At 74.4% G+C, this 51289-nt stretch carries 32 protein-coding genes (1 of these 32 running past the window's edge); 12 read left to right on the plus strand and 20 right to left on the minus strand.

What is annotated here, in order from left to right; genetic code table 11:
- Window positions 1-356 carry the 3' end of an AMP-binding protein gene (locus tag HS99_RS19010; RefSeq protein WP_030283584.1) on the plus strand. It extends 1183 nt beyond the left edge of the window, so only the last 356 of its 1539 coding nucleotides appear in the window; the start codon falls outside the window, past its left edge; the stop codon is at window positions 354-356.
- A 72-nt stretch (window positions 357-428) separates the two neighbouring features.
- Here the strand turns inward: HS99_RS19010 and HS99_RS19015 are convergent, their stop codons facing one another.
- Complete coding sequence (locus HS99_RS19015; RefSeq protein WP_050366947.1) at window positions 429-2822, minus strand: non-ribosomal peptide synthetase; 2394 nt, start codon at window positions 2820-2822, stop codon at window positions 429-431.
- Complete coding sequence (locus HS99_RS19020; RefSeq protein ID WP_030550863.1) at window positions 2819-4198, minus strand: condensation domain-containing protein; 1380 nt, start codon at window positions 4196-4198, stop codon at window positions 2819-2821. Before HS99_RS19020 ends, HS99_RS19015 begins: the two co-directional genes overlap by 4 nt.
- A gap of 272 nt (window positions 4199-4470) precedes the next feature.
- Between HS99_RS19020 and HS99_RS19025 the strand changes: the two genes are divergently transcribed.
- From HS99_RS19025 to HS99_RS19035, 3 genes are read left to right on the plus strand one after another with little or no spacing between them, the layout of a single operon-like run.
- Window positions 4471-6885, plus strand: a complete 2415-nt coding sequence (locus HS99_RS19025) for a non-ribosomal peptide synthetase (RefSeq protein WP_050366948.1) — start codon at window positions 4471-4473, stop codon at window positions 6883-6885.
- 16 nt (window positions 6886-6901) lie between these two features.
- Complete coding sequence (gene glyA, locus HS99_RS19030) at window positions 6902-8290, plus strand: serine hydroxymethyltransferase (protein WP_078938854.1); 1389 nt, start codon at window positions 6902-6904, stop codon at window positions 8288-8290.
- A gap of 52 nt (window positions 8291-8342) precedes the next feature.
- Window positions 8343-8555, plus strand: a complete 213-nt coding sequence (locus HS99_RS19035) for an MbtH family protein (protein WP_030283593.1) — start codon at window positions 8343-8345, stop codon at window positions 8553-8555.
- Between the two features lie 92 nt (window positions 8556-8647).
- Here the strand turns inward: HS99_RS19035 and HS99_RS19040 are convergent, their stop codons facing one another.
- Both HS99_RS19040 and HS99_RS19045 read right to left on the minus strand, forming a co-directional pair.
- On the minus strand, window positions 8648-9301 hold the full coding sequence (locus HS99_RS19040; protein WP_046386483.1) for an FMN-binding negative transcriptional regulator: 654 nt from the start codon (window positions 9299-9301) through the stop codon (window positions 8648-8650).
- Between the two features lie 66 nt (window positions 9302-9367).
- Entirely contained in the window at window positions 9368-10669 is a 1302-nt protein-coding gene (locus HS99_RS19045; RefSeq protein WP_157846515.1) for a lysine N(6)-hydroxylase/L-ornithine N(5)-oxygenase family protein, read from the minus strand.
- A gap of 390 nt (window positions 10670-11059) precedes the next feature.
- Between HS99_RS19045 and HS99_RS19050 the strand changes: the two genes are divergently transcribed.
- The 3 genes from HS99_RS19050 to HS99_RS19060 all read left to right on the plus strand — a co-directional run bounded on the left by HS99_RS19050 (window position 11060) and on the right by HS99_RS19060 (window position 15295).
- Window positions 11060-12949 carry a non-ribosomal peptide synthetase gene (locus HS99_RS19050; RefSeq protein WP_063737892.1) on the plus strand — a complete coding sequence of 630 codons (1890 nt, stop codon included), beginning with the start codon at window positions 11060-11062 and terminating at the stop codon, window positions 12947-12949.
- Window positions 12946-14175: a cytochrome P450 gene (locus tag HS99_RS19055; protein ID WP_030283598.1), complete on the plus strand. Its 1230-nt coding sequence runs from the start codon at window positions 12946-12948 to the stop codon at window positions 14173-14175. The genes HS99_RS19050 and HS99_RS19055 overlap by 4 nt, the downstream gene beginning before the upstream one ends.
- 79 nt (window positions 14176-14254) lie before the next feature.
- Window positions 14255-15295, plus strand: coding sequence for a GntG family PLP-dependent aldolase (locus HS99_RS19060; protein WP_232543026.1), 1041 nt, complete (start codon window positions 14255-14257; stop codon window positions 15293-15295).
- 30 nt (window positions 15296-15325) lie between these two features.
- Here HS99_RS19060 and HS99_RS19065 read toward each other — a convergent pair whose 3' ends face one another.
- Window positions 15326-15826: an FBP domain-containing protein gene (locus tag HS99_RS19065; protein WP_030283600.1), complete on the minus strand. Its 501-nt coding sequence runs from the start codon at window positions 15824-15826 to the stop codon at window positions 15326-15328.
- Between the two features lie 258 nt (window positions 15827-16084).
- Between HS99_RS19065 and HS99_RS19070 the strand changes: the two genes are divergently transcribed.
- The 3 genes from HS99_RS19070 (at window position 16085) to HS99_RS45070 (ending at window position 18454) form a co-directional block, all read left to right on the plus strand.
- The gene (locus HS99_RS19070) at window positions 16085-17635 is read left to right on the plus strand and encodes a threonine/serine exporter family protein (RefSeq protein ID WP_050366949.1); all 1551 of its coding nucleotides are present in this window, start codon (window positions 16085-16087) and stop codon (window positions 17633-17635) included.
- A 181-nt stretch (window positions 17636-17816) separates the two neighbouring features.
- Entirely contained in the window at window positions 17817-18122 is a 306-nt protein-coding gene (locus tag HS99_RS19075) for a WhiB family transcriptional regulator (RefSeq protein WP_030283604.1), read from the plus strand.
- Window positions 18123-18298: 176 nt separating this feature from the next.
- Complete coding sequence (locus tag HS99_RS45070; protein WP_094742860.1) at window positions 18299-18454, plus strand: DUF6131 family protein; 156 nt, start codon at window positions 18299-18301, stop codon at window positions 18452-18454.
- Between the two features lie 78 nt (window positions 18455-18532).
- On the opposite strand, the gene HS99_RS19080 is transcribed toward HS99_RS45070, so the two are convergent.
- A complete protein-coding gene (locus tag HS99_RS19080) occupies window positions 18533-18787 on the minus strand; it encodes a hypothetical protein (protein WP_030283606.1) in 255 nt (84 codons plus the stop codon).
- Between the two features lie 145 nt (window positions 18788-18932).
- The gene (locus tag HS99_RS19085) at window positions 18933-19484 is read right to left on the minus strand and encodes a hypothetical protein (RefSeq protein ID WP_063737893.1); all 552 of its coding nucleotides are present in this window, start codon (window positions 19482-19484) and stop codon (window positions 18933-18935) included.
- A 217-nt stretch (window positions 19485-19701) separates the two neighbouring features.
- On the opposite strand from HS99_RS19085, the gene HS99_RS19090 reads away from it, so the two are divergent.
- Window positions 19702-20673 (plus strand): helix-turn-helix transcriptional regulator, encoded by a 972-nt coding sequence (locus HS99_RS19090; protein WP_223886139.1) that lies wholly within the window; start codon window positions 19702-19704, stop codon window positions 20671-20673.
- An 89-nt stretch (window positions 20674-20762) separates the two neighbouring features.
- Here the strand turns inward: HS99_RS19090 and HS99_RS19095 are convergent, their stop codons facing one another.
- The 5 genes from HS99_RS19095 to HS99_RS19115 are packed head-to-tail and all read right to left on the minus strand — an operon-like array spanning window position 20763 to window position 32420.
- Window positions 20763-21458, minus strand: coding sequence for a formyltransferase family protein (locus tag HS99_RS19095; RefSeq protein ID WP_030550852.1), 696 nt, complete (start codon window positions 21456-21458; stop codon window positions 20763-20765).
- 2 nt (window positions 21459-21460) lie between these two features.
- A complete protein-coding gene (locus tag HS99_RS19100; protein WP_030550851.1) occupies window positions 21461-22711 on the minus strand; it encodes a cytochrome P450 in 1251 nt (416 codons plus the stop codon).
- 2 nt (window positions 22712-22713) lie between these two features.
- Window positions 22714-24495 (minus strand): beta-ketoacyl synthase N-terminal-like domain-containing protein, encoded by a 1782-nt coding sequence (locus HS99_RS19105; protein WP_030550846.1) that lies wholly within the window; start codon window positions 24493-24495, stop codon window positions 22714-22716.
- A 54-nt stretch (window positions 24496-24549) separates the two neighbouring features.
- Window positions 24550-26367: a non-ribosomal peptide synthetase gene (locus HS99_RS19110; protein ID WP_030550844.1), complete on the minus strand. Its 1818-nt coding sequence runs from the start codon at window positions 26365-26367 to the stop codon at window positions 24550-24552.
- Window positions 26364-32420 carry a type I polyketide synthase gene (locus HS99_RS19115; RefSeq protein WP_232790669.1) on the minus strand — a complete coding sequence of 2019 codons (6057 nt, stop codon included), beginning with the start codon at window positions 32418-32420 and terminating at the stop codon, window positions 26364-26366. Before HS99_RS19115 ends, HS99_RS19110 begins: the two co-directional genes overlap by 4 nt.
- A 746-nt stretch (window positions 32421-33166) precedes the next feature.
- On the opposite strand from HS99_RS19115, the gene HS99_RS19120 reads away from it, so the two are divergent.
- Window positions 33167-34531 (plus strand): MFS transporter, encoded by a 1365-nt coding sequence (locus HS99_RS19120; protein ID WP_030283619.1) that lies wholly within the window; start codon window positions 33167-33169, stop codon window positions 34529-34531.
- A gap of 118 nt (window positions 34532-34649) precedes the next feature.
- On the opposite strand, the gene HS99_RS19125 is transcribed toward HS99_RS19120, so the two are convergent.
- The 8 genes from HS99_RS19125 to HS99_RS19160 form a co-directional block, all read right to left on the minus strand.
- Complete coding sequence (locus HS99_RS19125; protein ID WP_141763763.1) at window positions 34650-35105, minus strand: hypothetical protein; 456 nt, start codon at window positions 35103-35105, stop codon at window positions 34650-34652.
- 5 nt (window positions 35106-35110) lie between these two features.
- Window positions 35111-37648 (minus strand): penicillin acylase family protein, encoded by a 2538-nt coding sequence (locus HS99_RS19130; RefSeq protein WP_050366950.1) that lies wholly within the window; start codon window positions 37646-37648, stop codon window positions 35111-35113.
- Between the two features lie 88 nt (window positions 37649-37736).
- Window positions 37737-39029, minus strand: coding sequence for an ATP-grasp domain-containing protein (locus tag HS99_RS19135; RefSeq protein WP_046386025.1), 1293 nt, complete (start codon window positions 39027-39029; stop codon window positions 37737-37739).
- Between the two features lie 2 nt (window positions 39030-39031).
- Window positions 39032-40234, minus strand: coding sequence for an argininosuccinate synthase-related protein (locus HS99_RS19140; protein WP_043387561.1), 1203 nt, complete (start codon window positions 40232-40234; stop codon window positions 39032-39034).
- Complete coding sequence (locus HS99_RS19145; protein ID WP_046386023.1) at window positions 40231-42060, minus strand: non-ribosomal peptide synthetase; 1830 nt, start codon at window positions 42058-42060, stop codon at window positions 40231-40233. The genes HS99_RS19140 and HS99_RS19145 overlap by 4 nt, the downstream gene beginning before the upstream one ends.
- A 71-nt stretch (window positions 42061-42131) precedes the next feature.
- Window positions 42132-45254 carry a non-ribosomal peptide synthetase gene (locus HS99_RS19150; protein WP_050366952.1) on the minus strand — a complete coding sequence of 1041 codons (3123 nt, stop codon included), beginning with the start codon at window positions 45252-45254 and terminating at the stop codon, window positions 42132-42134.
- Window positions 45251-50767: a type I polyketide synthase gene (locus HS99_RS19155; protein WP_051835469.1), complete on the minus strand. Its 5517-nt coding sequence runs from the start codon at window positions 50765-50767 to the stop codon at window positions 45251-45253. The genes HS99_RS19150 and HS99_RS19155 overlap by 4 nt, the downstream gene beginning before the upstream one ends.
- A 93-nt stretch (window positions 50768-50860) precedes the next feature.
- Window positions 50861-51289: acyl carrier protein (locus HS99_RS19160; RefSeq protein ID WP_141763764.1), on the minus strand; the 429-nt coding region annotated here is incomplete at its 5' end.

Here is a 51289-nt window from a genome sequence, read left to right on the forward strand (position 1 = left end):
TCCGGCTGGAGGACGGTGTGGTGACCTTCCTGGCCCGCCGGGACAAGGACGTGAAGATCCGCGGCTACCGGGTCAACCTGCTGGAGATCGAGGTGCGGCTGCTGGAGCTGCCGACCGTCTCCGCCGCGGTCTGCGTGGCCCTGGACGACGGGCAGGGCTCGCGCTCGCTGCACTGCGCGGTGACGGTCGACTCCGGAGCCGAGCCGCTGGACGGCGCCCGGGCGGCGGCCGAGCTGCGCCGCAACCTGCCGGACCCGTACATCCCGCGCTCCTTCACCACGGTGGCCGCGCTGCCGCGCACCCACAGCGGCAAGGTGGACCGGGACGCGGTGGCCCGTACGCTCGCCGGGCGCTGACCCTCCCCGCACACCGAAAGGGCCGACCGCTGGAAACCGCCCCGCGGAGGTCGGCCCTTTCGGTGGGAGCGGTCAGAGCAGCGACGGCCGGGTGCTGGTGCCGCGCCGCTCGGTGACGATGGCGGCGACCTTGGCGACGGTGTCGGCGGCGATCAGGTCGGCCACCTTCAGCGCGGTGCCGAAGCGCCGGTTCAGCCGGCCGACGACCTGGATCGCGGCCAGCGAGTTGCCGCCGAGGTCGATGAAGGAGGCCGCGGCGCCCGGGACCTCGGCCAGGCCCAGCACCTCGTGCCAGGTCTCACCCACGGCGGTGCGGACGGCCGGGTCGGAGCCGTCCTCCGTCGTGGCGCCACTGCTGGCGGTGGCGCCGGCGGTGGCAGTGGCCTCGGCGGCGAGCCGTTCGAGTTCCGGCCGGGCGATCTTGCCGTTCTGGTTGACCGGCAGCTCGGCGAGCACGGAGACCCGGGCCGGGACCATGCTCTCCGGAAGCCGCTCGCGCAGGTGGGCCCGGAGGCCGTCGACCGAGGCCTCGGCCGGCCCGGCCACCGAGACGTAGGCGGCCAGCGACTGGGCGATGCCCGCCGGGTCGCGCACCGGCACCACGACGGCATCCGCCACCGCCGGGTGCTCGCGCAGGCAGGACTGGATCTCGCCGAGCTCGATCCGCACGCCGCCGATCTTCACCTGGTGGTCGACCCGGCCGATCAGCTCCAGCTCGCCGTCCGCCCGCAGCCGGGCCAGGTCGCCGGTGCGGTACAGCCGGGCGCCGGGGACGGCGGAGAAAGGGTCGGGCAGGAAGCGCTCGGCGGTGAAGGACGGGCGGTCCTGGTAGCCCCAGCCGACGCCAAGCCCGCCGAGGAACAGCTCGCCGAGCTGGTCCACCCCGGCGGGCGTGCCGAAGGAGTCCAGCACGTAGGCGCTCTGGTTGGTCATCGGCCGCCCGTACGGGATCGAGCGCCAGCGCGGGTCGACGTCGGCCACGTCGTAGTAGGTGCTGTCCACCGAGACCTCGGTGGCGCCGCCGAGGCTGATGAAGCGGGCCTGCGGGAACGCCGCGCGGGTCGCCTCCGGCTGGGCCACCGGGATCCAGTCCCCGCCCAGCAGGAAGGCCCGCAGCGCGCCGGTGCGGCCGGTGCCCCAGGTGCGCAGGAACTGGGCCAGCGAGGACGGGACGGAGTGCCAGACGGTGATCCCGGCGTGCTCGACCAGCTCGGCCCAGTGCTCGACGTCGTTCTCCCGTCCGCGCTCCGGCAGGACGAGGGTGGCGCCGGTCATCAGGGCGGCGAACACGTCGTAGACCGTCATGTCGAAGCTCGGCGAGGAGACGCCGAGGATCCGGTCGCCGGGGCCGAGGCCGTAGCGGGAGCTCAGGTCGAGGATCATGCTGGTCCGGCCGACGTGGTCGAGCAGCGCGCCCTTCGGCTCGCCCGACGAGCCCGAGGTGAAGATCACGTACGCGAGGTCCCGGCCGGTCACCTCGACCTCGGGCAGCGCCTCCCGGCCGGCGGTCGGCAGCTCCTCGACCGGGCCGAGCGGGATCACCGGTGCACCGGTCGTCGGGTCCCCGCTGTTGGCGGCGCCCGCGGCGTCGGCGACCACCACGTCCACCCGGCCCAGCCGGTGCAGCACCTCGCGGCGGTGGGCGGGCAGCATCGGGTCGAGCGGGACGAAGGCCGCACCGGTCTTCAGCGCCGCGTACGCCGCCACCACCAGCTCGGCGCTGCGGGTCGCCGCCACGCCGACCCGCCCGCCGGGCCCCACGCCGTGCCCGGCGATCCGGACGGCCAGGGCGTTGGCCCGGGCGTCGAGTTCGCCGTAGGTGAGGCTCAGCGAGCCCTGGACCACGGCGATCCGCTCCGGGCCTGCGGCCACCTGCCGTTCCACCCGGTGGTGCAGGCAGACCGGCTCGGTGAGCGGCGGCTGCGGGCGGTTCACCTCCGCGACCAGCTCGCGTTCGGCGGCGGTGAGGTGCTCGACCTGGTCGATCCGCAGCTCGTCGGGGGCGGCGAGGTAGGCCGCGAGGTGTGCGGCGATCCGGTCGGGCGCCTGCTCGTCGTCGGGGCGGGCGGCGGCCCGCAGGCGCAGCGTCCAGGTGCCGTCCTCGGCGGGGGAGAGGGCGAACACCGCCGGGGAGGACTGCGGGTCCACCGACAGCTCCAGCCCGGCCCCGAACGCCGCCCCGCGCCGGGAGAAGGCGGCCCGGCAGGACAGCAGGGTGGGTGTGGAGGATCCGGTTCCGGCCAGTTCGGCGGGCTCGACCCGCCACGCCGTCCAGGCTTCCGCGTCGTCGGCGCGGCCCCACACGGTGACCGGCCGCACGCCGCCGTAGCGCAGCAGCAGCGCGCACAGCCCGGCGGCGAGGTCCGAGGGCGCTCCGGCCCGCAGCCCGCTCAGCGGAGCGGACTCGACGGCCCCGGTGCGGTCGCTCCACAGCACCGGGAGGACGGGATCGGCGTGCTCGGTCATCGGGAAACTCCCTGGTCGGGTGCGTGAGGGGTGGCGGCGACGGCGGCCGGCAGCCGGGAGACGCGGGCGCCGGGGCGGTCCACGGCCGCCCGGAGCAGCGCCCGCAGCTGGTCGGCCAGGCCGGCCGCCCACGGCGCGTCGAACACCTCGGTCGAGTACTCGATGCTGAGCAGGAAGTCCGGGCCGTCCTCGATGAAGGTCACCGTGGCGTCGAAGGCGTGCTGCCCGGGGTACAGGTCGACGTCCTCGCAGTCCACACCCGGCAGCTCCGGGCGGCCCGGGGCGCTGCCGCCGGTGCGCAGCTGGAGGGTGACCTGGGCCAGCGGGTTGCGCCCGGGCCGGCGGGCGGGGGCGAGGTGGCGCACCACGCTGCCGAACGGCACTTCGTGGTCGATGGCCCGCAGGTTGGCGGCGTTCAGCCGGGCGGCCACCTCGCAGAAGGCCGGGTCGTCGGCGAGGTCGGCGCGCAGCACCACCATGTTGACGAAGTAGCCGATCAGCGGTTCGAGTTCCGGTTCGCCGCGGCCGGCGAACAGGGTGGCGAAGGCGGTGTCCGGGCGCCCGGTGCGCTCGGTCAGGGCGAGCGAGAAGGCCGCGCCGAGCCAGGAGAACAGTGACACCCGGGCCGCCCGGGCGAGGTCGGTGAGCGCACGGTGCAGCTCCGGGTCGAGCCGTACGACGAGGCGGTCGGCGGCGAAGGACGGCCGCCGGGGGCGCTCCCGCCCGGCGGCCAGGTCGACGGCCGGGATGCCGCGCAGCTCCTTCTCCCAGTGGCCGAGCAGCTGCTCCAGCTCCGGTCCCTGGAAGCACTCGCGCTGCCACTGGGCGTATCGTCGGTACGGCACCGGCAGTTCGGGCAGCGCCGCCTCCGGGTCCTCTCCGGCCAGCAGAGCGGCGTAGCCGGCGGACAGTTCGTCGGTGAGCAGGCGCAACGACCATCCGTCGGTCGCGATGTGATGCATCACCAGACTGAGCACGTGCTCCTCGGGGCCGAGCCGGAACAGCCGCAGCCGGAACGGCCGACCTCCGGCCAGGTCGAAGGGCTCGCGCGCCTCCCGGCGCAGCGCCTCGGCGAGCTCGGCCCCGTCGGCGACCTCGCACAGCGGCACCTCGGCCCCCGCGGGCGGGAGCACCAGCTGGTACGGCTCGCCGTCGTCCTCGCGGAAGGCGGTGCGCAGCACCTCCTGGCGGCGCACGACGAGGGTCAGCGCGGCGTCCAGCAGGTCCGTCCGCAGCGGGCCACGCAGCCGGAAGGCGAGCGGGACGTGGTAGGCGGCCGTGCCGGGCACCAGCTGCTCGAACATCCACAACGCCTCCTGACCGGAGGACAGTTCGTACCGCTCGGCCGGGTCGGTCGCGCCGACGGAACCGGGCATCGTGCTCCCATCGGTGAAGAGTGCCGGGACATCTGTCGGATACCGGGAGGACGTCGCTCCCCGAAAGTCCAGGGTCGGGCCGCGCCGGGACCGAGTGCGCCGGCGGACGATCACCGCCCAGTCTGTCAGCCGTACGCACTCTGCGGAAGATCCTTCCCGCGGGTGGGCCGGAAAGCTCCACGGGAAAAGGTAGTTGGTTGTCATACCTCGGCGTCTGCGGTATCCCTTGATCCCGAACCTGTCCGGTGCATGCTCACTTTCGGGAGTCGCGAATGACCGGCACACACATCGCCGGCGGCCTCTTCACGACGGCGGCCGTGGGCATGGTGCGGTTGCCGTGCGATCGGTGGCTCGCCAATCGGCCGGTCCACCGGAGCAGTTCGCGTACGCATCCGGTCCCGGCACCGGTCCTGGCGCGATTCCTGAGCCTCGCCGAGGAGTCGACCGGCAGCCCGGAGGCCGGTCTCGCGGCCGTGCTCGCGGTGCTGCTGCACCATTACGCGGGCCAGCAGGACGTCCGGCTGGACTTCGACCGGGCGCGGGTGCGGATCGGCCTCACGGAGGACGCCGGGCTGCGCCGGATCTGGCAGGAGGTGGACGGTCAACTGGCCGGTCGGCGTACCGAGGTCGCCGAAACCGAAGTGGCCGAATCCGAGGCCCCGCTCACGGTCCGGCTACGCCCCGACGGCACCGGCCCGGACGCCGTCCTGGAAGCCGCGTACGACCCGGCACTGCTGGACGGGCCGACCGTCGCCCGCGTCCTGGAGCACGCCGCCCGGCTGCTGGAAGCGCTGGTCACCGACCCCGACGGGCCGGCCCGTCGCGCCCGGTTCGGTTCGGCGCAGGAGCGCGCGCGGATCCTCTCCGACTGGAACGGGACGCGCACGCCCTTCCCGGACTCGACCGTGGTGGCCGCCTTCGAGGAGCAGGTGCGGGCGACCCCGTCCGCGCCCGCCGTCGAGTTCGAGGGCGCGGTGCTCGGCTACGCCGAACTCGACCGGCGGGCGGGCCTGGTGAGCCGTCGGCTGCGGTCCGCCCAGGACTCCGGCTTCGTCGGCATCCACCTGGAGCGCTCGCTCGACCTGGTGGTGGCGATCCTCGGGGTGCTCAAGGCCGGGCTGGCCTACGTCCCGCTCGACCCCGAACTGCCCGCCGACCGGGTGCGCTACCTGGTCGAGGACTCCGGCGCCCGCACGGTGCTGTGCCGCCCCGAGGACATCGAGGTGCTCTCCGGCCACGGAGCCGACGCGTTGACCGTGCAACAGGCCGTCGAGGAACCGGGGGAGGAGACCGGAGGCCGCCCGGAGATCACCGGCGACACCCCGATCTACCTGATCTACACCTCCGGCTCCACCGGCCGCCCCAAGGGCGTGCTGAACCGCCACGCCGGGGTGTTCAACACCGTCCACTGGCGCCGGCAACGCTTCGAACTGGGCCCGGACGACCGGGTCCTGCAGAAGACCCCGTTCGGATTCGACGTCTCGGCCTGGGAGTTCCTCTGGCCACTGGTCTCCGGCGCCTGCCTGGTGGTCGCCCGTCCGGGCGGCCACCGGGACACCCGCTACCTCAAGCGGACCATCCGCGAACGCCGGATCACCGTGGTCCACTTCGTGCCGTCCATGCTCGACGCCTTCCTGGAGGAGGACGAACTGGCCGCGCACTGCGGGAGCCTGCGCCTGGTCTTCGCCAGCGGCGAGGCGCTCGCCCCGCCGACGATCCGGGCCTTCTTCGAGCAGCTGGACTGCGAGCTCCACAACCTGTACGGCCCCACCGAGGCCTCCATCGAGGTCTCGCACTGGCAGGCCGGGCCCGGGTTCGCAGGGCGCGACGTACCGATCGGCCGTCCGATCGCCAACACCGCTCTGTACGTCGTCGACGAGCGGCTCGAACCGGTGCCGATCGGCGTGGCGGGCGAGCTGTGCATCGGCGGCGTCCAGGTCGCGCTGGGCTACCACCGGCAGCCGGAGCTGACCCGCGAACGGTTCGTCGCCGATCCCTTCACCGCCGGGGCCCGGCTGTACCGCACCGGCGACCTCGCCCGGTACCGCACCGACGGGCAGATCGAGTACCTCGGGCGGCTGGACGACCAGGTCAAGATCAGCGGCTACCGGATCGAACCGGGCGAGATCGAGACCGTGCTGCGCGGGTTGCCGGGCGTCGGGCAGGCCGCGGTACTCCCGGTGGGGGAGGAGGGCGCCCGGCGGCTGGCGGCCTTCGTGGTGCCCGCGGACCCGGCGGCCTTCGACCCCGAACCCCTGCGGGCCGCGCTGGCCGAGGCACTGCCCGCCTACATGGTGCCGAAGCAGTTGACGGCCCTCGCGGCACTGCCCACCTCGACGAACGGCAAGCTCGACCGCCGTGCCCTGGCCGAACTCGCCCGGCCGACCGATCCGGCCCGGGCCCCCGCCGACGACGCCGGGGACTCCCATGACGTGAAGAACGCCGAGGACTCCGAGGACGCCGGGTCCGAGCTGGAGACGACCCTGCGCGCGCTGTTCGCCCGGTCGCTGGGCGTCGCCGAGGTCGGCCTCCATGACGACTACTTCGAACTGGGCGGCCACTCGCTGGCCGCCGTGAAGCTGGCGACCCGGATCCGGGCCGCGCTCGGCGTGGACCTCGACGTCTGGACCCTGTTCGACTTTCCCACTGTGGCCGAGCTGGCGCGCGAACTCGCCCGGCCGCTCTGACGAAGGACGGTCCCCCATGACAGCCCTACCCGCCTCCGGCCCCGCCGCGGAGGACTCCGACGACGCCGAGGACCCGGTGCGCGACCTGCTGGTCGCGGGCGCCGAGCGGCTCGCCGTCGACGACCCGGTGCTCCACCGGGTGCTGGCCCGCGAGCAGGCCCGGCAGAACGCCACCCTGTCGCTGGTGGCCTCCTCCAGCGTGGTCGACCCCTCGGTGCTGGCCGCCCAGGCCTCCACCGCGGTGAACGTGACCGCGGAGGGCTACCCCGGCCGCCGCTACCACGCCGGCTGCGGTGTCATCGACGACATCGAGAGCCTGGCGATCGAGCGCGCCATGAGCGTCTTCGGCGCCCGCTACGCCAACGTCCAGGCGCACTCGGCGACCACCGCCAACTACGCCGTGCTCTCCGCCCTGCTCGACCCGGGGGACACCCTGCTCGGGATGAACCTGGCCGAGGGCGGCCACCTGACCCACGGCAGCCCCGCCGCGTACGCGGGGCAGTACTTCGACGCCGTCGGCTACGGGCTGGACGCCAACGGGCTGATCGACTACGTCCAGGTGGCCGAGCTGGCCCGGGAGCACCGCCCCAAGGTGATCATCTGCGGGGCGACGGCCTACAGCCGGATCGTCGACTTCGCCCGCTTCCGGGCCGTCGCCGACGAGGTCGGCGCCTATCTGATGGCCGACATCTCGCACGTCGCCGGGCTGGTCGCGACCGGCCTGCACCCGAGCCCGGTCGACCACGCCCACATCACCACCGCCTGCACCCACAAGCAGCTGTTCGGCCCGCGCGGCGGGCTGATCCTGGTCGGCCGGGACCACGACGCCCCGGCGCCCAAGGGCAACGGCGACCTCACCGCCTTCCTCCAGCGCGCGATCTTCCCGTACTACCAGGGCGCCCCCGCGCTCAACAGCATCGCGGCGAAGGCCCGGGCCCTGGCGATCGTGGCCACCCCGGCCTTCGCGGCCACCACGGAGCGGATCGTCGCCTTCTCCCGCGGCATGGCGGCCGAACTCGTCGAGCGGGGCTACCCGATCGTCTCCGGCGGGACGGACAACCACACCGTCCTGGTGGACCTGCGCGCCCGCGGCCTCAGCGGCCTGGTGGCCGAGGAGGCGCTGGAGGAGTGCGGGATCGTGGTCAACAAGAACCGGGTGCCCGGTGACACCACTCCGCCGCTGGTCGGCGGCGGCGTCCGGCTCGGCTCCAACAGCGCCGCGCACCGCGGGATGTCCGGGGCCGAGGCGGCGCGCTGCGCCGAGCTGATCGACACCGTGCTGTCCGCCGTCACCCCGCTCGGCCCGCGCGCCTACCGACTGCCCGACGACGTCCGCTACTCGGTCTCCTCCCAGGTCGCCGAACTGGCGGCCAAGTTCCCCCTGCCCGGCTACGCCACCGTCTAGACACTCCCCAGGTTCCCCCCGAAGGCACCTGAATCCCTGGAAGGGCATGCACATGAGCGAGCTCGACGACGACCGCCGGTACCTGGTGGTCCTCAACGACGAGGAGCAGTACTCCGTCTGGCCGACCGAGCGGGACGTCCCGGCCGGCTGGCGGGCGGAGGGCTTCGAGGGCACCCGCCAGGAGTGCCTGGACCACGTGTCCCTGGTGTGGACCGACATGCGTCCGCTCAGCCTGCGGCGGGCCATGGAGACCGCCCGGGACTGACCGGCCCCGGGCCGTGGAGCCCCGCGCGGACGCCGAAGGACCCGGGGCGGTGCCCACCGCCCCGGGCCCTTCGCACCGCCCTGCTGCCCAGCTCACCCGGCGCTGCCGCCCAGCCGCAGGGCGCGCATGGTGTCGGCCACCTCGCGGTGCAGCCCCGAGCCGCTGGCGGCGAAGCGGTCCAGGACCCGCTGCTGGACCTCGGGGTCCTTCTCCTGGCTCAGCTTGAACATCACGTCGACCTTGGTCACCGTGAAGAAGAGGCCGCCGACCGCGCCGACGATCTGCCGGTGGTACTCCAGCGAGGGCGCGAGCGCCATCCCGTCCCCGAACCGGTCCTCCAGCGTCTGGGCGGTGGTGTGGACGATCGCCAGGGTCTCGTCGTCCCCGGCCAGTTCGACCGTGCCCTCCAGATGGACCGCCACGTAGTTCCAGGTCGGCGCGACCATGTCGGCCGAGTACAGGCTCGGGGTGACGTAGCCGTTCGGGCCGTGGAAGACGAGCTTCGCCGGGCCGCCGCCGGCGGCGGCCAGCTGCTGCCAGTGCGGGTTCGCCCGGGTCAGGTGCGCCCACAGCCGCATGCCCGACAGGGCGTCCTCGGGCGCGGCGTCGGGCGGTGCGATCACCGGGACGTGGGTGGCGTTCGGCACCGGGTCCCCGTTGCTGACCAGCACCGCGAGCGGGTGCCGCTCGATGATCCGCAGCGGCCAGTCGTCGCCGTCCACCTGGTAGAGCTTCGGCGTGAACACTCGTCCTCCTCAATGTCAGCGGGGTCGGCGGGAGCAGTGGGATCGGCGGGTGAGCGGCGCCGCGGGTCAGCCGGACAACGCCTTGACGAGCATGTCGCCGATCTCGCCGGCCCGGACCGCGGACAGGGAGAGCAGGGTCTCGGAGAGCCCGTGGCTGTGCTCGCCGAAGCCCTGGACGTAGATCCCGCACCGCACGCTCTCGTCGGTGACCACCCGGTGCTCCCGGTCGAGCCGCAGCCGGCCCTGGTCGTCCAGCGGGCAGTGCGGCAGCAGACCGTCCAGGAAGACGGCCGGATCGGTGCGGGTGTATCCGGTCGCGCACACCAGCGCCTGCGCCTCGATGACGGTGCTGGTGCCCGAGGACAGCGATTCGACGTCGATCCGCAGGCCGTCCGGAGTTTCCGTCACTTCGCTCACGCGGGAGACGTTGTGGAAATTCAGCCGGGGATTTCCGGCCACCTTTTCCAGATAGGCCTGCTGGAACAGCGAGTGCAGAAGATCGGCGTCCACCACCGAGTAGTTGGTGGAAGCGTGATAATCGATGAGGCGCTGCCGGACGTCGTCGGGCGCGGTGTGGAAACGGTCCACCGCCTCGGGGTTGAACACCTGGTTCGCGAACGGGCTGTCGTCGGCGACACTGAAGCCGTACCGGGCGTGCACCGAGTGGACCTGCGCCCGCGGGAAACGCGCGTGCAGGTGCTCGATCGCCTCCGCGGCGCTCTGGCCCGAGCCCAGCACGACGAAGGAGCGCGGGTCCTGCCGGGCGATCCGGTCCACCTCAGGAAGGAACTTGGCGGTGTGCCAGATCCGGGGCGAGGCCGGCAGGCCGGCGGGCAGCCGCGGCTCGATCCCGGCGGCTATCACCAGGTTGCGGGCGCGCTGGACCTGCCGGGTGCCGTCGGGGGCGACGAAGTGCACGTCGAGGAACTCGACCCCCTGCTCGGCGCTGACCGGCTCGACCGACACCACCCGCGCCCCGTACGAGACGAGGTCCGCGAAGCTCTCCGCGACCCACTCCAGGTAGTCGTGGAACTCCACCCGCAGCGGGTAGGGGGACTTGGTGTTGATGAAGTCCGCCAGTCGGCCCCTGGCCTGCAGATAGCACAGGAACGAGTACGGACTGGTCGGATTCCGCATGGTCACTAGGTCCTTGAGGTACGAGACCTGCATGGTCGCGCCCTCGATCAGCATGCCCCGGTGCCAGCCGAAGCGCGGTTGGGCCTCGAAGAAGCGCGCGCTCACCGGTGCCTCGCCGGCGATCTCCGCGATGGCGGCCGCGAGGGCCAGGTTCGAGGGGCCGAAGCCGATTCCGGCCACGTCGACGATGCCGGTCCCGGCGACCACGCCGGAACGTTGCCGCTCACCCACGGACTTCCCTGCTCTCTCCCTTTTGGGGATGGCCTGTCGGGGTCGACGATCAGTCCGGTCGACCGATGGCGGTGGTCAGGGCAGCACGTTGCCGCGGCTCCTGATCACTCCATGACAGTAGGAGCTGCCCCACCGGCTGTGCAAGCAAATGGGGGAAATCCCGATCCCGGGTGGGGCGTTGACCTTCTGACGGGGATGTGGATCGGGTTCACCCTTGACGGCGCATCGTCACGCTGAATAGCATCCGAAGCGTTCGAGGTGGCATAGCCGCATCCCAAGTCGACGACTCGGCAAAAGAGTTCGTTTCCGGCAATCCGAACTCCATTCACTGACTTATCGTCAAGAACTGACAAGGGCAAGGTTTCGCGCGAAGGGATCCGCGACCGCACCATGTTGGAATCACCGAGCACGACCGAGTCGGATCCCCGGCAGGGGTGGACCCTCGCGAGCCGCTTCTCCGCCGTCGCGGCGGCCTCCCCGGAGGCGACCGCCGTCCGCAGCGAGGCCGGAGACCTCCGCTACGCCGAACTGGACGCGGCCGCCGACGCCCTCGCCGCCCGGCTGCACGGGCGCGGCGTGCGCCGCGGCGACCGGGTCGGCGTCCTGCTGGAGCGATCGCCCCGGCTGATCGTCGCCCTGCTCGGCATCCTCAAGGCGGGTGCCGCGTACGTCGCCGTCGACCCGGGCGACCCGGTGGCCCGGCTGCGCACCGTCCTGGGCGACGCCGAGGTCGCGCTGGTGGTCACCGACGATCCCCAACGGGCCGGGGTGGGCGGGGAGTTCCCGTCCCTGGACATCCAGGACGCCCGGGGCGCCGGAGCCTGCGCGCCCACGGTCGAGCAGACCCCCGAGGACCTCGCCTACGTCGCCTACACCTCGGGCTCCACCGGCCGCCCCAAGGGCGTCTGCGTGCCGCACCGGGCCGTACTGCGCCTGGTGCTGGACGCCGCCTTCCTGGGCGCCCGGACCGACGACGTCTTCCTCCAGCTCGCCCCGGTCGCCTTCGACGCCTCCACCCTGGAGATCTGGGGCGCCCTGCTGAACGGCGGCTGCCTGGCCCTCGCCCCGGCCGGCCGGCTCGGACCGGCGGAGATCGTCAAGACCGTCCGCGACACCGGCACCACCGTGCTGTTCCTCACCACGGCCCTGTTCCACCAGGCGGTGGAGGCCGGACTGAGCGACCTGCCCGCCCTGCGGGCGCTGTACACCGGCGGCGAGGTTCTCTCCGCCGAACTCGTCGACCGCGCCGCCGCCGCCCTCCCCGGCACCCTGCTGTCGGCGGCCTACGGCCCCACCGAGAACACCACCTTCACCAGCACCCACCCCGTCCGCGAACCGCTCGGCGCGCGCGGCGTCCCGATCGGCGGACCGATCGACGGCACCGGCATGGTCGTCCTCGACGAGCGGCTGGACCCGGTGCCCGACGGCACCGTGGGCCGGCTCTTCGTCAACGGCGCCGGCCTCGCCCACGGCTACCTCGGACTGCCCGGCCTGACCGCCGACCGCTTCCTCCCCGACCCGTACGCGAGCACCCCCGGCGCCAGGATGTACGACACCGGCGACCTCGCCCTGCGCGCCCCGGACGGCGCCTTCGAATTCGCCGGGCGCGCCGACGGGCAGCTCAAGGTCAACGGCGTCCGGATCGAGTCCGACGACATCGAGGCCCGGCTTCGCCGCCACCCGGACGTCCAGGACGCCGCCGTCGTCCTCCAGGACCACGGCCCCGGCGACCGCCGGCTGGTCGCCTTCTACAGCGGCCCGTACGCCGTCTCCTCGGTCGAACTGCGCCGGGGCCTCGCCGAGGACCTCCCGGCCACGATGATCCCCTCCGCCCTGGTCTGGGTCGACCGGCTGCCGCTCAAGGCCAACGGCAAGGTCGACCGGGCCGCCCTCGCCGCCCGGCGCGGCCGGACCCGCCCGGACGGCGAGGTGCCCTACCGCGCGCCCGGCGACCGGATCGAGCGCCGGCTCACCGTGCTCTGGCAGGAGATCCTCGACGTCGAACCGGTCGGTGTCGACGACGACTTCTTCGACCTCGGCGGGCACTCGCTGACCGCCAGCCGGATCACCCGGGAGATCACCGCCGAGTTCGGGGCGGTGATCCGGGCCCGGGCCTTCTACCTCAACCCCACCGTGGCCGGGCTGGCGGAACACATCAGGACCCAGCGGTCGGAACCGGCCACCGATGCCCGGTCGGTTCCGGCCGCTGCACAGCCACCGGCCGTCGCACCGGCATCGAGCGCCGCGCAGGCACCGGCCGCCCCCGGGGCCGCGCAGTGAGGATCACCGTCCCCGGCGGCGCGCCGGAGCACGACCCCGAACGCACGGACCTCAGCGACCCCCACTTCTACGCCACCGGCGACCCGCACGCCGTCTGGCGGCACTACCGGCACAAGGCCCCGGTGACCAGGCTCGCCGTGCCCGGCGGCCGCACCTACGTCTCCGTCACCACGCACGCCGAGACCAGCACCGTCCTGCGCGACCACGCGCGGTACACCTCGCGGCGCGGCAACATGCTGTCCGTCCTCGGCGAGCAGGACCCGGCGGCCGACCGGATGATGGTCGCCAGCGACCCGCCGGTCCACGGCTACCTGCGCCGCCCCGTCGCCCAGGCGCTCTCCGCGCGCGAACTCGCCGCCCGCCGCCCGGCCGTCCGCCGGATGGCCCGGCTGCTGCTGGAGCCGCTGACGGGCGGCGAACCCTGGGACCTGGCGGCCGCGATGACGGCCTTCCCGATGATGTTCACCGGCGCACTGATGGGCCTGCCCGAGGCCGACTGGCCCGAACTGACCAGGCTCACCACGATCGCGATCGCCCCCGCCGACCCGTCCTCCCGGGACGACTCCGGCGGCCACCAGCTGGTCTCCGCCCACCACGAACTCTTCGACTACTTCGCCGAGGTGGCGGCCGCGCGCACTCCGCGCCAGGACCTGATCGGCCTGCTCCAGCAGCTCACCGTCGCGGACCGGACGATCCGGCTCGACGAGGTGATCTACAACTGCTACAACGTGCTGCTCGGCGCCAACGTCACCGCCCCGCACGTCATCGCGACCACGGTGAGCGCCTTCCTGGAGCACCCGGAGCAGTACCGGCGGCTGCTCGACGGCGACGCCACCGTCGCCTCCGCCGTCGAGGAGGGCCTGCGCTGGGCCTCCCCGGCCACCCACGCGATGCGCTACGCCACCGAGGACACCCGCCTCGGCGGCGAACCCGTACGGGCCGGTGAGGCGGTGGTCGCCTGGCTGGGATCGGCGAACCGGGACGAGTCCGTCTTCGACGAGCCGTACCGCTTCGACGTCGCCCGCACCCCCAACCGGCACCTCGCCTTCGGGTTCGGGCCGCACTACTGCGTCGGCGCGCCGCTCGCCCGGATCGCCCTGGCCGAGTTCTTCACCGAGGTCACCGAGCTGGTGGAGCGGTTCGAACCGGCCGGCCCGGTCGAGCACCTGGCCTCCAACTTCATCGCCGGGATCAAGCACCTGCCGGTGACCGCCCGGCTGCGCTGACCGCTCGCCCCCGCCCGGAACCCGGGCACGTGAGAACGAACGCACCATGCAACGAGAGGACCCTCCTGCCGTGATCGAGATGCGCAGTGACACCTTCACACTGCCGACGCCCGAGATGCTCACCGCAATGACCGAGGCGGAGCTCGGCGACGACGTCTACGGCGAGGACCCGACGGTCAACGAGCTCGAACGCCGCTCCGCCGAACTGACCGGCAAGGAGGCGGCCTGCTTCTTCCCCAGCGGCACCATGGCCAACCTGGCCTCGGTCATGGCCCACGCGCCGCGCGGAACCAAGGCCGTGGTCGGCACCGAGAGCGACATCTGGCTGTACGAGGCCGGCGGCGCCTCGGTCTGCGGCGGGGTCGTCTACGAGCCGGTGCCGAACCGGCCGGACGGCACGATCGCGCTGGCCGACCTCGCCGCCTCCTTCCCCGCCGACCCGGACGACCCGCAGTTCGCGCTGCCCTCGCTGATCTGCCTGGAGAACACCCACAACCGGTGCGGCGGCGCGGTGCTGCCGCTCGACTACCTCGCCGAGGTGCGCCGCTTCGCGGACGAACGCGGCGTCGCGGTGCACCTGGACGGCGCCCGGGTGGTCAACGCGGCGATCGCCGCCGGGGTCGAGGTCGCGGAGATCACCGCGCACGTCGACTCGGTGCAGTTCTGCCTCTCCAAGGGGCTCGGCGCGCCGGTCGGCTCGATGGTGGCCGGCAGCGCGGAGTTCGTCGGGAAGGTGCGCCGGCTGCGCAAGATGCTCGGCGGCGGGATGCGCCAGGTCGGACTGCTGGCGGCCGCCGCCCTGGTCGCCCTGGACACCCGGGAGCGGCTCGCCGAGGACCACGCCAACGCCCGGCGACTGGCCGAGGGGCTGGCGCTGATCCCCGGCGTGGAGATGGACCCGGACACCGTGAAGACCAACATCGTGATCTTCAAGGTCACCGACGAACGCTTTACCTGGCGCACCTTCCTGGCCTCGGTGCACCAGCAGGGCCTGGCGGTCACCGAGTTCGGCCACGGCCGGATCCGCGCGGTCGTCCACAACGGGGTGAGCGCCGAGGACGTGACGGCCGCCGTCGGCATCGTGGCCCGGGTGCTCAAGGAGGGCCCGACGGCCGGTTGAACCGGCCGCCGGGGCGCCGCGGGCGGCGGATCACGCCGTCCGCAGCACCTGCTCCACGAACGCGTCCAGGTTGGCGACCGTACGGGAGACCTGCTCCTCCAGCGTCAGGGACTCCTCCGGCCGGCTCACCGACGCCGACCGGCGCCTGCCGCGCACGTACAGCGAGCAGCCCAGGTCCGCGCAGATGTAGGTGCCGACGGTGTTTCCCTCGCGCCCGGCGGCACCGGCCCGCCGGGCGGAGAGCAGCGCCACCCCGCTGCCGCCGTGGATGGTGATGCACAGCGAGCACACGTTGGTCTTGGTCAGGCTGCGCCGGACGTTCGGCGCGCGGAGCGTGATCCCCACCAGGCCCTCGCCCCGTACGGCGACCAGGTAGCCGCGGTCGGGTGCGCCCGGATCCCGCCATCCCAGGAAGTCCAGGTCGTCCCAAGGGAGTTCGGACAGGTTGCGGGGAACGCTGAGCCTGCGTGCCTCTCCCTTCGAGCAGTTGACGAAGGATTCACGAATCTCGTTCTCGGCAAGTGGACGCATCCGTCAGAGCCTAGGGCGTGTCCGACGCTTCCCGCCAGACGCACCCCGGTCGACCGCCGAGCGGGCGCCCCCGCCCTGTGCACTTCCCCGAGGCCTGCACCCCGGGCAGCCGGGCGGTGCTCCAGCGGCCGCCACCGGCGGCCGGTGGGGCGTGAAGCGGGCGGGCGTGCGCCGGGCGTGACGTTCACGAATCAATGACAACGGGTAGTCGACTGGGTGCGAAAGGTAGCCAAGTGGGGGGTGATGCAGGGAGCGACGATGCCGGAACACGAGGAGCGGGGCGCGCGGGCCGAGTCGGAGGGCCGGGCCGGTCGGCGGGTGCCGCCGCAGGGCAGGCACGGCGAGGCCGCCGACGCCGAGGAGGCCGATCCCGGGAGACCGCTCGGGCCACCGGGGCCCGGGCGGGACGTCGATCCGGCGGCGCGCTGGCCCGACCTGATGCTGCCGCTGCTGCGCACTCCGACCTCCGCCCGCCCGCTGGTCGGTGTCGGCAAGCGCGACCGTGACGGCGCACCGGCCCCCGCCGAGGTCGCCGCCGTCGTTGATCTGGCCCTGCTGGTCGGCGAGTTGATGCTGGCCTACGGGGAGGCCGCGGAGGGGGTCGAGGCGGCGATGCTCGCCGTGGCGCGGACGTACCGGGCCGGCCCCTGCGATCCCCAGGTCACCTTCACCCGGGTGGCGATCTCCTACCAGCAGGGCCCCGGGGAGCCGCCGGTGACGGCCGAGCGGACGGTGCACCACCCCGCCGGGGACTACGCGGGGCTCGCGGCGCTGTTCCGGCTGGTCACCCAGATCACCGCGGGCGGGCTCGCCGTGGAGGCCGCCCACCGGAGGCTGCGGGCCGTGCGCCGGCACTGCCGCCACTACCCGGCCTGGGCCCTGGTGGTGTCCTCCGGTCTGCTGGCCGGTGCCGCGACGCTGCTGATCGGCGGCCGGTCCGACGCCCGGGCCTGGCTGGTGTTCGTCAGCGCCGTGGTGGCGGCGATGGCCGGTCACTGGCTCGCGGCGCTGGTGGGGCGGCACGACCTACCGGAGTTCTACCGGATCGCGGCGGCCGCGACCCCGGCCGCGGTGGTCGGCATCCTGCTGTCCTTCAACCAACTGCACCTGCGCGGCTCGGTGGTGATCACCGGCGGGCTCTACGCCCTGCTGCCCGGCTGGCCGATGGTGGCGGCGGTGCAGGACGGCCTCGCGGGCTTCTACCTCACCGCCGCCGCGCGGTTGCTGGAGGTGGTGTACCTGCTGGCCGGCGTGATCGTCGGGGTGATGACGGTGCTCTACGTCGGCGTCAACAACGGCGCCGACCTCGCCACCCAGAGTGTGCCGACCTCCCTGGCCGACCCGCCGCTCCAGCTGGCGGCGGCGATCCTGCTCGCCCTGGCCTTCGCGGTGCTGCTGAACACCGAGGCGGCCACGCTGCCGGCCGTCCTGGTCAACAGCACGGCCGGCTGGACGACGTACGCCGTGCTGGTCGGCGCCGGTGGGGAGCCGATCATGGCGACCGGGCTGGCCGCCGTGCTGGTCGGCCTGTCCGGCCAGCTGATGGCCCGGTACCGGGGCAGTTCCGCGCTGCCGTTCGTCACCGCCGCCCTGGGCCCGCTGCTGCCGGGTTCGCTGCTGTACTTCGGGATGCTGGCCTTCGTCCGAGGCGAACCGGAGACCGGACTCAGCGGGATGGGTCGGGCCACGGCCACGGCGATGGCCCTCGCGATCGGCGTGAACCTGGGCCGCGAGGCGGCCCGGCTGTTTCTCCCGGCCACGGGGGCGCCCCCGCCCGCCCGCCGGCGCGGGGGCCGCCACCGTCGCTGACCCGCCCGGGCCCGGACCGGTCCGCCGCCGGTCCCGGTCCGTCGCGGGGACGCGTCCCGTCGCGGGGACGCGTCCGTCGCCGGGATCTGTCCGGTGACGGAGGCGTCCGGCGGGCGTGGGCATGAACACGCGGGACGCGGTTAGACGAGTGGGGCAACGACCCCGATCGGAAGGATCCGCCGTGGCCGACCTCTCCCGCCCGCTGCCCGCCGCCCCCGAGCGCCACCGGAGCCCCCAGCCGGCAGGCGCCTGCCACACCTCCGAGGGCGCGGTCCCCTTCCTCCCGGCCCCCGCCCACCGCACCACCGCGAAGGAGGCGAAGGAACGCGAGGCGGCGGCGAAGGCCGTCTGCGCGGGCTGCGCGGTCCGGGTGGAGTGCCGCCGGCACGCGCTCGCGGCGCGGTTGCCGTACGGCGTCCGGGGCGGGCTGACCGCGGCGGAGCGCCGCGCCCTGTTCGCCGTCGATCCCACCCCCACGGCCGCCTGACGACCGCCGCCGAGGTCGGAGGCCGGTCGCGGGTTTGGTTGTCTCGTGCGGCGGTAGACGCGAGTCATGGGCAGGGTCGGAGAGGTGACGGCTCCGCCGCCCAGGGGCGGCTCCGACGCCGTGCGTCGCAGCCGGCCTTCCCGACCGCCGTCCCCACGACCCTCAGGGAGGACCTCGTGATCATCCTCGGCGTCATCCTGCTTATCGTCGGCTTCCTGCTCGGGATTTCGATCCTGTGGACGATCGGCATCGTCCTGGTCGTCATCGGCCTGATCCTGTGGCTCCTGGGGGCCCTCGGGCACGCTGTCGGTGGCCGCCGCCACTACTACTGACCAGCTGGAACGCGGTCGCGCCGGTACGGACCATCGTCCGTACCGGCGCGATTCACGTCCTCCCGGGGAGGACCCGCCTCAGGGCGCCACGGCGTCCGCCGCGGGCGGCTCCGGTTCGTCGTCGTCGCCGTCCGTGCCGCCCTTGCGGCGGACGTCGGCCGGGGTGGGGGCCGTGATAGAGCGTTCCTCGGCGGACCGTTCCCGGTCCCCGACCTTCCCCCGCGCCTTCTCCCGGACGTCGGCCGGGGTCGGCGCGGTGATCGAACGCTCCTCGGCGGACCGTTCCTGGGTCGGTTCGTCCGGCTGGGTCCCGTTCTGGTCACGCGTGGTCATGGCTTCCTCCCTTTCCGAGGCTGTCCGGGCCTTTACGAGGCTGTCCGGACCCGTCCGAGTCGTCAGCGAACGGACGACCGGACGGGTGCCCCGAAATCCGCCCCCGAACCCTGGGCCCGGTGGCCGCACGCCGGGATCCACCCGGTCAGACGACGACGCCCGGTTCCAGGCCGTCCGGTTCCAGGCCGTCCGGTCCCAGCCCGTCCGGCGCGGCCCCCGGCCTCGGCGGGAGGACGGCTCCGGTACCGGTGCGGATGAGGGCCGCGTGCAGCCGTCGTACGGCGCCCTCGGCGTCGGCGAGTGCCTCGGCGTCCGGTACGACGGTGCCGAAGGACTGCCGCCGGTCGGCGGGCAGGGAGCGCCAGGACAGGACGGGGGCCAATACGGTGCTGGCCCGGGCGAGGAACCAGGCCAGCTGGCCGTGGGTGCGGGCGATGCCGAGGGCGAGGACGGCGAGCGCCTCGCGCAGGCGCTCCAGGCGGTCCATGACCGGCAGCGGCTCCGGTTCGGTCTCGGCCCCGAGCGCCTGCGCGAGGCCCTCGGCGGTCTTCCGGGCCAGTGCGGCGTCCTGCGCGGCGAGTTCCCACAGGCCGTCCCGGAACTGCCGCTCGGCCTCCGCGGCGAGCGCCGCGACCTGCGCGCCCATGCCCGGACCGGGATGCGGTCGGCGGGCGGACGGCGTGCTGCGCGGGGTCATGGAGGCCCTTCCGGTGGGGTACGCACCCGGGCGGGTGCTGTCCCACCGTGGTGCACCCTCACGCCCGCCCGCAGCTGCGGGAACGAAGCGACCTGCCCGGACGGGCGCCGGAACGAAGCCGGAGCGGGCAGGGAACGAGTGATCGGCTTTCGGTCGCGCCGAGTGGCGCGTAGCCTCGGCACCGATCCCGCAGACGGGGCGGCATGCCGATGGACGGGTGGCGGTGACGGTGGAGGAGTTGTCCTTCGACAGTACGAGCGCGGAGGCCACGGAGGAGTTCCTGTCCACGGCGTACACGCCGATGCGGATCGGCAAGTCGGCGGCGGACGCCAGGACCCGGATAAGCCGCAGGGCGGCGGGCCCGCTCAACGTGGACCGGCTCTCCTTCGGCTACGACATGGCCTACGACGCCGAGAGCCTCGGCCGGGTGTGCCTGCTCAGCATCCACGCCGGCACGGTCGTCGACCGGAGCGGGGCGGACGGGGAGCAGGGGGAGACGGTCTTCGGCCCCGGCGAGACCTTCCTGATCGCCCCGCCGGACGCCCCGTACCGCGGCGAGGTCCGCTCGGCCCGCTACACCATCGCGATGTTCGACACCGCGCTGCTGGACGCCATGGCGCCGGCCGGCGCCGAGGGCGCGCCGGTGCGGCTGACCGGCCTCCGGACCGTCGACGAGGCGGCGAACCGGCAGCTGGGCGCCGCGGTCGCCTACGTGCGCGACCACGTGCTGGACAACCCGGCCGCCTACGGGAACGAGCTGCTCCTCACCACCGCGGCCCAGCACCTGGCGGCGGCCACCCTGGCGGCCCTGCCCCACACCGGCCGCACCGATCCCGTCCCCGCCGACCGGACCGACGCCACGCCGGCCACGCTGCGCCGGGCGATCGCCTTCGTCGAGGCGAACGCGGACCGGGAGATCTCCCTCGCGGACATCGCCGCGGCCGCCTTCGTCACCCCGAGGGCGCTGCAGTACGCCTTCCGTCGGCACCTGGACACCACCCCGCTCGGCTACCTGCGCCGGGTGCGGCTGGACGCGGCCCACCGGGACCTGCTGGCCGCCGACCCGGCGACCGCCACGGTGACCGGGATCGCGATGCACTGGGGCTTCGCCCACCCCGGCCACTTCGCGAGCCTGTACCGCGCCGCGTACGGGCGTTCGCCGGGGTGGACCCTGCGCCTGCGGGACTGAGCGCTGCGCCTGCGGGACCGAGCGCCGTCACCGCGGCGAAACCCCGGGTGCCGACCGCCCGGCCCGGGCCGGGCGGTCGGCACCCGGCCTCAGCCCTCGTGCAGCGCCCACCGGCTGCCGTCGACCTGCGCCGTTCCCGGCAGGGCGATCAGCTCGGGCTTGAACAGCGGCGGCGCGCCCATCGCCGGCTCCCAGGTGGCCAGCGCCTCGTCCTGGGGGACCTCGATCCGCCGGCCGGCGGCCAGGTCGGTGACCACCTTCACCAGCAGCCGCACCCCGAGCGGCGCCAGGTGGTCGTGCCACAGGCTCCGGGCCGTCGAGCCCGGCGGCACGAACAGGTGCTCCTGGGCGGCGATCGGGCCGCCGTCGGTGCGCTCGGTGAGGTGGTAGACGCTGCCGCCGGTCACCTTGTCGCCGTCGCGGACCGTCCACCGGATCGCGTCCCGGCCGCGGTGCAGCGGCAGCAGGCTGGGGTGGTAGCCGATGGCCGCGACGGCGGCCCGGGCACGGGTCTCGCGGCCGAGGAAGGCATGCGAGTGCGCGGCGAGGATGATGTCCACCCCGTCCGGGACGTGCCGCGCGCGCAGTTCCGCCGAATCCGTCCAGGGGATGTCCCGGGGGTACGCCCAGGAGCGCAGGCGGTCCCAGCACATCGCGTTGCCCTCGTCGGACTGTCCCTTGCGCAGCCGGGGGGCGGCCGCGCCGACGATCTTGTGCCCTTCGTCCAGCAGCGCCTCCGCGACCTGCACGGCGAACGCGCCCTGCCCTGACAGGTAGATGTGCATCCTCACTCCTTCGGCCCGGCGGGGGCGTCCAGCCCGGCGGGATCGGGCTCGAACCGCACCGGCAGCGTCGAGAAGCCGGTGAGGAAGTTGGACCGGATCGGCAGCGCCTCGCCGGTCTGCTCGAAACCGGTGGTGAAGTCCCGCAGGGCGATCAGCAGTTCGGCGATCTCCACCTTGGCCAGGTACGAGCCGACGCAGAAGTGCGGGCCGTAGCCGAAGGCCAGGTGCCGGTTGGGGGTCCGGCCGAGGTCGAACACCCCGGGCCGGTCGAAGACCCGCTCGTCCCGGTTTCCGGAGGCGTGCCAGAGGGTGACGATCTCGCCGGGCCGCAGCCGTACGCCGTGCAGTTCGGTCTCCCGGACGACGCTGCGCCCGAAGTGCATGGTGGGCGAGGCCCAGCGCAGCACCTCGTCCACCGCGGTGTCGACGGCGACCTCGTGCCGCTTGAGGCGCCGCCACTCCCCGGGCCGGGCGGCGAGGGTGCGGACGCAGTCGATCATCGTCAGCCGGCTGGTCTCGTCGCCCCCGATGATCAGGCTGTAGCAGTTGAGCACCACGTCCTCGTCGGTCAGCGGCACGCCGTCGATCGCGCTGGCGACCAGCATGCTGATCACGTCGTCGCCGGGTGCCTCGCGCCGTTCCTCGACGAGGTCCATGAAGTACATCAGGATCTCGTTGCGGGCCATCTCGGAGTCGACCTCGTCGACGTCCTCGTCGTCCGTGGACAGCGCGGTCCGCGTCAGGCCGAGCAGGTGGTCCTGGTCCTGCCCGGGCACGCCGAGCAGGTTGGAGATGGTGGTCATCGGGATCCGGGCGGCGATCTGCTGGGCGAAGTCGCAGCCGCCGGACTCGACGGCCTCGCGGATCCACTGCCGGGTGTTGGCCCGGACGGTCCGGGCGACCTCGTCCAGCACCCTGGGGGAGAGCACCCGTTGGAGGATCTTGCGCAGCTCGTGGTGGCGGTGCCCGTCGGTGACGGCGAGCATCCGGCCGGCCCCGGCGTCGCCGCCGCCCAGCAGCGTGACGAGGACGTTGCCGCGCTCGGAGGTGAAGTTCCGGTCGTCCCGGTAGGTGGTCAGGATGTCGTCGTGGCGGGAGAGCACCCAGAAGCCGCGACGGCCGTCGACCGGCGGGTTCCAGTGCACGGGCGCGGTGTCCCGCAGGGTGCGCCAGAACCCGTCCAGGTCGTGGGTCGCGAAGGTGGCCGGGTCGCCCAGGTCCACGGTGGCCGGTGCCGGAGCCGGTGCGCTCATGCTCACCAGTCCGTTCGCCAGAACCGGCGGGGCCGGAACGGGTAGGTGGGCAGCGGCACCCGGTGGCTGGCCTCGCCCACGTGCAGGGCGGCGAAGTCCACCTGACGTCCGGTGACCCAGGCGGCGGCCAGCTCGGAGAGCGCCCGCTCGTCCCGGCCGGAGGGCACGATCCCGTGGTCGGTGCGGGAGAAGCCGTCGGAGTCGGTGCGCGGGGCGGCGGCGGTCGTGGTGGCCGGACCGCGGGCGTCGTCGGCCAGCGCCGCGATCAGCTCGGCGCGGCTGCGGACCACGGCCGCCCAGCGGCGGGGCATCACCTTGCGGCCGAGGTTGAGGCTGAAGCAGACGTCGTCCAGGCGGAGTCCGGGGTTCGCCTCCAGCCACTCCCGGAGCCGGGTGCGCTGCCGGGCCAGGGCGTCGTCGTCCAGGGCGGACAGGGTGGCCAGCCGCGGCCGGCCCTCGACCTCGGGGGCGCGCCGGGCGGGCGTCGGCGCCTCCTCCAGCAGCAGGTGGGCGTTGTAGCCGCCGCCGCCGATCGAGGTGATGCCCGCCCGGCGGATGCCCGCCTCCGGCTCCCAGTCGGCCCCTTCGAGCTGCGGCACGAAGGGGGTGCCGGGGAAGTCGAGGTCCGGGTTGACCTCGGTCAGGTTGATCGTCGCCGGGAGCTTCCGGTGGTACAGGGCGAGTGCGGCCTTGATCGCGCCGAAGCCGCCGGAGACCACGCCGCCGTGGCCCACGTTGCCCTTGACCCCGCCGATCGAGGTGGTCGCGGTCTGCTTCCCGAACGCCATGGTCGCGGCGTGCACTTCGAGCTCGTCGGTCACCGGCAGGCCCAGGCCGTTGGCCTCGTACATGGAGACGGTGTCCGGGGCGACGCCGCCGACCTCCATGGCGCTCGCGATGCAGGCGCTCAGCCGTTCGGGCTGGGCCAGGCCGTACGCCATGGCGCTGACGCCGTTGTTGTTGACGGCCGAGCCCTTGACCACGGCGTAGACGTGGTCGCGGTCGGCGACGGCGTGGTTCAGCGGCTTCAGCAGCACGGTGACGACACCGCTGGACAGCGCGGTGCCGGTGCCGTTGGCGTCGAACGGGCGGCAGTGGCCGTCCTTCGACAGGATGCGGTTCTCCTCCCACAGGTGGCCGCGCGGGTGCGGCAGCCGGACCATCGCGCCACCGGCGATCGCCATGTCGGTCTGGCCGAGCAGCAGCGACTGACAGGCCAGGTGCACCGCGTAGTGGAAACCCGCGCAGACGGCCGCGACGGTGACGGCCTCGCCGGTGAGGCCCATGTAGTACAGGGCGTTGGAGGTCATGGTGTCCGGCGACCACGCCAGGCTGGCCTCGATCGCCTCGGGGCCGACCGACACCCGGTCCGGCGGGGAGCTGTAGAGCGCGGCGGTCTGCGGGTTGTTGGCGCCGTACATGCCGATCTCGGCGACGAGCCGGTCCGGGTCGTAGCCGCCGTCCTCCAGCGACTCCCAGGCGCTCTCCAGGAAGAGCCGGTTCTCCGGGGTCATCGCGGCCGCCATCCGGTCGCTGATGCCGAACACCGACGGGTCGAACTTGTCGTAGGTGTCGAGGACGCCGCACGCCCGGACGTAGAACGGGCTGTGGATCAGCGTCTCGTCGACGTGGATGTCGTCCTTGGCCAGGAAGGAGATGGACTCCCGGCCGTGGACGAGGTTGTCCCAGAACTGCTCCTTGGTGCGCGCTCCGGGCGCCCGTAGGGACATGCCGATGACGGCCACGTCGCCCGGGTCGTACTCCTGCTGGGGGCTGTCGGTCATGGGAGGGGGCTCCTGCTCCGTTGTCGAGTGAGGGTGGCTCAGCGGCTCAGCGGCTCAGCGGCCGGCGGTGCCGCGGCCGCGCAGCGCGGCGCGACGGGTGCCGGCGCGCTCGCGGGCCGACCGGACCACCTCGGGGGTGGCGCCGCTCTCGTCGTCGAGCCATCGGGCGAGGGAGGAGATGTCGCGGAAGCTGAAGAGGTCGGGAACCCGGACCCGGCGCTCGAAGCGTCGGGTCATCAGCCGGGCCAGCCGGACCAGCAGCAGCGAGTCGCCGCCGAGGTCGTAGAAGGCGGACTGCACGTCGATGGCCGACGGTTCGAGGCCCAGGAGCTGGCCCCAGATCTCCGACAGGGCCACCTCGGTCGGCGTGCTCGCGGCCGTGAGCGGCCCGTCGGCGCCGGCGGCCGGCGGCTCGGGCAGCGCGTTGCGGTCGAGCTTCCCGCCGGGGCCGATCGGCAGGGCGGGCAGCAGCACGAGCGTCGCGGGCACCATGTAGTCGGGCAGTTCGACGGCGAGCCGGCCGGTGACGGCGCTCTGCAGCGCGGCGTCCAGCCGGGGGCGGTCCGGCGCGGCGCCCTCGGCCGCGGGCACGACGTAGCCGACCAGGCGGTTGCCCCGGACGACGGCGGCGGCCTCCCGGACCTCGGGGCAGGCGGTCAGCCGGGCCTCGACCTCCTCCAGCTCGATCCGGTAGCCGCGCAGCTTGACCTGGTGGTCGGTCCGGCCGAGGAAGCGCAGCTCGCCGCCGTCGGTGAACTCGACGACGTCCCCGGTGCGGTACATCCGCTCGCCGCTGCGGAAGGGGTCGGGGAGGAATCGTTCGGCCGTGGTGCCCGGCCGGTTGACGTAGCCGTGGGCGAGGCCGGGGCCGCCGAGGTAGAGCTCCCCGGACGCACCGGCCGGCACCTGCCGCAGCTGCTCGTCGAGCACGTACACCCTGGTGGTCGGCGGGCCGATGGTCGGCTCGCCGGTCCCGTCCGCGGGCACCGGCCCGAAGGAGCAGAACACGGTTCCCTCGGTGGGGCCGTAGGCGTTGAACACCCGCTCGGCGCCGGTCTCCCGGTACGTCCGGTCCACCAGCTTGCGGCGCAGCGCCTCACCGCCGAACACCACCGAGCGTACGTTGGGCGGCAGGGCCCCGGCGTCCAGCAGGCCGTTCATGACGGACGGGACGACGTTCAGGTGGGTGATCCGGTCGGCGTACCGGCTCTCCGCCAGGTGTACCGCGCTCTCGACCAGCACGACGGCGCCGCCGCGGCACAGCGCGTTGAAGATCTCCATCACGGACATGTCGAAGCAGACCGAGCTCGCCGCCGAGATCCCGCTCAGGTCGCAGCCCTCCAGGACCCGGTCCAGCTCGGCGAGCATCGCCGTGCAGCCGCCGTGCCGGACGGCCACGCCCTTCGGCCGGCCGGTGGATCCGGAGGTGTAGATGACGTACGCGGTGTCCTCGGGCACCACCGGTACGGGCCGGGCGCCCGGCTCGGTGGTCACCGCGTCGCCCAGCACGACCACGGTCGGGCCGGGCGGGCAGGCGGCCCGGGAGGCGGGCGTGGTGAGCAGCAGGCGGGCGCCGCTGTCCCGGACCATGAAGGTCAGCCGGTCGGCGGGGTAGTTGGGGTCCAGCGGCAGGTAGCAGGCGCCGGTGCGCAGGGCCGCCAGGATGCCGACCAGCAGGTCGGGGGTGCGCTCGACGCAGATGCCGACCGGGACGCCCGGCGCCGCGCCGGCGGCGGCCAGCTGCTCGGCCAACTCCCGGGAGCGTTCGTTGAGTTCGCCGTAGGTCAGGACTCCGGCGTCGGAGTAGACCGCGGTCGCGTCGGGGCTCTTGACCGCCTGCTCCAGGAACTCCGAGTGCAGGGTCGCGGTCACCGGGCCGTCCCCTCGGGCAGGCCGGTCGGCGCGAGGTCGCCGAGGGGCAGGTCGGGTCGGGCGATCGAGTCGAAGAGCACGCTGCGGTACAGCGCGAGCAGTGCGGTCACGGTGTGCCTTTCCAGGTAACTCGGTTTGAACTGGACGTGGCCGGCCACCTCGCCGTCGATGTCGGCCATCGAGATCTCCAGGTCGAACTTGGCGAGGTGCCTGCGCACTTGGAGCGGCTCCAGCGGCAGGGCGCCGTCGGGAGTCAGGGTGCTGCCGACGCCGTGGAAGAGCTTGACGGAGCGGGGGAAGGCGTCCGAGGACAGCCAGTTCACCACCACGTCGAACCACGGGGAGCGGCCCTCGGCGCGCGGCGGCTTCAGCTGCGAGGCCAGCAGGTCGAGCGGGTAGTTCATGTGCTCCAGCAGGCCGAGCGAGAACGCGTGGACCTCGCGCAGCAGTTCGCGGAAGCTGCGGTCGGCGGCGGGGTTCGCCCGGACCAGCACCGTGTTGAGGTAGTAGCCGATGGCCGACTCCCAACCCGGCTCGGCCCGTTGGGCGATGGCGGTGGCCAGCACCGAGTCCTCCGTCCCGACCGCGCGGTTGAGTGTGGCGAAGAACCCGGCGAGGACGACGGTGCTGATCGACACGCCCTCGCGCAGCGCGAACTCCCTCAGCAGGCGGGTCTCTTCGGCGCTCCAGCGGAACGCCAGGTCGCGGCCCTCGTAGGTGACGCCCGGCGGCCGTTCCTTGTCGGACAGGTCGAGGTGGGCGGGCGGATCGGCCAGCTTCCGCGACCACCAGTCCAGCGCCGCGTCGGCCGCCGGGCTCGCCAGCCACTGCCGCTCCCGGGTGACGAACTCGGTGTACGGGGCGACGGGCGGGCCGGCGGCCGGGTCGGCGCCCTCGTAGTACTCCTGGAGCTCGCGGATCATGACGTCGGCGGAAGCCGCGTCCGAGGCGATGTGGTGGACGAGCACCAGCAGGTAGTGGTCGGCCGGCCCGCGGGTCAGGAGGACGACCCGCACCAGCGGCCCGTTGTCCAGGTCCAGCGGCCGGTGCCCGTGCCGGGCCAGCTCCTCGCGGGCCTGCTCGTCGTCCAGGTCGGAGGTGTCCACCACCAGGAACTCGTACACCGGCTCGTCCAGGATCACCTGGTACGGGCTGCCGCCGGCCTCCACGAAGAGGGTGCGCAGCGCGGGGTGGCGCAGCATGACGGCCCGTACGGCGCGCTCCAGGGCCTTCTCGTCGACCGCGGCCCGGATCCTGGCCGTCACCATGAAGTTGTAGGGCACGGCGTCCGGCGAGACCATCTGCATGAACCAGAGCGAGGCCTGGCCGTGCGAGGCGGGTGCCAGTCGGAGGCCGAGGCCCTCGGCGCGCAGCTGGTCCAGCGCGGGCGCGTCGGTGGCCTCCAGCAGGCCGCGGGCGTCCAGCTCGTCGAGCAGCTCCTCGGCGTCCAGTTCGGACAGCTCGGACAGCTCCGACAGCTCGGACAGCTCGGACAGTTCGGACGGGCCGTCGGGGAGCGTCCGGCCCGGCCCGGTCCCGACGGCCGCGGGCGGAACCGGGGCTGCGACCGGCGCGTGCTCCACCGGCTCCACCGGCTGCGGCGCGGCGGCCGGTCCGGCGGTGAGCTCGACGAAGTGGCCGACCACCTCGGAGATCGCCCGGCCGTCCAGGAACACCACCGGCGACACCCGGTGCCCGAACAGCGACTGCAGCTTGTTGACCAGCCGGATCGCCAGCATCGAGTCCAGACCGAAGTCGAGCAGGCTGGCGTTCGGGTCGAACCGGCCGACCGGCACGCCCAGCGCGTCGGCCAGCTCGGCGAGGACGACCTCCGCCACCGGCCGGCTCCCGGTCGGCTGCTGCTCCACGGGCCGGGCCTCGGGCACCGCCGCGACGGCGGCGGGCGCGGGCGCGGCCGCGGTCTCCACGGCCGGGGTGCGCGGCTCGGTGTCGATCCAGTAGCGCTCCCGCTGCCACTGGACGAGCGGGGTCTCCACCACCTCGACGTCGTCGGCGAACAGCCCGTCGAAGGTCAGCGGCAGCCCCCGGACGAACAGCGAGGCGGCGGCGCCCAGCAGGCAGCGCAGGTCGCTCTCCTCGCGCCGCAGCGAGTTGATCGCGTGCACCCGGGCGCCGCGGGTCAGGGCGATCTCCTCGACCGCGCCGCGCAGCGTCTCGTGCGGCCCGATCTCGACGAAGGTGCCGACGCCCTGGTCGACCAGTGTGCCGATGGTCTCCGCGAACCGGACCTGGTTGCGCAGGTTGTGCACCCAGTAGTCGACGTCGGCCGTCGGGTTCACCGCGCCGGCCACCGCGGTGGAGTGGAAGTCGATGCCGGGCGGCAGCGGGACGATGCCGTCGAGGGCCGCGCGCAGCGGCTGGATCAGCGGGTCCATGCCCGGGCTGTGCACGGGCCGTTCGACCCGGATCCGCCGGACCGAGATCCCGTCCCGCCCGAGTTCGGCCTCCAGGGCGTCGATCGCCTCGGGGGAGCCGGAGACCGCCGCGCTGGTGGGGCTGTTGACCACGGCGACGGCGGCGTGCCCGGCGTACGGCGCGAGCCGCGGCAGCAGCTCGGCCTCCGGCAGGTCGACCGAGATCATGGCGCCCACCGCGGCCTCGCGCTCCAGCAGGTGCGAGCGGGCGACCACGACCCGGGCGGCGTCCTCCAGCGAGAGCGCCCCGGCGACGCAGGCGGCCGCGACCTCACCCAGGCTGTGCCCGACCACGGCGGCCGGCTCGATGCCGAGGCCGAGCCAGACCTTCGCCAGCGAGACCTGGAGGGCGAACAGCACCGGCTGCTGGAAGTCCATCTCCTCGTACCGGGCCCGTTCGGCCGGGGCGGCCAGCTGCTCCAGCACCGAGCAGCCGCCGGCCGCCCGCACGGCCTCGTCGCAGGCCTGCATCCAGCTGCGGAAACCGACGTGCGAGCGCAGCAGTTCGCGGCCCATGCCGACCCACTGGGTGCCGCCGCCGGAGAACACCAGCGCCACCCGCCGGTCGATGTTGCCGGAGACCGCACCCGTGAGGACGTCGGGGTGCGGCGTTCCGGCGGCGACCCGGGCCAGGCCGTCCAGGACGTCCTGCCGGTTGCGGGCGAACAGCGCGATCCGCTGGCCGTGGTGGCTGCGCCGGGCGGCCAGGGTGTAGGCGAGGTCGGAGACCCGCAGGCCGGGGTCGCGCTCGACGTGGTTGGACAGCTCCCGGCAGGTGTCGGCCAGCGCCTCGGCGGTACGGGCCGTGACGGGCACCAGGTGCAGCCGCTCGTCGGCAGCGACGGCCCCGCGGCTCGGCGTGGTGTGCCGCCCCCGGTCGCCGGCCAGGAACGGGTGGGCGGCGACCGGCAGTCCGGCGGCGTACAGCGCGCCGAGCGAGCCGAGCAGGGTCGCGGCCTCGTCGGCGCCGCGGCGCATCGAGGGCAGGGTGGTCGCCGGGAGGATCTCCGACACCGACTTCAACAGCAGCGGGTGCGGGCTGAGTTCGACCACCGCGTCGATGTCGTGGTCGCGCAGCCTGGTCAGCGCGTCGACCACCCGGATCTCTTGGCGCAGGTTGTCCGCCCAGTAGTCCGGCCCGAGTTCGGCGCCGTCGACGGGCGCGCCGGTGACGGTCGAGATCATCGGGATGCGGGCGGTCCGCGGCCGGATGCCGTCGAGTTCGACCTTCAGCGGGGCGAGCACGTGGTCGACCAGCGGGGAGTGCGGGGCGTGGCCCATCCGTACCCGGTGGTTGGTGACGCCCGCCCCGGTCAGCCGCTGGACCAGGTCGTCGATCTCCTGCGGGGTGCCGGTGACCAGCGTGGAGTGCAGGCCGTTGCGGCCGGAGAGGGTGAGCCCACCGGTCAGGTACGGCGTGACCTCGTCGGCGGCGGTCATCACCACGATGCCGTCGCCCCGCCCGACGGCCAGCTGCTGGAGCAGCCGGCCGTGATGAGCGGCCAGCCGGGAGGCATCGTCGAAACCGAGCGCCCCGGCGACGTGGGCCGCGGCGAACTCGCCGACGCTCTGCCCCACCACGACGTCCGGCTCCACCCCCAGCGAGCGCCAGGCGTCGGCCAGGGCGACCTGGAGCGAGAACAGCAGCGGCTGGAAGACGTCCATGTCGTCCAGGCGGCCGTCGGGGGAGAGCAGTTGGTCGACCAGGGAGAAGCCCAGCAGCTCCCGCATCCGCCGGTCCGACCGCATCATCGACCGGCGGAACACGGGCAGGCCGGCGAGCAGCTGCCGGCCCATGCCCACCCACTGGGAGCCGTTGCCGGAGAACAGGAAGGCCACCCGGGGCCTGCGTCCGGGGGCCTCCCCGACGCTGAGCCCGTCAGCCGTCGCACCGCTGCCGAAGGCGTCGAGGGAGGCCCGGAGTTCGGCCATGTCGCGGGCGGTGGCCGCGAGCCGGAAGGCGCCCTCGCCGGGCTTCCGGGCGCACAGTGCGCGCAGGTCGTCCTCGTCGCGCAGCGCCCGGGCCCGTTCGGCCAGCGCCTCCCGGGAGTCCGCGGCGAGCAGCAGCAACGAGGCCTCGGGGCGCGGCAGTTCCTCGACCGCGACGTGGCAGATCGCGCCGCCGAAGCCGAAGGAGCTGACGCCTCCACGGCGGGCGTCGGAGCGCCGCGGCCAGGGCGTCAGCCGGTCCTGGACGGTGAGGTTGTACTCGTCGAACATGATCTGCGGGTTCGGCGCGCTGTAGTGCAGGCTCGGCGGCAGCACGCCGTTGCGCACCGACATCGCCAGCTTGACCAGGCCGACGATCCCGGCGGCCGCCTCCAGGTGGCCGACGTTGGACTTGACCGAGCCGAGCCGCAGCGGCTCCGTCCGGTCGCCGCCGAGCACCGCGCCGATGGCGTTGGCCTCGATCGGGTCGCCGAGGGGGGTCGCGGAGCCGTGGCACTCGATGTAGTCGACGAGGTGGGGTGCGATGCCGGCCCGCCGGTACGCGGTGCGCAGCATCTTCTCCTGCGCCTGGGGGTTGGGCGCCGTCATGCCGTTGCTCAGGCCGTCGTTGTTGGAGGAGCTGCCCTTGATCAGGCAGTAGACCGGCAGGTCGCGCTCCAGGGCGGCGCTTAGCGGGGCGAGCACGACGACACCGGCGCCCTCGCCGCGGACGTAGCCGTTGGCGCGGGCGTCGAAGGACTTGCAGCGGCCGTCCGGGGCGAGCGCGCCCATCTGGTCCATGGCGGTGTAGTAGTCGGAGACGAAGCTCAGGTTTACGCCGCCGGCGAGCACCAGGTCGCTCTCGCCCAGCTGGATCGACTGGCACCCCACGTGCACCGAGACCAGGGATCCGGCGCAGGCCGCGTCGATCGCCATGCTGGGGCCCTGGAGGCCGAGCAGGTAGGAGACCCGGTTGGCGATGATGCCGTCGTGCATCCCGGTCGCGGTGTGCGGGGTGATCTGGCTGTCGGGGCCGCGGTAGTGGGCCAGGGCGGCGTAGTCGCCCCAGCAGGAGGCCATGAACACCCCGGTGTCGGTGCCGACCAGGCTGTGCGGCGCGATGCCCGCGTCCTCCAGCGCCTCCCAGGACAGCTCCAGGATCAGCCGCTGCTGGGGGTCCATCTGGACGGCCTCACGGGGCGAGATGCCGAAGAACAGCGGATCGAAGCGGTCGATGCCGTCGATGAACCCGCCCCAGCGGACCCGGTCGTTGAGCAGTTCCCGCCGTGCGGCCGGCACCGGTCCGACGGCGTCGCCGCCCTCGACCAGCAGCCGCCAGAACGAGGCCGGGTCCGGTCCGCCGGGGAACCGGCAGCCGATGCCCACGACCGCGACGGGCTCGTGCGCGGTCGTTCGGCGTCCGCCGCGGCGGTCGGCGTCCGGGGCGGGCTCGGCGGCGGGCGGCCCGTCGACCACCGCGCGGGCCAACTCCTCCACGCTCGGGTACTGCCACGGCCAGGTGGCCGGGACGGGCCGGCCGACGAACTCCGACAGAGCCGCGGCGAGGGCCACCGACTTCGCGGAGTCCAGCCCGTACCGGTGCATCGGCGTCCGGCGGTCCACGGCGTTCGCGGGCACGGCCAACAGCTCGGAAACACGGGAGAGCAGGAATTCCGTCACGGCGGACACGTCTCGCGCTGCACGTTCTCGGGGCATGGCGACTCCATGGGCAGGGCGGGTGGAATGGTGGGGTGGAGTTTTTCCGCCGACCGGCAGCCGGCGCATGGACAGCCGGACCGCGGAGGCGAATTCAGCCGCTTCCGGAATCCCGGATCACGAGCGTCACGACAGCTCGGGAGATCGCGGATCAGCGGGCCACTGTGAAGTTCTCGCCGACGCGTGCGGCTCGTGCCGATCGGTCCGGCGGCACGTTCGCCGCCGGGGACTGCGCGGCGTTGCTGTCCCGATCCGCCCTGAGCACGGAGAACGGGGGGAAACACGGGAAACCCCAACCGGGGTGGGTATCGAAGTCGATCGTGTCAAGCGCAAGGGAATATGCGAATTGAGGTGCTTCGGATCACCGAGCATTTACCGACCAGCGGGTATGAGAGTGCCACTTGGTGAATGGGGAGACAAGCGTCGCCGGAGACTGGTCCGGCCAGTGGCGAGATTCGATCGCCAAAGTGTCCGATTCGATCTCCTAGGGGAGTGGGCGTATGAACCGCCTTGCCGCCGGGCCGAGTTGGCGCGGGGCGGGGTGGACAGCGGACGACCCGCCCGGGCAAGCTGATCCCCATGCCAGTTGCGAGTCTCGAGACGGCGCCAGTCGGCGCCGACCGCTCCTCAGCCGGTCGGCACTTCCCGCGGCCCCGGGTGGCCGCACCCCCCGGTGCACCACGCGGCGCACACCCCGGGATGTGCGAGGGCGGGCTCGCATGACCGACACCGCGGTCACGCCGCTGATCCGACCCGGACTGGCCCTCGGAGTGCTGGCTGGGGCGCTCGCCCTGGACGTGAGCGGCCTCGGGGTGCTCAACGCCGCCCTGCCGTCCATCGGCACGCGTTTCGACCTGAGCGACACCACGCTCCAGTGGGTGATGACCGCCTACGCCGTCACCTTCGCCGGCTTCCTGCTGGTGGGCGGCCGACTGGCCGACGTGCTCGGCCGGCGCCGGGTCTTCGAGGCGGGCGTCGCGGTCTTCACCGCCTCCGCCCTGGTCGGGGCGGTGGCCCCGAACACCGCCGTGCTGCTGGGCGCGCGCGCCGTCCAGGGCATCGGTGCCGCCCTCTCCGGACCGGCCGCGCTGGCCCTGCTCTCCGAGGCGTTCCCGGCCGGCCCGGCCCGCAACCGGGCGTTCAGCGTCTACGCGGCCGTCGGCGCCGCGAGCTTCAGCGGCGGGGTGATGCTGGGCGGCGTCCTGACCCAACTGCTCGGCTGGCGCTCGGTGCTGTGGTTCTCCGTACTGCTGGGGGCCGGCGTCCTGGCCGTCACCCGCATCGGACTGCCCGACGGCGCCGGGCACAGCGGCCGGCTGGACCTGCCTGGCGCCGTCGCGGGCACCCTCGGCCTCACCCTGCTGGTCGTCGGCGTGAGCAGCGGCGGCGCGACGGCCTGGATCGTGCTCGGCGCCGCGGCGCTCTGCCTGGTGCTGTTCGTCGTCCGCGAGCACCGCACCGCCGACCCGGTGCTGCCGCTCGGCCTCTTCCGGCTCACCTCGGTGCAGTCCGCGAGCCTGGCCGCGTTCCTCCAGTACATGGGCTCGGTCGGGATGCTGTTCTTCGCCCCGCTGTACCTCCAGGGGATGCTCGACTACTCCCCGTTCGAGTCCGGCCTGGCGCTGGTGCCGATGTCCCTGGCCGTCTTCCTCACCGCCAACTTCGCCACCGGCCGCCTGCTGGCCCGGTACACCCCGCGCACCCTGATGGCCGTCGGCCTGGTGCTGATCGGCGTGGGCACCGGCCTGTGGACGGCCACCCCGCACTCCGGCGGCTACGTGACGTACGTGCTGCCCGGCCTGGTGCTCAGCGGCGTCGGCCAGGGCCTGAACTTCCCCTCGATGACCACCGCGGGGCTCTCCGGCGTCCCGGCCGAGCAGCAGGGCGTGGCCGGCGCGGTGAACGTGGTGACGCAGCAGATCGGCGCCAGCGTCGGCGTGGCGCTGATGGTCCTGGTCGCCGGGACCCGCGAGGACCAGCTCGGGGGCTACCATCTCGCCTACGTCACCGCCGCCGTCGCGTGCCTCCTCGGCGCGGCGGTCATCGCCGTGGGCCGGCGGACCAGGGCCGCCCGGACCGGCTGACGGAGCTTGAGCACGGGGCGGGCCCGGTGCGCGGCACTTCGCGCACCGGGCCCGCCCCGGGGAACTGCCGACGGGTCGTCCCGCCGTCATGCCACCGCCGCGCCCGCGCCCGCGGCCGTCACCGCCCGGGCCGCAGGGCCGCGGCCGCCGTCCGGCCGAGCCAGACGCCCAGCAGCGCCTGGACCAGGCCGATCAGCAGGGTGACCGCGACCACCAGCGAGGCGAGTGCCGGCAACCCGGCCAGGGCGGCCACCGTCCGGGCGGTGCCGGCCACGGCGTCGCCGGAGGCGACCCGCCACAGCAGCGGGGTGCCCCAGCCGGCGACCGCCGCCACCGCCGCCACCAGCACCGCCGTACGGGCGCGCAGGCCGCGGACCGCGGTCACCGCGCCGACCGGCAGGCCGACCGCGAAGGGCAGGTACCACAGGCTCCACAGCGAGCCGACGGCCACCAGGGCGGCGGCGCCGACCAGCGTGGCGGGGAGCGCCAGTGCGGCGGGGAGGGCCGGGCCGCCGCCGGCCGGGGCCGGGACCGCCGACTCCTCGGCCGGAGACTGCTTCTGAAGATACGTCACGGTGCTCACGCTCCCGGTCGCAGGGTCCACACCTTGGTGGAGGCAGGTTGGTCCGCGGCCATCAGCAGCGGCAGTGAACGGCCGTCCCGCCAGTACGGGATGAAGGTTCGGTACCAGGGCGAGGCCGGGTTCTCGCTCTGGCCGCCCGGGTACACGGCCTGGGCGGTGGCGCTGCCCGGGCCCTTCCAGTCGACCACCATGCGCCAGCTCGGCCCGAAGGTGGAGTTCATCCCGCCGTCGGCCGCGTTGACGGTCCAGCGGTCCCCCTCGGCGGGCACCGGCCCGTAGCCGAGGGCGTCGGCGTCGGTCAGGGAGGGGACCTGCCGGGTGTGCACGCGGTCCCAGGTCCAGGTGGCGGGGTCGCTCCCGAGGTCCTGGGAGAGCTCGGAGACGGCCTGGGCGAACGCGGTGCGCATGGCGTCCGGCGCCGTGCGGGTCGGGCCGCCGGGGGAGGTGAACGCCGGGTTGGCGGGATCGTGCAGGGTCCAGGCCTCCAGGTCCTCGTCGAGGCTCGGCAGCGCGCTGGAGACCTTGAGGTACCAGCGGTCCTTCTCGACCGGCACCTTGGCCTGGTCCCACCAGGGCTGGAAGGTGGTCTCCAGGTAGTCGTTCCAGAAGGTCCACCAGATCGGCCCGCCGGCGACGGAGGGCCGCATGGTGGAGTCCCAGCGGTCGAGGACGTCGAGCGCGGCCTGCTGGCGGGCGTCGAGCTTCGTGCCGGCCAGCGCCTCCTTGAGGTGCGGCAGGATGACGGTGGCGAGGTAGTCGGTCGTGTCGTTCTGCAGCGTGGTGAAGTCGGCGGCCGTCATCGCCGGGTGGCTCTCCAGGAACTGGTAGATCCGGGCGGCCCGGTAGCCGTTGTCGAAGGCGTTGAAGGACGTGCCGATGTAGTACGGGTAGTCGGCCGACACCGGGCGCTGGTTGGCCGTCGCGATCACGTGGTTCGGCGGGTTGTAGGCCTGTGGGGTGGCGTCGAAGGGGATGGCGCCGACCACGTCGTACTCGCCGGTGCCGGGCAGCGGGAACCAGGGGTCGCCGGCCTTGGTGAGCGGGAAGTAGCCGGCCGCGACCACGCCGATGTTGCCGCCGCCGTCGGCGTAGGCGAAGTTGAGCGTGGGGGCGTGCCAGTCGGCCAGCGCGGTGCGGAACTCCTGGTAGTTGCGGGCCTTGTCGACGGCGAGCAGCACGGCCAGGTCGGGGGAGGGCACGTTGCCCATCCAGCTGACCGAGGTGGTCTGGCCGGCCCGGGTGATCACGGGCCCGTGCACCGTGAGGTCCACGGCGAGGTGCTCGGTGTCCCCGCCGCGGACCGGGATGGTGTACTCCACCCGCTGCATCGGGTGCCAGGCGTTGTTCCAGAAGTACTGGCCGGGGTGGTCGGGGCTGGTCCGCTCGCTGTAGAAGACGGTCGACTGGTTCTGCGCGTCCGTCAGGGACCAGGAGATGTCGGCGTTGCGGCCGATCAGCACGCCGGGCATACCGGCCATGCTGGCGCCGGTGGCGTTCGTCTCGGGGGAGGAGAGCGCGATCTGGTACCAGTACGAGGGCAGGGTCGTCGGCAGGTGCGGGTCGCCGGCCAGCATCGCGTTGCCGCCGGCCACCGCCGGGCCGTTCGCGACCCAGGCGTTGCTGTCCGGGAAGGTGTGCATCTGGGTGGCGGGCAGCGCGCGGATGGTGTCGAGCAGGGTCCGGGCCGCGGTGGCCTCCCCGGCGGGGTCGGGGGCGCCGGTGGGCGCCACGGGCGCGGGGCGCGGCTGCGAGCGGTTGGCGGCGGCCGGGACGTCGGGCCCCGCGGAGTTGACGTTGGCGGGCAGCGGCGCGGTGCCGAGGTCGCGGTACGGTCCGGGATCGTACGGCCGCTGGTCGTTGGCCGCGTGGACCGGGAACCAGTCCATGGTGCGCTGCGCGCCCAGGGAGTCCCGGAAGATCGCGTAGTCCAGCGGGGTGCTGGTGAAGTCCATGCTCTGGGTGAGGACTTCCTGGATCACCAGGCTGTCCACCGGGGTCCAGTCGGCGGGGTGGACGCCGGTGAGGGAGAAGATCGCCGGCCACTGCCCGTTGTGGCGCAGCTCGGAGATCCAGGCGTTGACGCCCCTGGTGTAGCTGGTGAGCGCGCGGCCCGCCGGGCTGTCGGGCGGGGTGGCGGCCCACTCGGCCTCGGCGGTGCGCAGCAGCCCCATCTGCAGCTCGAAGCGGTCGGATTCGAGGCTGGCCGGCCCGTTCAGCTCGGCCAGCCGGCCGCGGCCCGCGCGCCGTTCCAGGTCGAGCTGGGCGAGCCGGAACCGGGCGTGCAGGTAGCCCTGGGCCTGGAACAGGTCGTCGTCGGAGCCGGCTTTGACGGTGGGGACGCCGTTGTCGTCGAAGGCGACCGTGACGGGTGCCTTGAGCCCGGCCAGGTCGAGGGTCTCGGTGTGCGGGAGTTCGGCGCCCGCGGCGGAGTCCCACACACCCGCCCCGGGGACGAGCGCGGTTCCGAGGGCGGGGACAGGCCCGATGCCCAGCGCGAGCAGCGCGAGGACCAGGCCGGAGACGACGGCTGCCACCGCCGCGTGGGTGGCTGTGCGTATTCGCCGCGGCAAGTTGACTCCAGGGGTGCGAGGTTGAGCGGATGTCGGTGGGGAGGGGGCGGTCTCAGGACCAGAAGGTGTCCATCCGGCGGTGGATGCCCTCGACGGTGGTCCGCAGTTCGGCGTATCCGGCGGCGGAGCCGTAGACCGTCCCGATCAGCCACTCGGTGCCGGCCCGCCAGTTGGCCCGCCAGGTCGGGTCGATCCGGGCGTCGACCAGGTCCACGCCGGGGACGGCCTGGAGGTCGTCGATCAGCTCGCCGCCGCCGGGGGCGAGCCCGTCGGCGGGCGGGGAGAGGAAGTACTGGAAGGCCACGGCGGGGCAGGCTGCGCCCAGGGCGAGCACCGGCGCGGGCGGCGTGAAGTCGCCCAGGGCGAGCCGCAGGGCGAGGAGCAGCAGGTCGGTGCCGGCCGAGCGCTTGAGGACGTCCGAGACGTGCCCGCCCAGGCGTCCGTTGACCTCGATCAGCCGCGGACCGTCGGGGGTGAACTTGATCTCGGTGTGGGTGACGCCCTCGCGGATGCCGAGGGCCCGCAGCGCGCTCCGCTCCAGGGCCACCACCTGCTCGGCCAGGCCGTCCGGGAGCAGCGCGGGCGTGAAGTATCCGGTCTCCCGGAAGGGGTGGGCCAGCGGCAGCTTGCCGGTGACCGCGACGGTGTGGATCTCGCCGTCCTTGACCGCGGACTCGATCGAGACGTAGTCGCCCCAGAACTCTCCCACCACGGTGGGGTCGCTCACCAGGTACTCCTCCAGCACGAACACCGCGGGGGTGGTCGCGTCGGTGGTGAACTCGGCGTACCGGTCCGCCAGTTCGTCGCTGCTGCGGACCAGGCAGGTGTCCACGCTGCCGGCGCCCGAGCGGGGCTTGAGGACGGCGGGCAGGCCGGTCGCGGCGAGCGCCGGGGCGAGGTCGGCGGCGGAGCGGACCGTCCGGCAGACGGTGGACTGCACCCCGGCCGCGGCGAGCGCCGCGCGCTGCTGGAACTTGTCGACCAGCACCTCGACGGTGGCACGGTCGTGGAACGGCAGCCCGCAGCGCTCGGCCACCGCGGCGGCCGAGCGGAGCAGGTGGTCGCTGAAGGTGATCACGCCGGAGGCGCCGAACCCGGCGGCCCGCTCGACGAGTTGCTCCTCGGTCAGCCCGGCCGTGTCCACCACGGTGGCCGACTTCGGCAGCCCGGCCAGGTCGGCGGCGGCCTTCGGGTCGCCGAGGTCGCCGAGGAAGACCACCGTGCAGAGCCGCCGGGCGGCGCCGAGGATGCCGCGCGGGGTGGCCGAGCCGCGGCCGTAGACGACCAGCAGCACCGGCAGGGGTGCGGCGGCGGGGGACTGGGGCCTGGTGTCGGAGGGTTGCACGGTCACTGCTCCTGGGGCCGGATCGGGGTGAAGGCCGCCCGCTCGGCGGCGACGGAGCGGTGCTCCCAGGCCTCGCGGTCACGCAGGTAGCGCGGCCGGTCGGCGACGATGGCCCGGGTCTCGGCCGAGCCGGCCGCGAGCCGCCAGCGCACCGAACCGGTGACCGGCGCCGAGCAGACGTCGATGAACGCCTGGGCGGCCTGGCGCAGCTCGCCGAACCAGCGGCCCTCCAGCGCCTCGCGGACCCACAGCTGCTCCTGGTGGAGCTTCTCCCGCAGCAGCTCGGCGGCGAGGGTGGCGGTCTCCAGGTGGCGGCGCGAGCGCAGCAGCAGCCAGGCGGCGGGCATCTCGCGGATCTCCAGCACCTTCGACCCGTGGTCGAGGTGTTCGAGCCCGCTGTAGCGGCCCAGTCCGTGGGCGCCGACCAGGTGGTTGAGGGCGTCGATCAGTTCGGTCAGCGGCAGCGGCCGGCCGTCCACCGCGACGGGCCGGCCGGCCTCGAAGGCGACCTCGACGGTCTCCGGGGCCCCGGCGGGGCGCAACGCGCTCCAGCGGTAGAGCTCCTCGGGCACGGCGTGGTCCTCGGGGTCGTCGAGGATCCCCGACTCGAACTCCCGGCACCACAGGTTGGAGTCGCCGCTGACCAACCGCTCGCTGAGCTGGTCCAGGCCGACCTCCTTGAGTTCGCGCATCTTCTGCTCCCGGTCGACCGGATCCAGGTCGTACGGGCTGCCGTAGCGGCCGGCGAAGCCGAGCAGGCCGATGGCGCCGTTGAGCCGGCGCAGGGTGTTCTGCGAACGGTTGGCGGTGTGCAGCACCGTGGTGGCGCCGAGCTCCCGGGCGGTGGCGAGGGCGAGCTTGGCGATCAGCGGCCGGCTGAGCGTGGAGCTGACCGGGTGGGTGTCGAGGTAGACGGCGTGCGCGGCGATCGCCGGGCGGACGTAGTCCTCGGCGAACTCCTGCCGGCCGTCGAGCAGGTGGAGCCGGACGCCGAGCCGGTCGGCGATCCGCTGCTTGTGCTCGCCGCTCTCGTCCTCGCCGAGGTCGACGCTGACCGCGTGGACGTTGCGGGCGCCGGCCCGGACCAGGCGGTGCAGCAGGTAGCTGCTGTCCAGCCCGCCGCTGAACAGGGTGACGACCGGGGCGGACGGGTCGCGGGCGATCGTGTCGAGCTCGCCGAAGGAACGCAGGACCTGGGACGTCATCGGGCGGATCCCTCCACCCGGTGCTCGGCCAGGGCGGCGGTGAAGCCCGTCACGGTCGGCTCGTCGAAGGCGAGGTCCATCGGGACCTCGACGCCGAGCAGCGCCTCCAGCTTGCGCACCGCGCGCACCACCTTGAAGGAGTCCCCGCCGATGTCGAAGAAGTCGTCGTCCGGGCCGATCGCGGGTACGCCGAGGACCTCGCACCAGACCCCGGTGACCACGGCGGCCAGGTCGTCGCCGGCCGGCGGCCGCGCCTCGACGGCCGCGGTGGTGGCGGGCAGCACCTCCCCGGCCTGCTCGGTCAGCAGGGCGCGGTCCAGCTTGCCGTTGGCGGTCAGCGGCATCGCGGCCAGCGTGGCGAACGAGGCCGGGACCATGTAGGAGGGCAGCGCGTCGCGCAGCGCCCGGCGCACGGCGGCGGTGACGGCCTCGGGTACGGCGTCCGCCTCCAGGACCAGGAAGCCGACCAGCCGGGCGTCGCTGCCGCGGCCGTGGGCGACCGCGGCGGCCTGCCGCACGCCCGGCACGCGCAGGGCGGCGGACTCGATCTCGCCCAGTTCGATCCGGTAGCCGCGGATCTTCACCTGGAGGTCGACCCGGCCCAGGAACTCCAGGCCGCCCACCGGGTGGGTGCGGACCAGGTCGCCCGAGCGGTAGAGCGGTCCGGTGCCGTCGCCGAGGTGGTCCGGGACGAAGCGCTCCGCGGTCAGCTCGGGGCGGTTGAGGTAGCCGAGGGCCAGACCGGCGCCGCCGATGTAGAGCTCGCCGGGCTCGCCGTCCGGAACGGGCTTGCCGTCCTCGTCGAGGATCCACAGCGTGGTGTCCTCGATGGCCGGGCCGATGTAGACGGTGTCCAGGTCGGGGTCGCGCGGGGGCACCCAGGCGGTGCAGTAGATCGTGCACTCGCTCGGGCCGTAGAGGTTGGTGAGCGGGGCGGTGGACTGGGCGTGGAAGCGGCGGACCAGCTCGGGCGCGAGCGGTTCTCCGCCGGTGAGGACGCGGCGCAGGCCGTCGAAGCGCTCCTCGGGCCCCCGGGCCAGCAGGAACAGCTCCAGCAGCGAGACCACGCAGTAGAAGACGCTGATCTCCGCGGAGCGGATGGTCTCGGCGAGGTAGTCGGCGTCGCGCTGGCGGCCGGGGGCGGCGATGACGACGGTGGTGCCGGTGATCAGCGGCCAGTAGACCTCGATCAGGAACATGTCGAAGCTGCACGCGGTGTGGTGCAGCATCCGGTCGGACGGGCCGAGGCCGTGGCTGCGCTGCAGTGCCCGCAGCCGGGTCGTCACCGCGCGGTGGGGGATCAGCGAGGCCTTCGGGCGGCCGGTGGAGCCGGAGGTGTAGATGACCACGGCGGGCTGTTCGTCGAGGTCGGCCGCGGGTTCGAACGGCTCGGCCGGCTCGGTGGCCGCGCACTCGGCGACGGTGACCACCTCGACGCCGAGGTCGGCGGGGAACCGGGAGCGCAGTTCGGGGGTGGTGACGAGCAGCCGTGGCTCGCAGTCGGCCAGCATGTCGAGGGTCCGGGCGACCGGGTCGTTGACGTCGAAGGCGACCTGGGCGGCGCCGGCCAGGACGACGCCGGTCACGCCGATCACGAAGTCGGCCGAGCGCTCCAGGTAGACCGCCACCCGGTCGCCCGGGCGCACCCCGCGCCCGCGCAGCAGCGAGGCGACCCGCACGGTCCGGTCCCTGAGCTCCCCCGCGGTCAGCACCCGGTCGCCGTCGACCACGGCGGGGTGTGCCGGGTCGGCGTCCCACCGGGACAGCAGCAGGGTGTCGAGCCGTCGTCGGTCGTCGTCGAGGAGGGTGGCCGTAGTGCTAGCCATGGTCGTTCCTGTCCAATCGGTGTGTTCGGTGCGGGGCGTCCCGGCCGGGGTCGGCCGGGACGCCGGTCGGGTCACTGGCCGGCGGCGTCGGAGGCCGGGCCGATGGCCGCGCTCAGTTCGCGGACCGTGCCCGCGTCGAAGAGCAGCTCGATGTCGAGTGCGCGTCCGAGCTCCGCCTCCAACCGGGAGACGAGGCGCAGGGCGCGCAGCGAGTCGCCGCCCAGCTCGAAGAAGTCGTCGTCGGGACCGACCTCCGGCAGGGCCAGGACCTCGGCGAACAGCCTGGTCACCAGCGCCTCGTGGTCCGCGGCCCCGACCGGGGCGGCGGGCGCGGCCTCGTCGCCGGGCTGCGGCGGGGTGGGCAGGGCGAGCAGGTCGGTCTTGCCGGCCGGGGTGAGCGGCAGCTCGGCGAGGACGGCGACCGCCTCGGGGACCATGTACGAGGGCAGCGAGCGGCGCAGCCCGGCCTGGAGGCCGGCGGTGTCGAGCGGGGCGTCGCGGTCGGCGGGCACCACCCAGGCGACCAGGCGGCCCTCCCGTACGGCGACGGCGGAGCCGGCCACCTCGGGCAGGGCGAGCAGCACCTGCTCGATCTCCCCGGGCTCGATCCGGTAGCCGCGCAGCTTGAGCTGGCGGTCCATCCGGCCGAGCAGCTCGATCCGGCCGTCGGGCAGGCGGCGGGCGTGGTCGCCGGTGCGGTACATCCGGCCGCCGGTGAACGGGTCGGTGACGAACCGTTCCGCGGTCAGCTCGGGCCGCTGCCAGTAGCCCTGGGCCACGCCGTCGCCGCCGATGCACAGTTCGCCGACGCAGCCGACCGGGAGCAGCCGGCCGTCGACGGTGTCCAGCACGTGCAGCACGGTGTTGGAGATCGGCCGGCCGACGGTGACCCGGGTGGTGTCGGCGGTGATCGGCTCGACGCTGGAGTACACGGTGGTCTCGGTCGGGCCGTACATGTTCCACACCGAGGAGCCGCGTGCGGCCAGCGGGGCGGCCAGGTCGGCGGGGAAGGCCTCGCCGCAGCTGTAGAGCCGGGGCCGGCCGGCGCCCTGCCAGCCGGAGTCCAGCAGCGCCCGGTAGCGGGAGGGGGTGGCCTGCAGCGCGGTGATGCCGTGCTCCACGGCGTAGCGGTCGACCTCCCGGCCGCTCAGCCCGAGGGCCTGACCGCCCACGTGGACGGTGCCGCCGACCGCGAGCGGCACCAGCAGCTCGGCCAGCGAGGTGTCGAAGCCGAGCGTGGTGAGGGCGAGGAAGCGGGTGTCGCCGTCCAGGCCGGGGTGCCTGCGGGCCAGGCTGTCCACCAGGTTCGCCAGGGCCCGGTGGCCGACGGCGACGCCCTTGGGGCGGCCGGTGGAGCCGGAGGTGAACATCAGGTAGGCCAGCCCGTCCGGGGCGGCTCCCGGGAGCTCGACGGCCGGGGTGGAGGGGGTCTCGCCGGTGAGGTCGGCGGTGGTGAGGTCGAGGACGGTGCCGCCCCACCCGGCCAGTGCGGGCGCTCCGGTCGCGTCGACGAGCACCACGGCGGGCGCGGCGTCCGCCAGGACGAGGCGGATCCGCTCCACCGGGTGGGCCGGGTCGAGCGGGACGAACGCGGCTCCGGCGCGGGCGACCGCCAGCATCGCGGTCACCAGGTCGGCGCCGCGGCCCAGGCAGATGCCCACCCGGTCCGAGGGGCGCACCCCGCGTCCGACCAGCAGCCGGGCCAGGGCGTCGGCGCGCAGGTCCAGCTCCCGGTAGCCGTGGCGGTGGTGCTGGTCGACCACGGCGGGGTGGTCGGGCCGGTCGCGGACCGCCTCGTCGATCAGTCCTGACAGCAGGGCGGCCGGCTCGGTGCGGTCGATCCCGGTGCCGTTCCAGGTGTCCAGCTGCCGGGCGCGGGTCTCCTCGGTGACGGCCAGCAACTCCCCGACGGGGCGGCCGGGTTCGGCGGCGAGGCGGGTCAGCACGGCCACGACGTGGTCGAGCAGTGCCCGCGCCTCCTCCGGGGTGATCCGGCCGGAGTCCACCACCGCCTGCAGCTGCAAATCGGCCGCGGCCCGGACGACCAGCGTGACCGGGTAGTTGGTCCGGGTTTCGTAGCGGACGTCGTCGACCGTGACCTCGCCGTGGGAGAGCACCGCCTCCGTCCGGTCCGGGTAGTTCTCGACCACCACGACGGTGTCGAACAGCGGCACGCCGGGGGCCGTCCCGGCCCAGCGCTGGATGTCGGTCAGCGCGGTGTGCTGGTGGTCCAGCACGGGGTGGCGGGTGGCGGCGTGCCGGGCCAGCCACTCGTCGCCGGGCAGCTCCCGGTCCACCCGTACCCGTACCGGGACGGTGTTGATGAACATCCCGACCATCTGCTCGGCGCCGTCCAGGCCGACCGGGCGCCCGGAGACGGTCACGCCGACCACGACGTCGTCGCGCCCGGAGTGGCGGGCGACCGTTCCCGCCCAGGCCGCCTCGACCAGGCCGCTGAAGGTGGTGGCCCGGGTGGCTGCCAGTCGCCGCAGGGTGGCGAGGGTTTCGGCGGGCAGTGCGGCCCGTACGGTGTGGAAGCCGCCGGTGGGCTTGGTGCCCGGACGCATCCCGGGCAGGGTCAGGGTCGCCGGCTCGCGGTGCTCCGCCAGGTACTCCGTCCAGAACGCCCGGTCGCGCTCCGGGTCCTGGCGGCCCAGCCAGGCGATGTAGTCGCGGAACGGTGGCGGCGCGGGCAGCTCGTCGGTGGAGCCGGACAGCCCGGCGGTGACCTCCGCCAGCAGCAGGGCCGCGGACCAGCCGTCCAGCAGCAGGTGGTGGTAGGTCCACACCACCAGGTGCTCGCCGGGCAGGCGCAGCACCAGCAGCCGCATCAGCGGCGGCCGGGTCAGGTCGAAGCGCTCGCGGGCCCGCTGCTCCAGCTCCTCGGCGACGGCGGTCGTGCGGGCCGCCTCGTCCAGGCCGGTCAGGTCGCGGAACTCGATCGGCAGCTCCGCCTTCGGCAGCACCACCTGGTGCGGGGTGCGGATGCGCTCCCGGACGAAGGCCGTGCGCAGCACCGGGTGCCGGGCGATCGCCCGCTGCCAGGCGGCGCCCAGCACGGCGAGGTCCAGCTCGCCGTGCACCCGGAAGGTGGTCAGCTCGACGTAGAGACCGTGCTCGGGGGAGGTGGTGCTGTGGTAGAGCATCCCCTCCTGGGTGGGCGAGAGGGGGTAGATGTCCTCGATGTCGTTCACTTGGTGTCCTCTCCTGACCGGAACAGGGCGAATACCCGGGCCAGGTCGTCTTCGCTGAGGTCCGCGTCCGAGAAGGCCTCGCGTGGCCCCGGCGAGGGGGCCGGGGAAGGGCCGGCGGGAGCGGTGGGCGGGGCTGTGGTGTCGGGCGCGGATTCGGCCGCCGGTTCGCGGTCCGCGCGGAGCCGGGCGGCGAGCTGCCCGACGGTGGGGTGGGCGAAGAGGTCGCCGGGAGAGACGGCCAGCCCGAGCCGCTGGAGTTCGCCGGTGATCTGCACGACCAGCAGGGAGTCGCCGCCGAGCTCGAACAGGCTGTCGTCCGGGCCGATGCCGGGCACGCCCAGCAGGCGGGACCAGACCGCGGCGATCCGCTCCTCCAGCTCCCCGGGGCCGTCCGGCCCGGCGTCCGGGGGCGCGGCCGCGACGGTGGCCGCGGCGACGGCGATGCGCTGCGCGGTGCCTCCGGCCGCGCGGGGGCTGACCAGGACGTGCGGGAGGTGACGGTTGGCCAGGATCCGGTCGAGCGCCAGCAGGCCCTCCCGGGTCGGGATCCCGCCCTGCTCGGGCCCGACCGCCCCCGCGGCGCCGGGCGCGCCGCTGTCCGGGCCGTCGGCCGGGGCCGGCCGCAGTACGAAGCCCTCGACGAGCACGCTCGGCACACCGTCCGGCGCGGCCACGACCACGTCGACGACCAGCGTGCCGCCCGCCGCGGCCGCACCGGAGCGGCGCCGGACGTGGACGACGGCATCGGGGCCGAGCGGGCCGAGCACCACCAGCCGCCGGTAGGCCACCGGCAGGTGGCTGCCGGTGCGGGCGGTGACGGCGCCGGTGGCGGTGTCCAGCAGTGCGGGGTGCAGCGGGTGCCCGGCCAGATCGCCGTGGAACGGCTCGGGCAGGCGCAGCCGCAGCATCGCCTCGCCCTCGCCCTCGCCCTGGCGGACCTCCGTGACGCTCTCCCAGCGCGGCCCGGTGCGCAGCCCGCTCGCCCCGCCGGGCCGCTGCCCGGCGGACGGCGCCACGGCGGCGCAGCGTCGCGCGAGCCCGTCGAGGTCAAGGCGCTCCGGGGAAGCGCCCCGGTACGGAGCGATCCGGCCCTGGGCGTGCGGCTTGGACGGCACGGCGCTGGAGCGGACCTCCCACAGGTGCCCGCCGTCGGGCGCCGGACGCAGCCGCACGGTCACCTCCGGGGGCTGGTCGACGGGCAGCCGCAGTGGGTGGGTGAACACCGCGTCCAGTTCGACCGGACCTTCCCCGATCGCCAACCGGTGCCCTGCGACGGCGAGTTCGAGCAGTGCGGTGCCGGGCAGGACCGGGGCGTCGCCGATCCGGTGTTCCTCGGCCGGCCAGGCCGTCTGCCCGCTGCGGCGCAGCCGCAGCTCCACCGTCCCGTCCGGCTCGGTGCGGCGGGCGTCGAAGAGGGCGTGGTCGAGCACCTCTCCCCCGTCGAGCCAGTCCCGCAGCCCGGAGCGGACCGCCATGCCGGTCTGCGACCACCGGTCCCAGCCGATCGACACGGCCGTCCGGGTGCCGGTGGCGAAGCTGTCCAGGAAGGCGTTGGCCCCGGTGTAGTCGGCCTGACCGACCGCGCCGGTGACCGCGAGCGCCGAGGAGCAGAGCACCAGCAACGGACGGTCACGGGCCGTCAGCCGCTCCAGCAGCACGGTGCCGAGCACCTTGGGGGCGAGCACCCGCGCCATCTCCTCGGGTCCGCGCAGCGCGGTGACGCCGCCACCGGCCACCCCGGCGGCGTGCACGACCCCGGAGATCGGGCCGTACGCGGCCCGCACCTCGTCGAGCGCGGCGGCCAGCGCGGCCTCGTCGGTGACGTCGGCCTGGACGAGGCACAGCCGGGCGCCGTGGGCGGTCAGCCCGGCGAGCGCCTCGGCCAGCTCCGGCGGGCAGCTTCCGGCGGGCACGGCGTCCGCGGGCCGCAGGCTGCGCCAGCCCTCGCCGTCGGGCACGGCGCGGCGGGTGAGCAGCACGAGGGTTCGGCCGGCGTCCTCGGCGAGCCGGCCGGCCACGGCCAGGCCGATCCCGCCGAGACCGCCGGTGACCAGCCACGGCCCGGCGGGCAGCGCGGGTTGCTGGGCGGCCGGGTCGGTGAGCACGGGCCGGTCCGGGGCGGGCGCCAGGTGGGCCCGGCCACGGACCGCGGTGAGCGGCGCGGGCGCCTGCTCGGAGCGCAGCCGCGCCACCACCGCGTCGGCGGCCAGGGCCAGTTCGGCGGGCTCCCGGGTGGGGCAGTCCAGGTCGAGCGCCTCGGCGGTGAGGCCGGGCACCTCCTGCGGCAGCACCCGGACGGCGCCGAGCCCGGCGGCTGCCTGCGGGGTGCGGGCGGGCTGCCCGTTGACCCCGTGGGCGGCGTCGGTGACCAGCAGCATCCGCAGCGGCCGGCCCGGGAAGGCCTCGCCCAGGGCGCGGACCAGCTGGGCCGGGACGGTCAGCGCGCGCAGGGCGCCGTCGGCCGCCTCGGCCGGGGTGGCCCGTTCCAGCGGCGGGTCGTCCAGCGCCTGGCACGAGACCACCGCGTCCGGCGGGGTGCCGCGCCCGGCCAGGGTGGCGGCCAGGGCGGTGCAGGAGGCGGGGTCCGCGGGGTCGAGGGTGAGCCCGGTGCCGTCCGGGCCGGCCGCCGCGCCGGGGGCGCGGACCAGGGTGACCAGGGCGCCCGCCGCGGTGAGCCGTTCGGCGACCGGCCCGGCGAGGCCGGCGTCGTCGGCGAGCAGCAGCACCGAGGCCGGGACGGGCCCGGTGCCGGCCGGCGGGAGGACGGGGGTCCAGGACAGGACGTGCAGCCAGGAGTCCACGCCGTCGGCGGCCGGGGTGGCGGTCGCGGCTGATGCGGCCGGGGCGGTGAGGACGGCGGGCCCGGCGGGGCGCGGGCCGTCCCCGGCCGGTTCGAACCAGTGCCGGACCGGCTCGAACGGGTAGCCCGGCAGCGAGGCGTGCCGGCGCCCGGCCCGCTCCCCGAGGGCCGACCAGTCGAGCTCGGCGCCGCGCTCCCACAGCCGGCCCAGCGCGGTCAGTCGGGCGGGCGGCTGCGATCCGGCCGCGGCGGCGTCCAGGGTGGGCAGGGCCGGCCTGCCGGTGCCCAGGGTGCGCACGGCGAAGCCGGTCAGTCCCCGGCCGGGGCCGAGCTCCAGCAGCGGGCCGTCACCCGGCAGGGCGGCGAGCGCGTCGGCGAAGCGGACGGTGTGCCGCAGCTGGCGCGCCCAGTACTCCGGCGAGACGGCCTCCTCGGCGGTCAGCTCACGCCCGGTCAGGCCGGAGACCACCGGCAGGGCGGGGGCCTGCGCCGGGACACCCGCCACCAGCCGGGCGAACTCCGCCAGCAGCGGCTCGGCGTCCCGGGTGTGGAAGGCGTGCCGGACGGCCAGCGGCCGGGCCGCGACGCCGCGCGCGGCCAGGCGCTCGGCCAGCCGGGCCACCGCCTCCGGGGCGCCGGCCGCCACGCAGCGGTCCGGTGCGTTGACGGCGGCGAGCTCCGGGCCCTCGGGGTCGTCCAGCAGCGCGCGCAACTCCGCCTCGGGCAGCGGGACGCTCAGCATCGCGCCCGGCTCCATGGCGCCCATCAACCGTCCGCGTTCGGCCACCAGCCGGGCGGCGCCGGGCAGTTCGAAGACCCCGGCGGCGCAGGCGGCCGCGAACTCGCCGACGCTGTGGCCGGCCAGCGCGACCGGCCGCAGGCCGAGCGATGTCCACCAGGCGGTGAGCGCGTACTCCACCGCGAACAGGGCCGGCTGGGCGACCTCGGTGCGGTCGAACAGGTCCGCGTGGGCCGGGTCGAGCAGCAGCGCGCGCAGCGGCGCGGCCGTCCATGGCCGCAGGGCGTCCAGGCAGCGGTCGAGCGCGGCGCGGAAGACCGGTTCGGCGCGGTACGGCTCCGCAGCCGTGCCCGGGCGGCCGGCGCCCTGGCCGGGGTACAGGAAGGCGACCTCCCGGCCGTCGCCGGTGGCCCGGACCGGGCGGGAGTGGTGGTGCCCCCCGGGCCCCGTCAGGACGGTGCGCCGCCAGGGGTGGTGCCTGCGCCTGGTCTGCAGGGTGAACGCGGCGTCGGCGGCCGTGGGTGCGGCCGGTCCGGCCAGTGCCGCGTCGAGTCGTTCGGTGGCCCGGTCGAGCGCCGACTCGCTGCGGGCGGACACCGGCAGCAGCTCCCACTCGCCGGCCGGCGCGGCGGCAGCGACGGGCAGCGGGGGAGCGTCCTGGACGATCAGGTGGGCGTTGGTGCCGCCGATGCCGAAGGAACTGACCCCGGCGATCCGGGTGCCGTCCGCACCGGGCCAGGGCTCGGCCTCGGTCAGCACCCGGAACAGGCGGGGGTCCAGCTCGGGGCTGGGGTTCTCGAAGTGGACGGTCGGCAGCAGCGTGCGGTGCTGCAGCGAGAGCACTGTCTTGATCAGCCCGGCCATCCCGGCGCAGGTGTCCAGGTGGCCGACGTTGGACTTGACCGCGCCGAGTACCCGGCGGGGGTCCGGGGCGTCGCCGAACACCCGGCTCAGCGCGGCGAGTTCGATCCGGTCGCCGAGGGCCGTCGCGGTGCCGTGCGCCTCGATGCAGGAGACCTCGTCGGGCGTGACCCCGGCCACCGACTGAGCGGCGGTGATCACCCGGACCTGGCCGTCCAGGCTCGGCGCGGTGAAGCCGACCTTGCGGTTCCCGTCGTTGTTGACCGCCGAGCCGAGCAGGACGGCCCGGACGGTGTCGCCGTCGGCGACCGCGTCGGCCAGCCGCTTGAGCACCACCACGCCGACGCCGCTGCCGAAGACCGTACCGGTCGCCCCGGCGTCGAAGGGCCGGCAGTGCCCGTCGGCGGAGAGGATCCCGCCCTCGGCGTGCAGGTAGCCGAGCCCCTGGCCGACCCCGGCGGAGACCGCCCCGGCCAGCGCCACGTCGCACTCGCCGCTCAGCAGCGCCTCGGCCGCCAGGTGGACGGCGACCAGGGCGGAGGAGCAGGCGCTCTGCACGCTCAGGCTCGGGCCGGTCAGGCCGAGCCGGTAGGAGGTCTGGGTGGCGAGGTAGTCCTTGTCGCCCGCGGCCAGCCACTGGACCTCGGCGCGGTCAGCCAAGTGGGCGGCGCGCGGCAGCAGTTGGTGCGTCAGGTAGGAGTTGAACCCGGCCGAGGCGTAGACGCCCACGCCGCCCTCGACCCCCTCGGTGGGCTGCCCGGCGTCCTCCAGCGCGGCGACCGCGCACTGCAGGAAGAGCCGGTGCTGGGGGTCCATCAGCTCGGCGTCGCGGGGCGGGATGCCGAAGTACTCGGCGTCGAACTCCGCCAGGCCCTCCAGCACGCCGCCGGCGCCCACGAACCGCGGGTCGGCCAGCCGGTCGGCCGGCACGCCCAGGGCCGTCAGCTCCTCGGGGGTGCGGAAGGTGATGTTCTCCCGACCCGCGACCAGGTCGGCCCAGAAGGTCCCGGCATCGGGGGCGCCGGGGAACCGGCAGGCGAGGCCGGTGACGGCGATCGCGTCCGGCAGATCCGGCACCGCGGTGGCCGGGCCCTCGGGGGCGTGGGTGGACATCGGACTGCTCTCCTCACAGGTGGTGATCGACGCGGCTGGGGGCCGGCGGCCGGACCGGGCAGGGGTGCCCGGCCCGGCCGCCGGCCGCTCGGGTCAGCCGGTCGGGTTGGTGCCGGAGCCGCCCCGGCGGGCGGCACGGCGCCGTTCGTGGTGCTGCCGGCGGTCGCCGCCGGCGCTCGGTGCCTCCGTCGGTGCCTCCGGCCGGGCGCTGCTCCCGGGGGCCGGCGACGGCTCCGCGGCCGCCGCAGGGGCGGGCCGGTCCAGCAGATCGGCGAGGTGGCGGATCGTCGGCCGGTCGAACATCTCGACCACCGACAGCTCCTGCCCGAAGTCCTCGGCGATCCGCCGCTGGACCCGGACCAGGTGGATGGAGTTGGCGCCGGCCTCGAAGAAGTTGGTGTCGACGTCGACCTCCGCCCCGTCCATCCCCTCCCGCCACAGTGCGGTGAGCCGCTCCACCGCGCCCGGCCCGGTGGGCCGCGCCGCCGTGCGCCGCGGCGGAACCGGCGCCGCGGGCGCGGC

The organism is Kitasatospora aureofaciens (assembly GCF_001188955.3).
Taxonomy (GTDB): Bacteria; Actinomycetota; Actinomycetes; order Streptomycetales; family Streptomycetaceae; genus Kitasatospora; species Kitasatospora aureofaciens.

Coding starts and splice junctions, on each gene's coding strand:
- HS99_RS19060 (WP_232543026.1), top strand. CDS start 14,255: ATGCGCAGTGACACCTTCACACTGCCGACGCCCGAGATGCTCACCGCA.
- HS99_RS19065 (WP_030283600.1), bottom strand. CDS start 15,826: ATGCGTCCACTTGCCGAGAACGAGATTCGTGAATCCTTCGTCAACTGC.
- HS99_RS19050 (WP_063737892.1), top strand. CDS start 11,060: ATGTTGGAATCACCGAGCACGACCGAGTCGGATCCCCGGCAGGGGTGG.
- HS99_RS19105 (WP_030550846.1), bottom strand. CDS start 24,495: ATGACCGACAGCCCCCAGCAGGAGTACGACCCGGGCGACGTGGCCGTC.
- HS99_RS19145 (WP_046386023.1), bottom strand. CDS start 42,060: ATGGCTAGCACTACGGCCACCCTCCTCGACGACGACCGACGACGGCTC.
- HS99_RS19085 (WP_063737893.1), bottom strand. CDS start 19,484: ATGACCCCGCGCAGCACGCCGTCCGCCCGCCGACCGCATCCCGGTCCG.
- HS99_RS19140 (WP_043387561.1), bottom strand. CDS start 40,234: ATGACGTCCCAGGTCCTGCGTTCCTTCGGCGAGCTCGACACGATCGCC.
- HS99_RS19080 (WP_030283606.1), bottom strand. CDS start 18,787: ATGACCACGCGTGACCAGAACGGGACCCAGCCGGACGAACCGACCCAG.
- glyA (WP_078938854.1), top strand. CDS start 6,902: ATGACAGCCCTACCCGCCTCCGGCCCCGCCGCGGAGGACTCCGACGAC.
- HS99_RS19020 (WP_030550863.1), bottom strand. CDS start 4,198: ATGCCCGGTTCCGTCGGCGCGACCGACCCGGCCGAGCGGTACGAACTG.
- HS99_RS19025 (WP_050366948.1), top strand. CDS start 4,471: ATGACCGGCACACACATCGCCGGCGGCCTCTTCACGACGGCGGCCGTG.
- HS99_RS19035 (WP_030283593.1), top strand. CDS start 8,343: ATGAGCGAGCTCGACGACGACCGCCGGTACCTGGTGGTCCTCAACGAC.
- HS99_RS19100 (WP_030550851.1), bottom strand. CDS start 22,711: ATGAGCGCACCGGCTCCGGCACCGGCCACCGTGGACCTGGGCGACCCG.
- HS99_RS19095 (WP_030550852.1), bottom strand. CDS start 21,458: ATGCACATCTACCTGTCAGGGCAGGGCGCGTTCGCCGTGCAGGTCGCG.
- HS99_RS19070 (WP_050366949.1), top strand. CDS start 16,085: ATGCCGGAACACGAGGAGCGGGGCGCGCGGGCCGAGTCGGAGGGCCGG.
- HS99_RS19155 (WP_051835469.1), bottom strand. CDS start 50,767: ATGTCCACCCACGCCCCCGAGGGCCCGGCCACCGCGGTGCCGGATCTG.
- HS99_RS19120 (WP_030283619.1), top strand. CDS start 33,167: ATGACCGACACCGCGGTCACGCCGCTGATCCGACCCGGACTGGCCCTC.
- HS99_RS19015 (WP_050366947.1), bottom strand. CDS start 2,822: ATGACCGAGCACGCCGATCCCGTCCTCCCGGTGCTGTGGAGCGACCGC.